The organism is Streptomyces sp. NPDC055140 (assembly GCF_053607285.1).
In genome coordinates this window covers 1-57671 of the sequence record NZ_JBSGTG010000040.1, presented here as the reverse complement: position 1 = coordinate 57671, position 57671 = coordinate 1, and the positions used below count along the sequence as shown (strand labels likewise).

The following is a 57671-nucleotide window of genomic DNA, read 5'->3' as shown; positions in this document are numbered from 1 at the left end:
CTACAGGACAACCTTTAGGGTCGGCTTCGCGCGGTCGGCGGCGAGGTATCCAGCTCTGAAGTGCAGCTGCATCCCTGGTTCTGTCTGGGGGTGGTCCGGTATCCAATCCGTGGCCCAACCGACCTCCGGGCCTAGTTGATGGCTAAGAGGGGGACCTGTCAGCGCCGACCCCGCACAAGCCCTGAACGGTCTTGAAAACCGTCGTGGCGCGAGTCACCGTGGGTTCAAATCCCACACCCACCGCGCAGGTTGAAGGCCCCTGACCAGCAACGGTGCTTTCTAGGGGCCTTCGCCATGCAGGTTGCCTGTTGGTGACCGCAGTTCCCCGTGAGTTCCCGGTCGATCGGGCACGGATGGGGCACGGTTCTGCCAGGCGCGGGGCCGACCACCATCGCGTACTGGTGGCGAGTGCCTGGACTGTCACGGGGCGAACCGCTCGGGGGGGAAGTCCGCAAGCATCTCGTCTCTCTCCCCGCTGAGGATCTCCGAAGTGAGCAGGCGGCCGATTACCGGCCCGAGTGTGATGCCGCTGTGGGAAACGGCTTCGTAGTAGCCCGGCACAGACGGCACTGCTCCCACCGAGGGGAATCCGTCGGCTGGGATCGGTCGGTTGGCCACACGTGTCTGTGCGATGCGACCGCTGCCGAGATCGGGAACGACCTGTCGCGCCGATTCGTGGAGCAGCCGTGCGAGTTCCGAGGGATCTTCGCCGGTGTCGATGAGTGCGTCGATCTCGCGGCTGTGGAGGACTACCGAAGATTTTCCGTCAGGACGGATCTCGATGTGAGGAGCGTGCATGGCCCGGCGAACCGGGACCTGAGCACAGCCGATCCGCGTGACGACGCCGGGTTCCCGGCGCATCGGCAATTGTCGCGAGACGAGCTCGGCCACGTCGGCAGCGTCGGCGCCCGCCGCGTTCACGACGATGTTGACATCGAGACGACTCCCGTCGGACAGAGCAACTGACCGGATGCTCCCGTCGGCACCGGTGCTGATGTCACGGACTGTGGTGCCGAATCGGTGCTCGGCGCCGGATGCGATGGCCTTGTTCACCAGGCGGCTGACGAGATGACGTCCGTGCACCCAGGCTTCGTCGGGGTAGAACACGACGGGAATGTCGTCGGGCATCGTGAGAGCAGGTTCGAGGCGACGGCGCACCTCTGCCCCTGTGCTCACTTCGACCTGGTAGTTCCAGCTGGCCAGCAGCTCCGCTGTTTTCAGGAGCTGTCTCTCTGCTGCGGGATCGGCTGCCCAGCGCAGGTGGCCGTTGGGATACCACCAGGAGTCCGGCCCGATGGTCCTGGCAAGCTCACGGTGCGCTTCCATGCCTGCGACGTTCAGGTCGAAGTAGGACTTGCGCACCGTCTTGTTGCTGGCATTGGCCCACGAGAAGGACCAGTTGGTGACTCCTTCACCTGGCTGGCCTGTGTCGATGAAGACCACTTTGACGCCGCGCCGGGACAGGTTCCAGCCCACGCTGGCTCCGAGGACGCCTACTCCGACGACAGCAACTCGTTCAGGCTTCACGAACGCGCTCTTCCCCCTCCCAGCTCGTAGCAACCCAGCACTCACCCCGGCTCCCATCCCGTCCGCCGTCGACCCACACACCGTGGAGCGGGCGTGGTTCAGGGCGTCAAGGTGGAGCGCGCCACTGTACGAACGACCTTGACGCCCTGGGCCGCGTCTGCTCGGCTTTGCCTGGGTCGATGGTGGACGGGATGGGAGCCCACCACGCTCGCCACGATGTGCCCGCGGCCGGGAACGGCGCCCCCTCCCACCCGGTGCCGGCCGATCCCCCGCCGGAGGCGTCGTCTTTGACCGATGGCCGTGAACGTCGGGTGCTCGACTCATGACCTCCGGGCCTATCCACATGTGGGCGGGCGTCGGCGCAGCGGGGCGGAGCGGGCCGAAGGCAGGAGCGGCAGCCCCGGCGGAGCCGGGAAGCCCGCCCGGCGGAGCGGAGCGCAGCCGGGTGCTTGATGAGGTAGAGAAACTCGTAACAGCTCTCCGGCCCAGGGCAGTTGGACTAGTTGCCTGCCGAGCCGGTGAGATTGCGTCCGTCATGGGCTCGGATGTGGGGCGCCAGATCGTCAGTGAGGGCATCTGCGATGCGGACGCTGTAGGCCTCACTCATCGCGGCCATAGCTTCGTCCGGGGCAAGCCAGGTCACCGCGGTCGACTCGTCCGAAAGCTGTTCGTGTCCACCGTCAGGCCGACACCGGAAGACCAGGGCCACGACCCCGATCGACATGTTCTTGTAGACCCCGGTGAGCCGCTCGACGTGCACCTTGATCCCGGTCTCTTCGTAGACCTCGCGGCACACCCCATCCTCGATGGCCTCGTCCCGCTCCAGCACTCCGCCCGGTGGTTCCCACCGACCGTTGTCGGCGCGACGGATCACCAGGACGCGTCCGTCTTCACGCACGACAACCCCCGCCACGGAGACAGAATGAAGGGACACTGGCTAAGCCTCCGGATACTCACTGACGAGCTCCGCGTACTCAAGAACGTCGTCAAGCAGGCCCCTGCTTAGTCCCCCGCTGCCGAGCTGCTCAGTTTCGACGTAGGTGACACCGTCTCTTGTGAACACGCCAGTCACCCGGAACTCGCGGTCGTGTTGTGGGGCGTCTGGGAAGCGCAGGGCCCAGACGGAGCCGACCCTGGGATGCGCGGTCACTGGCCAGAAAACTGGTCGGTGGTGAGCAGTCGGCTCGTGAAGCCTTCGTGGCGGAGTCGGTCGTACGCCTCGATCACGTCGCCCGGTACTGACTGACTGATCATGAACCCTTGGTCCGGGTAGATCAGCAACCGTTGCAATGCACCCACGAGCATGTCGATGACCAGTCGGGCGTCCTGGATCGAGTCGACGTATTCCTCCAGCGTCATCGGAGTGGACGCGCTGACGAACTCGACTTCGGGCCAGAGCTTGCACGCAGTGGCGTGCGCGCGCCTCTCCTCGTACGGCTTGCTGATCAACAGGATGGAGGACACCGATACGCCGACCTCTTCGAGGACGCTCTTGGAGAAGCGGATGTTCTCGCCGGTGTTACGGGCATTGGGTTCCACGAGCACGGCCGAGCTGGGCACACCGAGCTCAAGGGCGCGCTCGCGGTAGTGGACGGCTTCCCCTCGCGGCATACGGTCGCGGCTCGTGGGGCTGGTAGCTCCGGTGAACACCATGAGCGGGGCCATGCCGCGCTTGTAGAGATCGACCGCGGTGTCGGCCACGCCCAGGTCATGGCTGCCTAGCCCGATGGCTACTGAGCACGGCCTCAAGGCGTGACCCATCTGGTGGTAGTCCCACAGACGTCGCGTGTCTGCCCATGCCTGCGTCGAGATCATTGCTGCTCTTCCCTCTCCTTCGCCGTGTCCGGGACCTTGAAGTCGTATTCCCAGGCAAAGCGCGAGGCTGCGTGCACGCCGATGGCGAATTCAACCACTGTGCCATCGGCTGTGTAGGCGTCCGATGCAGTTCGACGACTGGTTCGCCGGCGGGTAGCTGCAAGAGCTTCACCTCGTCCGGTGTTGCGGCACGGCCGAAGATCGCCTCCTTCATGTGGTCGATCTCGTAGCCCGAGTCGTACAGCACGCGGAATCCACCGCCACGACCGGCCGGCCCCGGTGTGGGATCCACAATGCGCGTGCCCTCGACTGAGCAGTCGTATACGTGAAGTGGGGCCCGGCACACACAGTGCCGGGCCCCACTCGCGTTGCCGGGCGGGCTATGGCGTTGCGGAGCGTGGCTGGGTCGTCGGGATCCGTGAGGTGAAGAACAGGGCGAGCAGCGCCGCGAGGGCGAGGACGGCGAGTCCGGCGCGCAGGCCGTCGAGCCGTGCTTCGCTGTTCGCGTCGAGCGCCGCCTGTGAGACCTCCGTGCTCGTGCCGGATTCGTCGAGCGCGGTCTTGAGCTGAGCGTCCGAGAGGAAGGGCGCGCCGCTCTGGAGCTCGACGGAGGTCTGGTTCTTGACGTCGGCCGGGACCGCCGGATTCTGCTCGATGCTGGTCACGAAAGAGGTCGTGAGCGCGGCGATGAGGATCGACCCGGCGAGTGCCGTACCGAGCGAGGCGCCCAGGTTGGTGACGGCGTTCTGGATGCCGCCGACTTCCGCGCTCTTCGCCTCCGGCACCGCGGACACGGTGACCGACCCGAGCTGGGACGCCAGTGCGCCGATGCCGAGCCCGATCAGCAGGAGGGGGATGGTGACGATCTCCGCCCCGGCTCCCGCGTCGAGTGCGGCCATCAGGACGACCGCGCCCGCGAGCAGCGCGAGGATCCCGAGCCGCACCACCCGGCGCGGGGAGACATCCGGGAAGAAGCGCGGGATCAGGGTCGCGGCCGCCAGCAGCGTCAGCGAGAGCGGCAGGAGGCGGGCACCGGTCTTGAGCGCGGACAGGCCCAGGGCGACCGACAGATACAGCGGGACGACGAAGAACACGCCCATCTGCAGGAGGTACTGGAAGAAGAACATCGTCAGGCCACCGGTGAGCTGCTTGTTCTTCAGCAGGGCCGGGTCGATGAGCGGTTCCTTGCGCTGCTTCACCAGGCGGGCCTCCCAGTGGAGGAAAAGCCAGATCAGCAGCAGACCGGCCAGCGCCAGCCACACGACCAGTGAGATCCCGAGCCATGAAGGAGCGCCGGGTTTGGGCTGGAACCAGCCCCATTCGTCCGAGCGGAGGACTCCGTAGACGGAGATCCCGAGGCCGAGGGCGGAGAGCACGCAGCCGACGAGATCGATGCGGGTGCGTTCGCCGACCGGTGCGTCGGCGATGGGGCGGGCGAGCGCCAGGATGCCCAGCACGACCACCACCTCGCCGGCGAACACCCAGCGCCAGGAGAAGTACGTCGTCGCGAGCCCTCCGACCAGCGGCCCCACCGCGATCGCCACGGCCGCCGCGGCCGCGACGAGTCCGTACGCGGCGGGACGGCGTTCGGTGGTGAAGTTGCCCGCCACGAGTGCCACGATCGCGGGCAGGATGAGGGCGGCTCCGAGCCCCTCGAGCAACGCCCAGCCGAGCAGCAGTACGGGGAGGTTCGGTGCGAGCGACGTGGTCAGGGAGCCGCAGCCGTAGACGCAGCAGCCGATCATGAACGCGCGTTTGCGTCCGATCAGCGCACCGACCTTGCCGCCGGGGATCATGAACATCGCCATCACGAGGGTGTACGCCGTGATGGCGCCCTGGATCCCCGTCACGGTCGTGCCCACGTCCTCGGCCACAGTGGCGATCGAGACGTTCATGACCGAGCTGTCGAGAGCCATCAGGAACTGACCTGCCGCGAGGGTCAGCAGGACGAGTCGCGCCGTCGCCGGACTCTCAGCCGTGCCTGCCGCAGGTGCCATGGGCGAATCGTGGCAGTTTGCCGGGGGAGGCCGGTGCTTCGACCCGCGACCGGCGGCCATCCGTTGGCGGCGACGGGGTGGCGACGATCGACGCGAGTGGGGCCCGGCACTGTGTGTGCCGGGCCCCACTCGCGTTCACCAGGTCTCTAGAACGTGCCCAGCTTGATGATCGACAGGAGCGCGATCAGCTGGATCGCGGAGGCGGCCAGCGCCTTCGGCCACGGCAGGTCGTGCGACCTGCCGATCATGAGCGTCAGCAGGAAACCGGCCAGGGCCCACGTCGCCCAGCCGAGAATCTGCACGAACGGGGCGTCGCCGCCCAGGAACATCGCGAAGAGCAGGCGCGGGGCGTCCGTGATCGCGGTGATCAGCATCGCGAGGCCGACCGTGGGCTGCCACGCTCCGTCACCGCCGAGCTGGCGGGCCAGTGTGTGCGTGACCACGCCCAGGACGAAGAGGCTGATCGTGATCGCGACGCCGGTCGTCAGGACGTACGGGACCGCCGACGAGATCGTGGCATTGATCACGTCCTCGCGGGCCGAGTCGAAGCCGAAGATCGCGAGCAGCCCGTAGAGGAACGTCACGATGAGGGCGGGGCCCCACATCGCGTAGTCCCGCATCTGGAGGTACGTCTGGCCGGGGCGCAGGACGACTCCGGACAGGAGCTGCTTCCAGTGCAGCCGCGGCCCGACGGGAGCGGCCGGGGCCGAACCCGCCCGGTACGTGTCGCCCTGGCTGTACGGGTCCTCGCCCACGGAGAACGCCTGGGTGTGCCCCGGGTTGTTCGCCGCGTACGGGTCGTAGCCCTGGCCCTGCTGACCGTGCCCCTGCGGGCCGTTCGGGTCGCCGAAGTACTCCGGCTCGCCGTGGCCTCCGGACTGGGGCCACTGCTGCTGACCGTACGGCTGCTGCGGTTGCTGCCCGCCGTACTGGTGCTGCTGCGGTTGCCCGTTCGGGGGCACGGGAGGGTAGCCGTACGGGGCCTGCCCCTGGGGGGCCCGCTGTCCGTACGGTCGCGATTGCGGGGCGCGGTTGTCCCGGCCGCGTCCGATCCTGAATCCAGCCACGTCATCGAACGTACCTGGTCCCGGGGAGGGAGGTGCCGGGCCCGGTGGATCGGGCCCGGCTTTGCTGCCGAGCTGTGACATCCCCTAAGGGACGTTTCCGGGTGTTCCCGGGTCGGGCGGGCGTCAGTCGGTGAAGTTGCCGCCGAGGACCGGGGTGCCCGACGCGGAGATGCCGAGCGTGGAGGTGTAGATGCCGGAGGACGCGGCGAGGGTGCCGTCGGCCTTGACCTTCACCGGGTAGACGGCGCCGTTGTAGCCGTTCTCGCCGTCGGCGCCGACGAGGATCTCGTCGCGGCCGTCGTGGTTGAGGTCGTCCAGGTGCACGTCGGAGCCGAACTCGTCGTTCTTCTCGTTGGAGTTGGGGACGAAGGCGTTGTTCTGCTCGAGGAACAGGGCGCCGGTGCCGGTGATGCCCGAGCCGTCGGCGGAGCCGTACAGGACGGTGGCCGCGCCGGCGTTGGCGCCGCCGGTCAGGTCCTCGCCGGGGGCGCCGACGACCAGGTCGAGGTGGCCGTCGCCGTTGACGTCGCCGAGGTCGATCTCGCCGCCGAAGGTGTCGCCCTTCTCGCTGGAGCCGGGGACGCCCGCGGTGTTCTGCGTGAATTTCTCGGTGTCGCCGGCGGACGGGCCGCTCGCCGTGCCGTGCACGACGTACACCGAACCGCCCGTGGTCGCGCCCGCGATGCCGGAGTCCCAGGCGTTGCCGATGACGATGTCGTCGTAGCCGTCCTCGTCGGTGTCGCCGAGGTCGGTGATGATGCCGGCGGGCAGCTTCTGGGAGCCGGAGGCGGCCGGGCCCGTGGAGCTGCCGGGGATCCAGTAGTTGGCGTTGAGGTTGTCCGACGGGTCGTAGCCGTTGACGATCAGGTCGTCCTTGCCGTCGCCGTTTGCGTCGCCGGAGTGCAGGTTGTTGATGCCGTCGCCGGTCAGTACGCCGGTGGTCAGCGTCTTGTGGACCGCGGGGCCCGCGGTACGGGTGAAGCCGCCGGAGAAGACGTCGACGCGGGTGGAGCCGAACGCGCCGATGGCGAGGTCGTCCTTGCCGTCGCCGTCGAAGTCGCCCGCCTCGACGGGACCGCCGAAGTGGTCGTGCTCGGTGGGGCGCGGGTCCGCGACGGTGGTGCCACTGGTCAGCCCGCCCGGCGAGCCCCACAGGATCGCGGCGGTGCCGCCGTCCTTGTCCGTGCCGACGTCCTCGCCCGGCGTGCCGACCAGGACGTCGTCGTAGCCGTCACCGTCGAAGTCGCCGTACGCGGAGTCGGCGCCGAACACGTCGCCGGCCTCGGCGGTGCCGGGGACGCCCGGGGAGTTCTGGCTGATGGTGGCGTAGTGGTTGCCGGTGGCTCCGCCGTAGATGACGGCGAGCTGGCCGGCGTTCGCCTTGCCGCTCACGTAGGCGCCGGACGCGGAGGCCACGGCGTCCGCGTAGCCGTCGCCGTTGAAGTCGGCGTCATTCTGGGAGACGCCGGCCGACGTCGTGTCGGCGGCCGCCACGCCGGCCGACGTGGCCAGCAGGCCCCCGGTCAGCGCGGCGGCGGCTGCCGTGGCCGTGGCGAGCCGGATCCGGGCGGGGGAGGGCTCGGGCGTGCGCTTGTGCTTGGCGTGCCTGGTCATGCGTTGCTCCTGCGTCAACCGGGGGATGTGGGGGCATCCGCAGTCAGTAAGGGCGCGTTCCGCGGGTGTTTGCCGGGAGTTGTCCCGGGCGTGGCCCCGCGGTTGGCTTACAGGAGACGGTTGGTGGGGGTGGAGGGTTGTACGGGGTGGGTGGGATTCTGCGGGTCAGGCGCGCGTGCCGAGTTCGCACCGGACGTACTTTCCGGCCGAGCCCGCGCCGGTGTTGACCCGGAACCAGCCCCAGTCGTCGGCGTACGTGTCGACGAGGTGCAGCCCATAGCTGTCGGGGCCGGGATCGGCGGGTGGAGTGGGATCGGTGTCCCAGGCGCCGAGCCGGAGTGCGCTGCCGTCGTGCCGGAGATTGAGCGAGGCGGGGCCTTGGGTGTGCCGGATGGCGTTCCCGAGAAGCTCCGAGGCGAGGAGCCGCGCGTCGTCGAGGAGGGCGGGGAGGTGGTGGGTGGTGAGGATGCGATTGAGGGTGTGCCGGGCGACTGCTACCGCTCGGGGGTCGTGGGGGATGTAGAGGGTGTATTCCCAGGTGGAGTTGTTGCTGGCATTCCGCATGTGGGGCTCCCGGTGGGGGCGCGGTGGCATTGCCGCGTGGCCAGGGCGGTGCCTTCCGCGGTATCGAAGAGTGTGCGATGCGTCACTGACGGTAGGGGGTTCAGTTGAATCCCGTCGCGCCGGACTGGGGTACTCGCATGCCTCAACTCGCAGGAAAGTAGGGCTACATTTCGGCGCGAAGCATCATCACGGCACGTCAGGAGCGGCTCGGGGCCGAGCTGCGAAAGCTCCGCGAGCGGGCGGGTCTGACCGGCCGGGAGGCGGCTCGGGCCATGGGGTTCGCCGAGACCCGGATCTCTGCAGTCGAGTCGGCGCGGGCCGGGGTGAGCGCGGAGCGCGTCCGCTGCTTGGCGGGTCAGTACGCGTGCCACGACGCCGCGCTTGTGGATGCGCCCGCGGCCATGGCGGGGGAGGGTGGGCGGGGCTGGTGGGAGGAGTACCGCGGCCTTGTGCCCTCGGGATACCTGGAATTGGCCGAACTCGAGTACCACGCGGTGCACTTGAGGACATTCCAGAGTGTCAGCATCCCGGGCCTCCTGCAGACGGAGGCGCAGGTGCGGGCGCTGTTCGGCGCGGCGGTACCGAAGTTGCCGGACGAAGAACTCGACCTGCGGGTCCAGTTCCGGCTGCGACGGCAGGAGTTCCTCACCGGGGAGCGGCCGACCCGGTGCGACGTGGTGATTCATGAAGCGGCACTGCGCATCCGGGTGGCCGACAGCAAGGTTGCCCGGGAGCAGCTGCTGCACCTCCTGGACCGGTCGGAGCTGCCCCAAGTGACCGTACAGGTCGTGCCGTTCGACGCCGACGGCTTCGCCGGCCTGTGCTATCCGATGCTGTACGCGGGCGGCCCGGTGCCTCAGCTCGACACAGTCCTGATGGACACTCCGCACGGCGGTGCTCTCGTGGACGCGGAGGCGCAGCTCAGCCGCTACCGAGGGCTCCTCGACAAGGTGGAGTGGGCCGCGCTGGGGGTCGTAGAGTCGAGGAAATTCATCCACCGCCTTGCGCGCGACACGTGAGAGGTCCCCTCATGGCCCAGGAGATCGTGTGGCAGAAGTCCTCGTACTCCGGCGGCCAGGACGGGCCTGACTGCCTCGAACTCGCCACGCACGAAGGCGCCGCCCTCCTGAGGGAGAGCGACGCCCCGGACGACGTACTCAGGACCCGGCCGGAGGCGCTGGCGGGGCTGATACGTCTGGTCAGGTCACTGGGACTGTGAAAAGTCCTTGCCGAGTGCAGGGGACCCTGCATCGGTCAGGCCCAGCGAATTCGCCGTCAGGTCAACGGAATTGGTCCCGGTGATGCCCGTCGACGTGCCGCGCAGATACCAGATGCCGCCGGTTTCGTTCTCGCCGTCGACGCCGACGGACAGGTCCGCCACGCCGTTGCCGTTGAGATCGGCGAGCCGGACGGCCGAGCCGAAGCGGTCGAGGTTCTCCGCAGCGCCGGGGACGCCGGAGCTGTCCTGGGTGAAGGACGCGGCGCCTGTCGTGGTGAGGCCCGCGTCCGAACCGTGGAGCACGGTGACAGCACCGGCCTGCGACTGATCGCCTATGGCCTCGTCCGGCGCCCCGACTGCCACGTCCGCGTACCCGTCGGCGTTGACGTCGCCCACGGAGACGGCGTCGCCGAAACCGTCCCAGGTTTCGGCAGTGCCCGGCACTCCGGAACTGGCCTGGCTCAGCGTACGGGCGGGGCGCGTCGTGCCTGGGCCGCTCGGGCTGCCGTAGAGCACAGTGATCTGTCCGCCCTGGGCGATGCCGGCCTCGGCCTCGCTGCCGTGCTTGTCGCCGCGGCCGAGCACAATGTCCGCGTAGCCGTCGGCATCGATGTCGCCGACCGCTCCGGTGAGACCGTCGGCGACGATCTCGGTCTCTGTGAGCTTGCCCGAGTCCCAGCTCAGCATGGTCACAGAGCCGCCGAGGTCGTCTTCGGCCATACCGCCGAGCGCGACGAGTTCGTCGCTGCCGTTGCCGGTGATGTCGCCGACAGCGAGATTCCTTGCCGTGCCGCTGAACAGGTACTCGGTGTGGCCCGCGGTGCCCGAGCGGGCGAACGGGCCTTCCATGTGCCACATGTCGCCGTTTCCTGAGGCCATCACTTCGACCAGTCCGTCGCCGTCGAAGTCGCCTGTCGCGACAGCCATCCCTGCGCGGTCCTTGTCGAACCGAGTGGTGGGAGGCGCCAGAGTGGCTCCGCCCTGGAGACCTGATGCGCTGCCCCACAGCACGGTGACGCTGCCCGCGTCCTGGCAGCTGCCCACGTCCTCGTACTCGGAGCCGACGACGAGGTCCGCGTACCCGTCGCCGTCGAGGTCGGCCGAGGCGAGGCCGGAGCCGAAGCTGTCGCCCTCCTCCGCGGCGCCGGGCACAGCGGCGGAGTTCTGGCTGATCACGGTGCGGTTGGTGGCGGACAGGCCGGATGAGGAGCCGTAGGTGACGACCACGGCGCCTGCCGCGAACTCGCCACCGACCGTGGCGTCGGGGGCGGCTGTGGCCAGGTCGCGGTACCCGTCACCGTTGAAGTCGTCGCCGTACTTCGCTGTGGCCGCGGACGCGTGTGCGGACTGGAGAGTGAGAGGGGCGAGGCCCGCCGCGACGAGTGCGGCGAGGGCCGTGGTGGTGCGTAGGCGCATGGGAGTCCTTGGGGGGAGGGGGAGGGGGAATCCGGTATCAAGGGGCCTGTACGGAGGACCAGTTGGTGTCGGCGTTGGTGGGCAGGCCCACCGATCCGGCCATCACGCTGTACGAGCTGCCGAGGCTCACGCCGGTGGAAGTGCCCTTGAACACCCAGATGCCGCCAGTGGAGCGTGTGGCGCCGGGGGCGATCTCGCCAGGTGTGCCGACCACGAGGTCCGGCCGGCCGTCCTTTGTGAGGTCGGCGAAGCGCACGGTCGTGCCGAAGGCGTCGCTGTGCTCAGCCGTGCCGGGGACGCCCGTCGAGTTCTGCGCGATGGTGAATGAGCCCGCGCCGGTCGGTCCGGCCGGACCGCCGGGGATGATGACGACCTGACCGGCCTGCTTGACCGACCCGAGTGTCTCGCCGGGTGCGCCGACGGCGATGTCGCCGAAGCCGTCGTGGTTGATGTCGGCGACGCTCACGTCCGTTCCGAACGTGTCGTGGGACTCGGAGGCGCCGGGTACGCCGGGTGTGGACTGGTTGATGAGGATCGGCTGCGCCGTGGGGTCGATGCCCTGCGCGCTTCCCGGCCAGATCGCGATCTCGCCGCCCTGGTGGCCGGTGCCTCCCGCGGGCGTTCCGTCGACGGTCATGTCTCCGGGGTCGCCGACGACGAGATCGCCGTACCCGTCACCGTTGACATCTCCGACGGTGGCGTTGCTGCCGTCGGTGGGGAGAGGCTCGGTGGAGGAGTTGTACGGCCGGTTGACGTAGACGGCGCCCTCCGGGTGGTCGCTCAGGCCGACCGAGATCTCGATCTGGTCGGAGTCGTTGTCGGAGAGCCGGCCGGTCACGAGTTTCGCGGCAGAGGGCCCGATCATGCGCTGGGACTTGCTGTAGGCCTTGCCGGAGCGGGTGATGGGGCCCTGGAGGACCCACACAGAGCAGCCACCTGCGATGTGCACCGACGGCCGCGGGGCGGGCGATACGGGGACGGTGGCGAGGTCGGCGCCGTACGCGCAGCCAGTAGGGTCTCCGGCGCCGTACGAGAGGGGCAGGGTGGTGCCGGACCCCAGACCTTGCGCGCTGCCCCAGACGACGGTGACGGAGCCCTTGTTGAAGGCGCCGTCGCTGTCCTCGTCCGGCGTTCCGACCACGAGGTCCGCGTACCCGTCGAGGTCGAGGTCGGCGGAGGCCACGGAACCGCCGAAGTGGTCGGCGGTCTCGGGTGAACCCGGGATCCCGGTGCTCGCCTGGGTGATCAGCTTGCGCTTCGCGGCGGAGGGCCCCGACGCGGTGCCGTACAGCACGACCACGGCTCCGGCCGCTTCGTGGCCGGACACAGTGGCTTGCGGCGCGGCGACCGCGAGGTCTCGGTAGCCGTCGCCGTTGAAGTCGTCGGCGTACTTGGCGGACGCTGCCGTCGCGGGTGTGGGCAGGGCGAAGGGGGTGAGGCCGGCCGCGAGCAGAGTGGCCGCGGCCGTGACGACGCGTATGCGCATCGGGTGACTCTCCAAGGTGTGTCAATGGGCGATGACCGAGCCGAGGTCTTCGCATCCGCCCGTGAGGCGGACGTCAGTTGGAGGTGTTGCCGCCGAGCGCAGCGCCGAACGTCTCGTCGTCCCAGGGGCGGCCCACGTCGTCGGGGCTGATGGCCAGGGATCCGGTGGCCGTCAGGCCGGTGCTCGCACCACGGATGCGCCACACCGCTCCGGAGTGGACCGACTCGTGGGGTGCGGCCTCGCCGATCGCCGAGACCGCGAGGTCGGCCCGGCCGTCCTTGTTCGTGTCCGACAGCTGCAGCGCCGAGCCGAACCGGTCACCCTTTTCCACGCTGCCGGGGATCCCGGAGGTGTCCTGGCTGAAGGACCTGGCGCCGGAGGCGGTGGCGCCGGACGCGGAGCCTCGCAGGACGACGAAGTCACCTGCGTCGGACTTGGTCCCCATGTCCTCGCCGGGGACGCCGATCACCAGGTCCCCGTAGCCGTCGCCGTTGGTGTCGCCGATGGCGAGCGCCCCGCCGAACCTGTCGCCCGGCTCGGCCGTGCCGGGCACGCCGGACGTCGACTGGTGGAAGCTCGCGCCCTTGGTGGTGCTGAGGCCGGACGGCCCGCCGTAGGACACGCTGACCCGGCCGCCCATGGCTGTCGTCTCGTACGAGTCGCCGACCGCGATGTCGCGGTAGCCGTCCTTGTCGAGGTCGCCGATCGCCGCCGTATCGCTGTCCGGGAGCTGCGAGGACCGGACGAGTCCTGTGGCCGAGCCGGTGTAGAGCCAGGCCAGGGACTGGCCTTCGGCGTCCTGGCGGGTCTGGACGACCAGATCCGCCTTCTTGTCGCCGGTGACGTCGCCCGCGGTGAGATTGCGGACGAAGGTGCCGGACTCGGCTGCGACGTGGACTGTTTCCGTGGCGCCCGCGCCGCCGGAGCGGGTGAAGGGGCCGTGCTGGATCTGGAGGTCGGCCGGGGGTGTGCTGACGGCGAGGTCGGCACTGCCGTCGCCGTCGAAGTCACCGGCGGCGAGTTCGCTGCCGACCATGGCGCCGTCGAAAGTCTTGGGAACGGAGACGGTCGCACCGCCCGAGACGCCACCCGAACCGCCCCACAGGATGGTGACGGATCCCTGGTCGGAGTTCGGGCCGACGTCCTCGCCGGGGGCGCCCACGGCCAGGTCGGTGTAACCGTCCTTGTCGAGGTCGGCGACGGCCAGCTTGGCGCCGAAGGAGTCGCCGCCCTCGGAAGACCCGGGGACGCCGGTGCTGTTCTGGCTGATCACCTTGCGCTTGGCCGGGTCCAGGCCGGCGGACGTGCCGTACACGACGGCTACGTAGCCCGCGTCGGTGGCCCCGTTGATGCCGTCGGGTACGCCGATGGCGATGTCCCGGTATCCGTCCCCGTTGAAGTCGCCCGCGAGGCCGGACGGCGCGGCGGAGGCTGGGGTCGCGGTCAGAGGCAGGGCGAGCAGGCCTGTCGTGAGGGCCGTCGCCAGGAGGAGGGTGCGCTTGCGCATGGGGTTGGTCGCTCCAAGAGGGTGCGCGGTCGGGAATGGGCCCGCACCGGGGGAGGTGCGGGCCCAACGAGCTGAAAGCAGGAGCTAGTTCGCCGCGTTTCCGCCCAGCTGCGGGTAGCCGTCCGTCGAGACGCCGACCGACGTCGCCGAGAAGGCGCGCGAGCCCGTCGTGGTGATCTTGGTGCCGTCCGACGGGAGGTACGTGAGCGCGCCGTTGCCAGTGTTCTCGCCGTATGCGCCGATCGTGAGGTCCGCCTTGCCGTCGCCGGTGACGTCGGTGAGCTTGACCTCGTTGCCGAAGTAGTCGTCCTTCTCGTCCGAGCCGGGGACGCCGGCCGTGGACTGGGCGAAGAACTGGCCGCCGGTGGACGTGTCGATGCCGTTCGCCGTGCCGTAGAGGACGGTCACGGAGCCGGTGTTGACGACGCCGCCCAGGTTCTCGCCGGCCGCGCCGACGACGAGGTCCTGGTAGTCGTCGCCGTTGATGTCGCCGAGGGACAGCTCGCCTCCGAACGCGTCGCCGCGCTCGGACGAGCCGGGGACGCTGCCGGTGTCCTGGCTGATGGCGGTGGTGGTGGCGGGGCCGCCGGCGGAGCCGTAGGTGATGTTGACCTTGCCGCCGGTGGTGGACTCGGGGACGGAGGGGCTGCCGTCGGTGGACGGGTCCCAGTCCTGCCCGGTCACGATGTCGCCGTAGCCGTCGCCGTTCACATCGCCGATCCCGGTGATGACACCGCGCTTCAGTTCCTTCGCGGACGAGTCGTCGAGGCCGGAGGCGGAACCGGGCACGTAGAAGTTCGTGTTCCAGCCGTAGTCGCTGTCGGTCTCGAAGCCGTCGACGACCAGGTCGGTCCTGTCGTCGCCGTTGACGTCGCCCGCTGTGAGCATGAGCGGCCCGGTGCCGCCGCCGGACATGATCGGCGGCTTGACCGTGTAGCGGCCCCCGGACGTGCCGGAGGAGGTGATGCCGCCCTTGTAGACGTAGATCGTGCTCGACGACGAGCCGATCGCGAGATCGTCCTTGCCGTCGCCGTCGAAGTCCCCGGCCGCGAGGGAGTCGCCCCACTTGTCGTGGGACGAGACGGCCGGGTCCTTGATCGTCGTGCCGCCGGTGAGGCCGGACTGCGAGCCCCACATGATCAGTACGGTGCCGCCGTCGGTGTCGCCGTCCACGTCCTCCCGCGAGGCGGAGACGGCCAGGTCGTCGTACCCGTCGGAGTTGAAGTCCCCGTACGCGCTGACCCAGCCGAAGGCGTCGTTGGTCTCGGCGGTGCCGGGCACGCCGGTGGTGTTCTGGCTGACGGTCTTGCGGGCGGCGGCGTTCAGGCCGTTCGCGGAGCCGTACAGGGCGACGATCTGGCCGGCGCCCTTCTTGCCGCCGACGGTCGCCCAGCCGGCGGAGTACGCGACGTCGCCGTACCCGTCGTGGTTGAAGTCGGCCTCGTGGTGATGGACGGAGTCGGCGGCGAGGGCCGCGCCCGTGGAGAGGGAGAGCAGCCCGCCCGTCAGCGCGACCGCGGCGGCCGTCGCGAGGGCGATACGTATGTGCTTGTGCATGCGGGGTTCTCCTGCAGCATGCGGGGATGCCTGGCGGGCATCCGCAGTCAATGGGGTGCGTTCCGCCGGTGTTTGCCGGGAGTTGTCCCAGGCGTGGCCCTGCGGTTGGCGAACAGGAGACTCGTAGTGGGGCCGGAGGGTTGTATGTGGTTCACAGTTATTTCCGGCAGCCCGGGTTTTCGGTGTTCCCGGGGCCCCGTTCAGCGCAGGACCGTCCCGAAGGCGCGGCCCGCTCCGCTCGTCGCCGTCCCGAAGTCCGCGCCGTTGAAGGACGTGGCGTACGACGTGGTGACGTACGGGACCGCGCCGCGCAGGACCCGGACGGCGCCCGCGTCGGCCGAGGTGCCGATGTCCGCGCCGTTCGCGCCGATCGCCAGGTCGGCCCGGCTGTTCTTGTTGATGTCCTTGAAGCGCAGGGACGAGCCGAAGTGGTCGCCCGCCTCCGGGACGCCGGGCACCCCGGCCGTGTCCTGGTGGTAGGCGCGGCCCGCGCCGAGCCCGCCGGTGCCGCCCTTGAGGACGGTGACGCTGCCCGTTCCCGTGACCGTGCCGACGCTCTCGCCGGGCGCGCCCACGGCGACGTCCGCGTACCCGTCGTGGTCGTGGTCGAGGTCGCCGGTGCTCACGGCGGTGCCGAAGCGGTCCTCCGGCTCGTCGGCGCCGGGCAGCGGCACCGGCGGCTGCGGCGGCCACGCCGACGGAACGGAGTGCAGCGCGCGCCGGCCCGCTCTCAGAACTCCGTTGTGGAGAAGGTGACTTGGGGCTTTCCGGCCAGGAGTGCGCCGCCCTCGACCCCGGGGTACACGGCGATCGCGTCCGTGCTCTCGTCGCGGTACGTGCGGACCACGAGGTCGGCCCGTCCGTCGCCGTCGAGGTCGGTCGCCTCGAGGACCTGGGTGGCGCCGGCGGCCTCGGGAGTGACGGTCACGGCCGTCTTGCCGTTCGCGGGCAGGATCTTCGGGGCCTTCGACGCGCCGCCGGACACGACGAGTTCGGCCACGCCGTCCCCGTCGAAGTCACCAGCGGTGATGGCCGTTCCGGTGGCCTTGAGGGCGTGGGCGCCCGGCCGGGAGAGGGTGACCCCGGAGGCCGTGAGCAGCGCGGTGTCCGCGCCGGCGCCCTTGGTGAAACGGCCGACCGCGAGGCCGAGGCCGGACGGCAGCGCGGCGCCGGACCGGGCCGGTCCCTGCGGGCCGCCCAGCACGATTCGCGACGGCGACGAGCCGCCGGAGGTACGGCGCACGAGCAGGTCGTCGTACCCGTCGCGGTCGACGTCGAAGGCGGGGCCCACGGGTACGTTGCCGGGCGCGGTCAGTGGTTTCCCGGCCGTGTGCGGGGCGCCCTTGCGGGTGAAGGGGCCGCGCAGGAAGCTCAGCCGCCCGCCGCTCGCGTGAACCGTGAGGTCGACCGAGCCGTCCCCGTCGAAGTCGCCGCACACCGGCTGGTCCGGCCAGTCGTTGCCGAACCGGGCCTGCGCGGGCACGACGAGTTTCACGCCCCGGTGGGTGAGCCCGCCCGGGCCGCCGAAGAGGATCTGCAGCGGCACCGGCGGCTGCCCCTGCCCGTCGAAGGGCGGATCCGTCGACACGACCAGATCGGTGAAGCCGTCCTTGTCCAGGTCGCAGCTCGCCTCGGAGTCGAACGCGGCGGGCGTCTCACCCTTGGTCGGCGCCGCGTACTTCGCGGGACGCAGCAACTGCCGTGCCCCGGGCACGAGTCCGTGCCCCTTCTTCCCGTACACGACCCCGATCCCGGCGTCGTCCCCGAGCCCGTCGTGCACGAGGTCGTCGAGTACGAGGTCGGGGGCGCCGTCCCCGTTGAAGTCGTCCGGCACCTTGCTGCCGCGGCCCCGCGGGACGGGGAGCGCGGCGCCGGACTTGCCGGCCATGGCCACGGGGCGGTGCTTGGCGGCGGCGGGCTTGTCGTCGCCGCCGCAGCCGGTGACGGCGGCGACCATGAGCAGGGTGCATCCCGCCGCGGCCCCGCGTATCGCGGCGCTGCGGCCGCCCCGTATGCCCACCATCGCCTCTGACCCCGCCCGCCTCATGCGCCACTTGACCCGTTCATGATGCCGTTGGGGTGAGGGAGGGGGTAGGGGCGGGGCCTGCCGGTTCGGTCACGGAGCGCGGCCCCTGTCCCGTGAACGCCCCTCCTGTGGCCTGCAAACGCCCCTCCACGAACGCCGGAGGGGCCGACCGGGTCTCCCCGGTCAGCCCCTCCGCGTACGTCGGTACGGAACTGCCGAACCGCTACTTCACCGGCTCCGGCTCCGGCGCGTCCTCGGTCTCCTCCGAACCCGCCGGGTCGACCGGCGTCTTCACCGAGTCGAGGAGCAGCTGGGCCACGTCGACGACCGTGACGGACTCCTTGGCCTGGCCGTCGTTCTTCTTGCCGTTGACCGAGTCGGTCAGCATGACGAGGCAGAACGGACAGGCGGTGGAGACGATGTCGGGGTTCAGCGACAGCGCCTCGTCAACACGTTCGTTGTTGATGCGCTTGCCGATCCGCTCCTCCATCCACATCCGCGCGCCGCCGGCGCCGCAGCAGAAGCCGCGCTCCTTGTGGCGGTGCATCTCCTGCTGACGCAGGCCCGGGACGGCGTCCATGATCTGACGCGGGGGCGTGTAGATCTTGTTGTGACGGCCCAGGTAGCACGGGTCGTGGTAGGTGATCAGACCCTCGACCGGGGTGACCGGGATGAGCTTGCCCTCGTCGATGAGGTGCTGGAGCAGCTGGGTGTGGTGGACTACTTCGTAATCGCCGCCGAGCTGCGGGTACTCGTTGCCGATGGTGTTGAGGCAGTGCGGGCAGGTCGCGACGATCTTCTTCGCGGACTTGGGCTTCGCCGACTCGGCAACGACCTTGCCGTCGTCGTCGAGCTCCTCGCCGAACGCCATGTTCAGCGCCATGACGTTCTCCTGGCCGAGCTGCTGGAACAGCGGCTCGTTGCCCAGGCGGCGCGCGGAGTCACCGGTGCACTTCTCGTCGCCGCCCATGATCGCGAACTTGACGCCCGCCATGTGCAGCAGCTCCGCGAAGGCCTTGGTGGTCTTCTTCGCGCGGTCCTCGAGCGAGCCGGCGCAGCCGACCCAGTAGAGGTACTCGACCTCGGTGAGGTCCTCGATGTCCTGGCCGACGACCGGGACCTCGAAGTCGAGCTCCTTGAGCCACTCCAGGCGCTGCTTCTTCGCCAGGCCCCAGGGGTTGCCCTTCTTCTCCAGGTTCTTGAGCATCGTGCCCGCCTCGGACGGGAACGCGGACTCGATCATCACCTGGTAGCGGCGCATGTCGACGATGTGGTCGATGTGCTCGATGTCGACCGGGCACTGCTCGACGCAGGCGCCGCAGGTCGTGCAGGACCACAGGACGTCCGGGTCGATGACGCCGTTCTCTTCGAGGGTGCCGATCAGCGGCCGCTCGGCCTCCGCCAGAGCCGCGGCCGGAACGTCGGCGAGCTGCTCGGCACTCGCCTTCTCCTCGCCCTCCATCGACTTACCGCCACCGGCGAGCAGGTAGGGGGCCTTGGCGTGCGCGTGGTCGCGCAGCGACATGATCAGGAGCTTCGGCGACAGCGGCTTGCCGGTGTTCCAGGCGGGGCACTGCGACTGGCAACGCCCGCACTCGGTGCAGGTGGAGAAGTCCAGCAGGCCCTTCCAGGAGAACTGCTCGACCTGGCTGACACCGAAGACGTCGTCCTCGCCCGGGTCCTCGAAGTCGATCTCCTTGCCGCCACTGGTCATCGGCTGCAGCGCACCGAGCGCCGTACCGCCGTCCGCCTCACGCTTGAACCAGATGTTCGGGAACGCGAGGAAGCGGTGCCAGGCGACACCCATGTCGGTCTTCAGGGCGACCGTGATCATCCAGATGAAGGAGGTCGCGATCTTCAGCCCGGCGAAGAAGTACGTGAGGTTCTGCAGCGTGGAGACGTCCATGCCGCGGAACCAGGAGACGACCGGGTACGAGACGAAGAACGAGGCCTCGTAGCTGTCCACATGGTGCTGGGCGCCCTCCAGGGCGTGCAGCGTGAAGATGCAGATGCCGACGATGAGGATGACGGCCTCGACGAAGTACGCCTGGCCGGTGTTGGATCCGGCGAAGCGGGACTTGCGGCCCGGCCGGTCCGGCCGGTTCAGCTGCCGGATGACGATCAGCGTCAGGATCCCGAGGGCCGTCATCGTGCCGAGGAACTCGACGAAGACGTTGTACGGGGCCCATTCACCGATGATCGGGAGCAGCCAGTCGGCCTGGAAGAGCTGGCCGATGGCGTTCACGATCGTCAGCAGCAGCGAGAAGAAGCCCACCGCCACGAACCAGTGCGCCACACCTACGATGCCCCAGCGGTTCATCCGGGTGTGGCCGAGGAACTCCTTGGCCACCGTCACGGTGCGCTGTACGGGTTCGTCGGTGCGGGTGCCGGCGGGGACGTTCTGGCCGAGCCGCATGAAGCGGTAGATCTGCGCGATGGCTCGGACGAACAGTGCGACGCCGACCACGATCAGGACCAGCGACACGATGATCGCGGCGAGTTGCATTCGGGGGCTCCTCGGGCCTGCGAGGGTGGATATTCAGCGATTACTAAGCGGTAACTTATTTCAGTCCATGCTGAGACTACCCACTTGTGTGGCCGCACTGTAGCCAGCCGGGCGGTGATCTGCGTCGCTGAGGCCACCCTCGGTCGACAGCGAAAGCAAATCGTGTTATTCACCCCATATTGCGACATAAGCGACTAGCTTATGAAGGTCTCCGGCCGGGCGTGCCCCTCCGGTGTCACCCCGATACCGCAAACCGAGCTGACGGGACGTCCGCCGTGTCCTACGGGATCGCCTCCGCCGCGACCGCCCTGCTGGCGGCCTCCGCCCTCACCGCCCTGCTGCGTCTCGTCGCCCTGCGCACCGGATTCACCGTCCGGCGGATCGGCCGCACGGGGCGGCGGACGCCGCGCCTGGGAGGCGCTGCCGTCGCCACGGTGACGGCAGTCGTCACCACCGTCGGAGCCTCGACCGGACTCGCCCCGCTCGGCTCCGGCGCGCTCACGCTGCTGATCGCGGCCGGGGCCGTCGCCGCGCTCGGGTTCCTCGGCGATGTGCGCCCGGTGGGGGCGCGGGCCCGCGTCGTCGTCGAGGCGGGGGCGGCGACCTTCGTCGTGCACGCCGCTCAACTCGATTTTCTCGTGGGCGCGCTGGCCGTCCTGTGGATCGTCTTCGTCACCAACGCCTGCCGGCTCGTCGACACCTCGGACGGGGTGCTCGGCACCGTCGCCGTCGTGACCGCGCTCGGCCTGAGCGCCTGCGCCGTCACCGAAGGGCTCGGCCCGCTCGCCGCGATCCTCGGGGTGCTCGCGGCGGCGCTCACCGGATTCCTCATGCACAACTGGTACCCCGCTCGGATGCACCTCGGGGGCTGCGGGTCCCTGTTCACGGGCTTCCTCCTGGCGTCCGCGGCGGTGCTGGTGAACGCGGGCCACGAGGCGCTCCCCGGCGCGGGCTCGCTGTTCGCCGTGACGGTCGTGGTGACCACGGACGCGGCCCTGGTGGCGGTGTCGCGGCGGCGCGCGGGACGGCCTCTGTTCCAAAGCGGCGCGGACCACATCGCCCACCGGCTCCGCCGGCTCGGCCTCACCCCGACGGGCGTGGCGGTGGTGCTCGGTGTCGCGTCGCTGGCCGGTGCGGTGACCGCGCTCCTGCTGCACGACGGGACGCTGGGCCCGCTGGCCGCGCTGTGGCCGGTCTGCGCGGCGGCCGGGTCGGTCGCCGGGCTGCTGCGGGTGCCGGTCTACGGGGTGCGGCGGCGCGGTAACCGGCCCGTACGGACCGCTGTGGTGGACGTCGCAAGTTCGTGACGAAGGTCCCGGCGTAGTGGCTGACCTGCACAGATGCTTTGGCTGCCCATAAGGGCCACATAAAAGTTGAGTCGGCTCGACTCAGCTCTGTTGACCGAACAGCGGTCGTCATGCATCCTTGAGCCAGATCCACTCAAGTAGTCATGCTGGAGGAATTGAAATGGCACGTGCGGTCGGCATCGACCTGGGCACGACTAACTCCGTCGTCAGCGTTCTCGAAGGCGGCGAGCCCACCGTCATCACCAACGCCGAGGGCGCCAGGACCACGCCGTCCGTCGTCGCCTTCGCCAAGAACGGTGAGGTGCTCGTCGGAGAGGTCGCGAAGCGCCAGGCGGTCACCAACGTCGACAGGACGATCCGTTCGGTCAAGCGCCACATGGGCACTGACTGGAAGATCGAGATCGACGGCAAGAGCTTCAACCCGCAGCAGATGAGCGCCTTCATCCTGCAGAAGCTGAAGCGCGACGCCGAGGCGTACCTGGGCGAGAAGGTCGCGGACGCGGTCATCACCGTCCCGGCGTACTTCAACGACTCCGAGCGTCAGGCGACGAAGGAGGCCGGCGAGATCGCCGGTCTGAACGTCCTGCGTATCGTCAACGAGCCGACGGCCGCCGCCCTGGCCTACGGTCTCGACAAGGACGACCAGACCATTCTCGTCTTCGACCTCGGTGGCGGCACCTTCGACGTGTCGCTCCTCGAGATCGGCGACGGCGTCGTCGAGGTGAAGGCCACGAACGGCGACAACCACCTCGGTGGTGACGACTGGGACCAGCGCGTCGTCGACTACCTGGTCAAGCAGTTCAACAACGGCCACGGCGTGGACCTCGCCAAGGACAAGATGGCGCTCCAGCGCCTGCGCGAGGCCGCCGAGAAGGCGAAGATCGAGCTCTCGTCCTCGACCGAGACCACGATCAACCTGCCCTACATCACGGCGTCCGCCGAGGGCCCGCTGCACCTGGACGAGAAGCTCACGCGCGCCCAGTTCCAGCAGCTCACGTCCGACCTTCTGGAGCGCTGCAAGACGCCGTTCCACAACGTCATCAAGGACGCGGGCATCCAGCTCTCCGAGATCGACCACGTCGTTCTCGTCGGTGGCTCGACCCGTATGCCCGCCGTCGCGGAGCTCGTCAAGGAGCTGACCGGCGGCCAGGACGCCAACAAGGGCGTCAACCCGGACGAGGTCGTCGCCATCGGCGCCGCCCTGCAGGCCGGTGTCCTCAAGGGTGAGGTCAAGGACGTCCTGCTCCTCGACGTGACCCCGCTGTCCCTCGGTATCGAGACCAAGGGAGGGATCATGACGAAGCTCATCGAGCGCAACACCACGATCCCGACCAAGCGTTCCGAGATCTTCACGACGGCCGAGGACAACCAGCCGTCCGTGCAGATCCAGGTCTACCAGGGCGAGCGCGAGATCGCGGCGTACAACAAGAAGCTCGGGATGTTCGAGCTCACCGGTCTGCCGCCGGCCCCGCGTGGTGTCCCGCAGATCGAGGTCGCCTTCGACATCGACGCCAACGGCATCATGCACGTGACCGCGAAGGACCTGGGCACGGGCAAGGAGCAGAAGATGACCGTCACCGGCGGCTCCTCGCTGCCGAAGGACGAGGTCGACCGGATGCGCCAGGAGGCCGAGCAGTACGCGGACGAGGACCACCGTCGCCGCGAGGCCGCCGAGACCCGTAACCAGGGCGAGCAGCTCGTCTACCAGACGGAGAAGTTCCTCAAGGACAACGAGGACAAGGTCCCCGGCGAGGTCAAGACCGAGGTCGAGGAGTCGCTCACCGAGCTGAAGGAGAAGCTCAAGGGCGAGGACACGGCCGAGATCCGCACCGCCACCGAGAAGGTCGCCGCCGTCTCGCAGAAGCTGGGCCAGGCCATGTACGCCGACGCCCAGGGCGCGCAGGCCGCGGGTGGTCCCGAGGCCGGTGCCCCGGGCGGCGAGCAGAAGGCCGCTGACGACGACGTCGTCGACGCCGAGATCGTCGACGAGGACCGCAAGGACGGTGCCGCGTGACGGAGGAGACCCCGGGCTTCAGCGAGAGCGACGAGCCTGACGTCCCCTCCGGCGCCACCCCCGACGACGCCGAGCCGAAGGCCGCTCCCTCGCCCGACAAGGGCGAGGGGGCTGCCCCGGCCGGGGACGCAGCAGCATCGGCAGGAGCCGCTTCGACGGTTCAGAACGTAGGCCTGACGGCCCAGCTGGACCAGGTACGCATGGCGCTCGGTGAGCGCACCGCGGACCTCCAGCGGCTCCAGGCCGAGTACCAGAACTACCGTCGCCGGGTGGAGCGGGACCGGGTCACGGTCAAGGAGATCGCGGTCGCGGGCCTCCTGACCGAGCTCCTCCCCGTACTCGACGACATCGGCCGTGCCCGTGAGCACGGAGAGCTGGTCGGCGGCTTCAAGTCGGTCGCCGAGTCGCTCGAGATGGTCGCCGCCAAGATGGGGCTCCAGCAGTTCGGTACGGAGGGCGAGCCCTTCGACCCGACGATCCACGAGGCCCTGATGCACTCGTACGCGCCGGACGTCACCGAGACGACCTGCGTCGCGATCCTGCAGCCGGGCTACCGGTTCGGCGAGCGCACCATCCGCCCCGCGCGGGTGGCGGTGGCCGAGCCGCAGCCCGGGGCCCAGCCGGCCAAGGGCGAGTCCTCCAAGGGCGGGGAATCGGCTGCCGCCGACGACAAGGAGAGCGGTGGCCCGGACGAGGGCTGACGTCAGTAAGCAGCGAGAGGAGGGACGTCGAGGATGAGCACGAAGGACTTCATCGAGAAGGACTACTACAAGGTCCTCGGCGTCCCCAAGGACGCCACCGACGCCGAGATCAAGAAGGCGTACCGCAAGCTCGCCCGTGAGAACCACCCCGACGCCAACAAGGGCAACCTCAAGGCGGAGGAGCGCTTCAAGGAGATCTCCGAGGCGAACGACGTCCTCGGTGACCCCAAGAAGCGCAAGGAGTACGACGAGGCGCGCGCCCTGTTCGGCAACGGCGGATTCCGTCCGGGGCCGGGCGGGGCGGGCGGCGGCACCTTCAACTTCGACCTGGGCGACCTCTTCGGAGGCGGCCCCCAGGGCGGTACGGCAGGGGGTGCCGGCGGGTTCGGTGGCGGACTCGGGGACGTCTTCGGCGGCCTGTTCAACCGGGGCGGCGCGGGCACCGGCACGCGCACGCAGCCGCGCCGCGGCCAGGACATCGAGTCCGAGGTCACCCTCAGTTTCACCGAGGCGGTCGACGGGGCGACGGTGCCGCTGCGCATGTCGTCGCAGGCGCCCTGCAAGGCCTGTTCCGGGACCGGCGACAAGAACGGCACACCGCGTGTGTGCCCGACCTGTGTCGGCACGGGCCAGGTCTCGCGCGGCGGAGGCGGCGGTTTCTCGCTGACCGACCCGTGCGTGGACTGCAAGGGCCGCGGCCTGATCGCGGAGACACCCTGTGAGGTCTGCAAGGGCTCGGGCCGTGCGAAGTCCTCCCGGACGATGCAGGTCCGCATCCCGGCCGGCGTCTCGGACAACCAGCGCATCCGGCTGCGCGGCAAGGGCGCACCGGGCGAGCGGGGCGGCCCCGCGGGCGACCTGTACGTGGTCGTGCACGTGGACTCCCACCCGGTCTTCGGCCGCAAGGGCGACAACCTCACGGTCACGGTTCCGGTCAGTTATCCGGAGGCCGTGCTCGGGGGCGAGGTCAAGGTCCCCACGCTCGGGGGACCCCCGGTCACGCTCAAGCTGCCCCCGGGCACGCCGAACGGGCGGACGATGCGGGCCCGCGGCAAGGGCGCTGTCCGCAAGGACGGCACCCGTGGCGATCTGCTCGTCACGGTGGAGGTCTCGGTCCCCACGGATCTGACCGACACCGCGAAGGACGCTCTCGAGGCGTACCGAAAGGCGACTGCGGACAGCGATCCGCGGGCAGAACTGTTCCAGGCCGCGAAGGGAGCATGAGCGTATGGACGGCCGTCGACGACAGAGTTCCTTTGTTGGCAGGGCCTATGAGCTGACCGACGAGACTCCGGTCTATGTCATCTCGGTGGCCGCCCAGCTCAGCGGGCTGCATCCGCAGACCCTGCGCCAGTACGACCGCCTCGGCCTGGTCTCCCCGGACCGCACGGCCGGGCGCGGCCGGCGCTACTCGGCCCGCGACATCGAACTGCTGCGCACCGTCCAGCAGTTGTCGCAGGACGAGGGCATCAACCTCGCGGGCATCAAGCGCATCATCGAACTGGAGAACCAGGTCGCGGCGCTGCAGGCCCGGGTGGCGGAACTGTCCTCGGCGGTGGAGGGCGCGGCGGCCGCGATGCAGCAGCGCGAGGCGGCGGTGCATGCGTCGTACCGGCGCGACCTGGTGCCGTACCAGGAAGTGCAGCAGACGAGCGCGCTGGTGGTGTGGCGGCCGAAGCGGTCGTCGGAGCAGTAGGCGTAAATGCGCGTGAAGGGGCCGGGAGGTTGATACCTCCCGGCCCCTTCCGTATGCAGCGGTCAGCTCACGCTGACGAAGCCCGGTGCCGACTCCCTGCCCTGGTCATCGACGCCGACGACGTAGAAGGATGAATGGGGGCCCGTTACGTCGAAGTAGCCGGCGTACGGCGAAGCTGTTCCGATCAGCGTCCACGCGTACGGGTCCGGGTAGCGAGAGTAGATCCGCATCTCGCTCGTCCCGCCCGAACCGACGTCCCACGAGATGCGGATCGTGCCGTTGACGTATCGGGCCATGAGGCCCGAGGGCTTCGGGGCTGTGCCCGGCGCGGGCCGGGTGGCAGTCACGGGTTCGGAGGCCGGGGAGACGCGGCCTTCCATGTCGACGGCATCGACTGTGTACGTGACGGCGACGCCCTCCACGGCCCGCGGATCGGTGAAGGCCTCGCCCGACACGATGTCGGGTCCGTCCTGATCCTGCTGTCCCTCGGGCGCCGCCCAGACCTCGTAGTGGTCGACGTTGTCCGAAGAGGGCTCCCAGCGCACGGTGTTACCCGCCGTTGTGCCCTGTGCGGTGAGGCCGGACGGGGTGCTGGGTGGCGTGGGGTCCACGCTGATGACCATCTGCTCGGCGCTGCCCACCGACTCGTTGCCCGCGCGATCGACCGCGCGCACCGCGTAGTAGTACGTCTCGCCGGTCGCCGGCGGAGCATCGGTGTACGAGGTGCCCGGCAGGAGGGCGGCTCCGCTGACGCGGCTCCAGTCGTCGGTGTCGGCGAGGTGCCGGTAGACCCGGTAGCCCGCAACGTCTCCTTCCTTGTTCTCGGACCAACTGACGGTAGCGGTGAGCGTGTTCGTGTCGTAGGTCGCGGTTACTCCGGTTGGGGCCAAGGGCGTGGCCTTGCCGACGCTCACTGTCCGAGAGGAGCTGATACCGCCGTCCGGCAGGGCCGACGCGGGGGTGGTGGCTGTTCCGAGCAGCCCTCCAGCGGTGACGGTCACGACGGCCGTTGCGATCGCTCGCGCGGCGCGGCGGACGCCTGCGGCGCGGGTGGGTCTGTCTGGTGTCATATCACTCAAGACCCCTGCATTCATTGGTTAGTTGTATGGGAGCCGGGAGGCACCCTGACGAGCAGGCCTCCCGGCAGCCTCAGTGGCTTCCCGCCGCCTGCCACAGTGCGATGGCCAGTGCTGTGCAAGAGGTGGCAGCGGCCAGCGACGGCAGCGGCCAGCGGGTACGTTCCAGAGCGTCGAGGCGGTCCTCGTGTTCGCCGAGGGTCTTGTCGGTCTGGTCGGCGCGCTGCAGGAGGAGGGCCAAGTCGCCACGGGTGGTGGCGAATCCGACGTCGACAGACCGGCGCAGGCGCTCCAGTTCCAGAGCGACCCCACTGGCCTCGGGCGGGGTCACGATCCGGCCTCCTTCCGCAGCCACCGCGGCAGCACTCGCTCCACCTCCGGGGTGGCCATCAGACGGGTGAGCGCCGCGGCCATTGCCACGACGCCCGCCAGCGTGGGCACGTCCCTGGCCGCTGGGACGCCGGCCAGGAGCGGCACCAGCGCCACGAGGGTCTGGACGGACGTCCGCAGGGTCCTGCGTGCGGCATCGCTCATGGTCATGGGCCTCCTCCTCAGGTGTGCAGGACGCGCAGCCTGTCCCAGCTGGCGCGTCCCGGAATGCCGTCCGCGGCCTCTCCCACGTAACCGAGCCGGCGCTGCCAGGCGGCGTACGAGAGGACGTCGGCCTCGCCCCACACCGGCCCGGGTCCGACGCGATAGCGGCCGCATCCTTCCGCGACCAGGCGCTTGCCGACAGCGGTGATGAGCGCGCTGCGGCGGCCAGGGGTGAAGTACGCGGCGCCCGGAAACGGCTCGTACGACTGGGGCTCCGGCTCCGGCGCCGGTACGGGTCTGAGGCCGAGCCGCGCCTCGATCCGTGTCCGCATTCCCGCCATCGAGAACGAAGGGTCGATCTTCCGTCGCGTCCACTCCTTGTGGCCGATGACGCTTGCCGCCGACCAGCCGTGGGCCCGGCAGATCGCCGCTGACAGGCGTTCGGCGGCGGCGAGTTGGGCGGCGGGATACGGGTCGCTGCCGTTTCCGAGGTTCTCGATCTCGAAGCCGTAGAAGTGGGTGTTGCCGTCGACGGCGTCCGGGCCGAGCGGGGAGGGGATGGCACGTTCGGCGCGTACGGCGTCGTACACGGCCGCTGATCCGGCGCCCGCGTGGTTGGTGCGGCCGTAGCCCACCAGATGCACGGTGCCGTCCTTGGCGATCAGGCCGATGCACAGCGGTCCGGGCAGCGCGGCAGTGCCGTCGCGGCAGAGGGTGAGGCTGTCGCGGCCGGCGGTGTGGTGCAGCATCACGCCGTTGACCGGGCCCCAGGGGCCCTTGTGATTGCGGTTGTGGGTCTGCCAGTTGAGGTGTTCGGAGATGCGTACGCCTTCGCCGCGCAGGGCGCGGGCGAAGGCGTAGGGGGTCAGGGGCGTGGCCACCGGGGCTCCTTGGCGGTTGAGGTTCTGGGTTCCTACGGGATCGGGTCGACACGGATATAGCGCGTGTCGAAGAACGACGTGTTCGTGGAGACGCTGGAGCGGTACGCGGGCGTGGCCGTGTGCGCGGTGCCGATGGCGAGCCCGCTGACCAGGAACTGCGCCGAGACGGAGGTCCGGTTGGTGGTGTTCACCGCGGCCGCGCGGTTGTCGTCTGCCAGGACCACCACCGCACCCGCAGAGTTGCGGATGTTGGCCGACATGAAGGACGTAGCAGTGGTGGAGGTCCGGATATAGCTGCCCACGGTGACGATGACCTGGCCGGACGCGGGCACGGTGAACGACGCCGCCATCGGGTCACCCAGGGCGTTGCTGAGAGTTTCGACGTACGCGGTCGACGTGGTGTCACCGTCGTCGAGGTTGACCCGGAAGACCGGTACCGGAGCCACGGGCACCCAGACGGATCCGGTGTAGTACATCATCCGGCCGGGAGTGCCGATCCAGGCCAGCATGCCCGCGACCGGCGCGGTCAGTTTGGCGTCGCGCGTCGCCGTGTCCGGGAAGCGCATCACCAGGCGGCCGTCCGCCGCGTCGGCGAGCGCCTTCAGATGGGCCGGCAGGTCGGCGGGATCGGTCGCCTGCGGGTAGGGGAGCGTGCTGATCGGCGTGTACTGGGTCGTCATGCGGACTCCTCCTGGAGCGTGGCTTGGGCCGTGGTCGGGTCGGGCGTGACGGTCAGCAGTTCGTCAGCGGCGGTCGGCGCGGGGGCGGGCGGATCGTCCTGGTACGGGTCGGATGCGCGGGCGATCGCCTCGGCGAGTTCACGCAGCAGCGCTTCGGGCGGCTGCACGGCGACGGGCTCCGGTGCGGGCTCGGACATGGCGGGGACCTCCGTCTCGGGTCGGGACGTGTGGGTGCGGGGGCGTGGATCGGTGGGGCGTCGGCGCAGGGGCGGGGCGGTCAGGCCGGGGCGCCGTCCTTCACGTCGCCCCAGGTGGGATTCGCGGTGAGCAGTGCGGCGAGCGTCGGATACGCTGCCGCCACCTCGGCGTAGGTCGCGGAGGTGTCCGGCACCGGGGGCAGAGCGGGAGCGTCCGGGGTGAGCCCCGCGTCCACGGGTACCCCGTTCGCCCGTACGCCCCGCAGGCTGAGGGTCTGCTGGACCCCGCCGCCTGCGGAGGCGGACGTACTGATGCCCACGACCCAGGCGAGCGTGTCGAGGGTGGCGCCCGTCGTGTCGAGAATCCGCACCACGTCACCAAGCTGGATCCGCGGGTCGTACAGGACCTGCACATCCTCGAGAACCGGCACCGGGTACTCTCCGGCCACGCGCATGGCCTGCGCCAACTGCTGTGCCGCGCCGAGGTCCTGGACCCAGTCGGACTGTTCGCCGTAGAACTCCTGGCGCCCGTAGAAGCGCTCGCTGTCGCTCCCCGGGACGTACGAGACTCCTTGCCGCTCCACAGGATCGCGGTCGGGCCGGATCGGGACGATGTGGATGGAAGGACCGCCGCTCCGATCGACTGTGTAGAGCTTGGTCGCGGTGCGGTTGGTGAGCCGCAGGACGATCGTGCCGTCCTCGCGCCGGACGAGCGCGTCGACCGCCCCCTTGACGGCCGTCGTGCCCGCCGCGTTCTGCGTGGCGACGCGGAACGAGGAACCGGTGGTGACCACCGAGTCGTCGTCGGTGTCCGGCGGGCCCACGTCCAGCTCCTCCTCGCCGAAGACGTACGACATGGTGAGCGAGCCGTTCGCCGGGATCTCCCGCACCACGGTGTCGGAAACGATGTCCCCGGCGGTCGTGCGCACCGCGCCCCAGTCCTTGGCCGGCTGGACACAGAAGTTGCGGCAGGCGTCGATCTCCTCGGTGACCGTGAGTGCGGCGATGTCGCGCACCGACGTCAGGGTCAGATCGGGGGAGGTCGGCGCGGTCGCGAAGCGGGTGAAGTTGCGCCAGCGGAACCGCCCGCGTTCGTCGATCTCGGCGGTGGACATGCTCGCCTTGGCGATCTGCCCGATGGCGTCCCACTGTGACCCCGAGATCTTGGGGATCGTGCGCAGCGGCAGAATCGCCTCGTCCAGCTCGGCGGTCTTGGTCCAGGTGCCGGCCTGGCTGAACTCGGCGACCGTCGGAAGCGCGGTCAGACCGCTGGTCACCTGGACCCCTTCTGTCGCCATGGAGGTGACCAGGCGGACCTTGCGCAGCTCGGCGACGGGCTGGGGGCCGGTGGCGGCCGTGAAGACGGCGGCGCCGCCCACCCAGGTGCTGCCGTCCGGGGCGGTGAGCAGGGGGATCACGGAGGGCAGGGCCTGGTTGTTCGTCGACGCGTAGACATCGACGTATGCGCCGAAGTGCCAGATGCCGCGCTGCGTCTGCATGGCGGTGGCGTTCTGACCCCACTGCAGGCCGCTGCCCGGGACCTGCGGGTCGGAGCTGAGCGAGGTGGCAAGAATGGTTCCCTTCGTGAAGTCGAGGGTCAGGGAGACGGTGCCGATGGCCGCGCCGGTGCGGTTCAGTTCCAGGTCGATCCGTACGGTCGAGCCGATGCCGACGGCGTTGTTCACCCACGCCTCGGCGAGCAGCCGGCTGCCGGGCACCGTGACGCGGCTGCGCGGGAACCAGGAGGCGGTGATGCCGCTCTCGCCGGCGGGCAGTCCGCGCGGCACCAGCGCCATCTCGTGCGGAGCACCGGTGCGTGACCAGGTGTAGTGGCGCGGATCGGGCAGGTCTTCGGGCATGCCGTACGGCGTCGCGAAACCGCCGTGGAGGGTGGCGTGGACGAGGGTCAGTGGCTGCCCGGCGACGAACTGCGGAGCACGCGGCGGCGGGGCGGTCAGCAGACCGGCTTGCCGCAGCAGCTCGTCGACGCACCAGGTGGCGCTGGCCAGAGGGCGCCCCCAGTACAACCCCGTGTAAGGGCGGGGCAGTTCGGCGGGCGCCCGCAGTCGTTCCGCGCCGTCGAGCGCGGTCAGCTGCACGGTATCCGAGCCGGATGCGGCACTGCGGTTGCGCAGGGTGCCGCGGAAGGCGGGCAGCGTACTGCCGCCGCCGACGCCCGTTTCGTGGACGACGGACTGGCCGGGGCGGGCGAGGTCGCCGGTGGCATGGTCGGCCCACGCCGAATACAGCTCCGGGGCGGAATCGCCTCCTGTACCGGCCAGTTGGAGCTGCAGCTGGGCGGCCGAGCTGCCGGAGAACGCCCGCATGGCAGCCGGGAGATCGGTCGCGTACGAGCGCTCGACCTGCCAGGACTCCACCTGCGCGGTGACGTCCTTGCCGCCGAGCCGGGTGGTGTGAGTGGCGGTGCGTTCGCCGGAGGCGAGCGCCGCCTGGGTGGCGCTGTCAGCCGACTGCACTGGCCACCTCCACGAGATCGAGGCTGATGCTGCGGTACGGCAGCGGCCGGCCGGGGGTGTCGCTGTAGGCGGTGACGGACATCGCGGGCAGCCCGTCGCCGGGGACGTTGTCCGCCGCGCCGTCGTCGTACGCGAGACAGGCACCGGCCAGCGCGTACGTTCCCGCTGCGCCCGGGGTCGCGCAGGGAGTGGCATACACCGCACCGGCGGGCACGGTCGCGGCGACGTACGCCCCTGTGGCCGAGGGGCCCGACAGGTAACTCCCGTCGGCCTTCTTGAAGTCGATGTTGACGGCGACGGTGGCCAGCGCCGCGAAGGCGGTCGGCGCGCGGAAGGAAATGCGCGAGCCCGGGGCCACAGGGAAGTTGCCGGCCCACGGCACGCAGCGCCAGGCGACCTTGCTCGTCGCGTCGGCCGCGGTGAACGCGAACGTGCCGGGCGCCGCGCCGATTTCGGCTACGGCGCCGGTCGTGGACACCTTGAACCACTGCTGCAGGCCCGTGGTGTCCGTGGCCCCGGCGGCTCCTCGCCCCGCGGCCTGGGTGGCGCCGAAGACATTGCCGGCGGCGGGATCGATGAGGACCAGGGGCCCCGGTCCGTCGATACGCCGCGCGAGCCGGTCGAGCACCCGCGCGTCGGCGACCGCGAGCCGGTCCCAGCCGATCTTCATCCGTCGGGCGGTGGCGGCGGTACGGGTGATGGTGACGCGGCCGCCGAGCGACTTGAACTCACTGACGCCGAGCTCGGCGCTGCGGTCGAAGGACGTGGCAGCCTGGTCGATCTCGTAGAGGGCTCCTGGGGGGCCTATCCATAGGTTGCTGGCCATGGGTTCACCTCTCTTCTCTGTGCTGTCGGATCGCTGCTGTCGGGGCATGCGGGCATGCGGGCATGAAAAAGGCCGACGACATCGGGCGTCATCGGCTGTGCACGGTCAGGAAGTTGGCCCTACCGGCGGGCGAGCTGCCGCTGCCCCAGGAACACGGCGCGGGCGATGGTCTGCGAGTCGACCTGTACGTGCACGGGCCGGTCGGCGAGCGCCTCGACGGCGGCGGCGAGGCGGTGCAGGGCGGCGCCACCGCCCGGGTGGTGGCCGAGCATGCGGCTGAGCTTGGACAGCGGGATGACGGCTTCGTCCTCGCCGCCTTCCCCGATGACGGCGAGGCGACCGCCGGCGCGGGCGCCGATGACGCCGCCTTCGGCGAGGGTCGGAATGTTGGGGATCTGCGGGATGTGGATCCCGAATTCCTTGCCGCCGAAGACCGGGACCCAGCCCGGGATCTTGACGTGGACCCGGTTGAGCCCGCCGATCATGGCGTTGATGCCGCTGATGAAGGCGCGGGGCAGGGCGGTGAAGCTGTTGACGATTCCCTTCATCACGCCCTTGATGGGGCCGGCGTGGGACTTGATGGCCCCGGAGATGGCGTTCCAGGCCCACTTCACGCCGGCGGCGAGGGCCTTCGACACCTTGTCCATGTTGATGAACTGCCCGATGATCGGCGCGAGCAGCGTCATGATCAGCCCGAAGGCGTTGGCCTTCATGGCGGTGTTGAGGCCCTTCTGGGCGAGGGTCGCACCCTTGAGGCCCTTGCCGAGCCCGCCCATGGACTTACCGCCGCCGGAAGCGGACTTGCCGGCCTTGCCGACGGACTTCTCGACCGCGTCGGACTGGCGTTTTACGTCACGGAGGGCGGTGTTGGCCTTGCCGGACGAGGACTTGAGGTGGTCTAGGGAGGTCTTGAACTTGCCGGCGGAGGTGTTGGACTTGGCGAGCGAGGAGGCCGTCTGACTCGCACCGGTCTTCAGCTTTGATATGGGAGTGGCGGCACCGCTGGCGCTGCGCTGCAGGGCGCTCACGCCGCGCGCGGTGGAGTTGAGGCGTCCTTGCAGACCGCTGAGACCGGAGGAGACTTGACCGACTGCCTGTTTCAGATTCATGGGTTCACCTCACTTATGCGAAGGCGGCCGAGAGAACGCTGACGGCGCGCTCCAATGCCTTGACGTCACTGGCGACCCCTTGGACCAGGGGGCGGTTGGCGTGGATCCCTCGATCGGTGCGGTTTCGGGGATCCGCTGCCAGTCTTCGGCTTTCATCGAGGGCGGCGCGGGAGGCGGCGGCGGCGCGGGACATGCGCGTCTTTAGTTCTTCAATGTCACCCCTCATAATCCCTAGCCGCTTTATGTCTTCGATGTTGTCCTTGACGGCCTCGTCGCGGGTTCGCTTGGTTTTTTGTTCTGCATTCTCGATTTTCTTTTGGAGTTTGGTGATCTGCACGTTGAGCCACTTGAATTCCCTGGTGGCACCCAGGATGGTAATGCCCTTTTCGTCAATCTTGAAAAGGGAAATGCTGGCCGCTATGGAAGCTGCCGCGCTTGCGCTGATGGCCGCGGCGGTTGCAGTCAGGCCCGTTACGGAGACCGACTTGGGTTTGGCGGTCTCCTTGAGCTTCTTGATGTCCGACTCACTCGTATCGAGCCGATCGGAAAGTTTGTCGAGCTTCTTCTCCGCTGGTGTGCTCAAGTCGCGCTCCAGGTCGTGGACTTAGTGCTACATTGCGCTGCATGGCTGCTGGCAGTGTGCGTGTAATGATTGTGCTCCCCATTAGTCAGGCGTGGTACTTCGAGCCTCGGCGATTCAGTTCAATTGCCCGAAAGGTCAAGAAGGCCCTCGCGGCGGCTGACAGGGTCGACGGAGGCGGAATCGTAGACGTGATCTTGTACGGCGTATCGAGCCAACAAAAGGGGTCCGAGTCGGTGGTCGTTCACACGGAAGTGAGCTCAAAAGATCTCGATCAATGGGTGAACGACTGGGCGGTTCGACCGAGCGCGCCACGCGGCATATTTGATGATCCGACCCCTGTGAATAAATTCGAGGAGCACTTTGGGGTCGAGGACGACTGTCATGGTCGCGCTCTTCCCGGCCTGGTCGTGGACGAGATCCATCGAAGCACGATGTCGACCAAAGGTGATCACTTCGTCATTTTTGGACTCGACTGGGGTCGTGGCCTCAAAGAGCTCGTCCGTGCCGTCATCAAACTGGATAGGCCTGATATATTTTGGCAGTTCTTCGGTGACGCCGCCGATATCGATCACCATGACTTCTGGGGGCGAGGCGACCTCAAGCGGGGAGGGGTGGCGCCAAATATTTGGGCACATCTGAACACCTACTGGACCCCAAGGTCGATCACCCGTGGGTTCAGGAAATGGCGGAAAGCACGCGCTTGAAGTCGGTGTCGTCAGCCGGCGCCGAAGAATTTGGCCAGCTGGTCCGAGGTCGGTATCCCCATGGATCCCCGGCCGTCGAGTTCATCGGCCGGCGCGACGGGCTCCGTGTCCTGGGCACCCGGTCGGGGCAGCGGCTCGGGAAACTCCAGAGATTCCGCCTCCTCATCCCTGTTGACGGTGGCGAACATCCAGTTCCCCTCGCGGAGTTGATCCACAGCATGGGCCAGCAGGTGGTCCGTCACCCCCCACTCGGCGGCCTCGCCTTGCAGTTCCCGGGTGAGGGCGCTGTCCCGCGGCATGTGGCGTACCAGCACCGCGAGCCGCCGCGACGACAGCCGCCCCCGGTACCAGTCCAGCAGGTCCACGCCGTAGTGGCGCAGCAGATCGGCCTCGATGGCCTCGGCGTGCTCTTCGACGAGCGCGTCGAGGCTCAGTCTTCCCCCAGGCCCAGCCCCGTCTCCTTGCCGTAGGCCTCCAGGATCGCGGCGATGTCCTGCATCGTGACGTCGTGCCGCTCGAAGCGGGTGAACTGCTGCTCGCCGAGGAGGAGTCGCAGGAGTCCGTCGACGTCGTTGTCGTCGAGGTCGCGGAGCTTGCGCGCGACGGCGCGGCTGAGTTCGGTAGGCAGCTCGAACGAGTCGTCGTCGAGCTCGAAGGTCCAGGCGCGGCCGAGCGCTTCGAGGCGCTGGGCGCGGGCGGCGTTGACGTTGAATCCGGCCATGAGGTGCTCCAAGTAGGTGAGTTGGTGAAGTCAGGGGGCGACGGAGGACCGGCGCGCATGGGGTGCGCGCCGGGCCTCCTGGTGCGGGGCGGGGCCCGTTACGCGTACGCGGGGTGGAGGCAAGCTCGTCGCTGCCGACCCGGAGCGGATCGAGGTGACGTACGATCCCTGCGCCCCGAAGCGCGTAAGCGCCCGGGCCGGGCTCGTTGTCCGAGCGCTGCTCTTCCTCGCGTACGTCCTCCTCGGCCTCCCCATCAGCTTGCTCACCGCGGCCTACCCGGTGGTCTACCTCTCCATCGTCGTGGCTGCGATCCTGTGATCTGTAGCGCTAACTCCCTGATGCGCCACGCGAGTTGGGGGCCGTCGGCGCTACGTTCCGCGGGCATGGCGCGGGCATGAGCAACAAGGAAGTTCGGGCCGGGACATGGGGGGCGCCGTGAGCGGCGGCAGAGGTGGCACCACGGCGGACTCGGTACGCAGACGACGGCGCCGGAACGCGGTGGTCGTGGTCGTCACCGCGCTCGTACTGGGAGGGATCGCGGCGTTGATCGCGGTCCTGTCGAGCACCGAGCGCGTCAACCGGATGTGGTCCGAGGCAGAGCTGTCCACCGACGGCGGGGCCCGCATCACCGAGGTGATCGACTACGACTTCGGGCACCACGACCGGCACGGCATCTTCCGGGACGTCCCCGGCCTGCCCGGCGAGGCAAAGGTCAGCGTCACCATGGACGGCAAACCCGTCCCGTACGACGTGCAGCCCTACATGGGCGACGACGACGAGACCCGTGTCCTCATCGGCGATGCCCACCACGAGATCACCGGCACTCACCGCTACCGGATCCAGTACGAGCTGGAGGACATCGCGCCGGGCGGGAAGCTCGCCTGGAACGCGGTCGGCACCGGGTGGCAGGTGTCGCTCAGGCGTGTGGAGATCCATGTGACCGGGGCTTTCGTCTTCCGCGACATCCACTGCGTCAGCGGCCGGCACGGCTCCCAGCACCCCTGCCCGGCCGGCCGGCCCCAGCCCGGTCACCTCACGCTCGGCTTCGACACGCTCGACGCGCACCGCGGCGCCACGCTGTACGCCAACTCCGCCGGCCGCCTCGCCACCGCGCCGCCGTCTCCGGCCGAGCCGTCCGGCCCGGTCCTCGCCACCCACCGGCCCGATCCGCTGCTGGTCGGGCTGTCCGCCGCCGGAATCGCCCTGGTTGCCGGGCTGGTGGCAGGGTGGTTGACGCAACTAGCAGGGCGCGAGCGGATCGCGGCCGACGCGTTGCCGGGCTCGTCTCCGGGGGCGACCGAAGCCGTACGCCGCATCGACATCACGCGGCTCGCCTCCCTGGTATCAGAGACGTCGTCGCCGCCCGAGGAGCTGACCCCGGCACAGGGTGGCGTCCTGCTCGACGAGGACATCGCGCCCCGGCACCAAGTGGCATGGCTGCTGAGCGCCGCGAACGGCGGGTTCCTCGTCCTGGACGACAACGAGTCGTTCCCCACCCTCACCCGCCCGTCGCGGGAGGAGGTCGAGCGCACCGATCGCGCCGTCCGGGAGGTGCTGGACCAGGCGTTCGCCGGCCGCGACTCGCTGCTGCTCGGCGGCTTCTACGACAAACAATTCACCATGGCCTGGTACAAGATCGCGGACCAGCTGAGGCAGTGGCGCGACAGCGGTGAGCTGTGGGTGGCGGGCCGGGCCAGGCTCCGGACCCGCGTCGCGATCGCGGGCCTGGCCTGCGCGCTTGCCGGCCTGGCCGCCGTTGTCGTCGCCGGTGTGGCCGCGGGCCATCCGCACGGGTACTGGTCGGTGCTGCTTCCGATCGGCGCGGCCGTGGCGGGCGCGGGTGTCGCGCTGGTCGCCTGGAGCAAGGAGCTGCGGGTCCGCACCCCCGGGGGCACCGCGCTGTGGCTGCGTCTGGAATCCTTCCGCCGCTATCTGGCCGGGGCCGGCGCCCGGCACGTGGAGGAGGCGGCCGACGCGGGTGTGGTCGACCGCTACACCGCCTGGGCAGTGGCCCTGGGCGTGGCCGACCGCTGGTCCCAGGCGGTTTCCGAGTCGACGGCACCGCCGCCCTCTCCGTCCCGGAACCGGCCCTCTGGGGTGCCGCTGTACCGTCCGCTGATGGCTGTGGCGATGCTCTCAGCGGTCGCCTCGACCACCAGGCCCCCGTCCTCCAGCGGTTCCTCCGGCTCCAGTTCGAGCTCGGGTTCCAGCTCCGGCGGCAGTTATTCGGTCGGCGGCGGGGGTGGAGGCGGCGGAGGGGGCTCCTGGTGACGTACGCCGTCGCCTCCGCGGTGGTCCACCTCTCCGTTAGCGCGGCTGTGTGCCGGCCCGGAGTTTGATCTGCCGTATCAGCAGGGCGAGTTGGTCCGGGTCGGCGGTCATGACCGTGTCCGGGGCGTCGCTCTCGCGGAAGCGGATCGTTCCGTCGCGGGCGGTGGCGATGTTGAGGCAGTTGCCTTCGGCTCCGCCGCTGAACGATGACTTCTTCCTTCAGCTGTACGAGCTGTACGCGCGCGACTGACGTAGACGTGAATGAAGGGGCCGGAAGGCGAAAACCTCGCAGCCCCTTCATTCATGTGTGGCGTCAGACCAGGTCCGGCCGGACCGTCCACGGGTGGCCCGCCGCGGTCGTCGTGCCGTCGGCCCTGACGCCGGTGACCTGGTAGAACGACGTCTCGCCCAGCGGCTGGGTCTCGTCCCTGTAGTACTGCGACGTCGTGCCGCCGTCGGACGGGACCGTGGCCAGGAGTTCGTACGTGCCCGTCTGCTGGTTCCAGCGGCTGATGCGGAACTCCTTGATGTCCGCGCACGCCACCGGGTCCGTGCAGCGCCAGTACGCGCCCGAGATGTTCTCGGAGGCCTGCCAGCCGCCGCCACCGGCGATCGGGCCCGGGTCGCTGCCGACCGCGTCCGCCGGTTCCAGGCTGAGCTCCGTGCTGGTGACGTTGGGGACGGAGGGGCTGGTGACGGGCAGTTCGTTGCCCCACTGGTCCTCGGCGGTCACCGCGTAGACGTAGGTCTCGCCGTCGGGGACGCCGATGCACAGGATCGCCAGCGGGTCGTCCTTGCCGTCCACGCAGGGGAGGTACGGGCCCTGCCACTTGACGGTGCCGTCGGCCTGGCGGACTCCGCGCTGCGCGTGGTACGCCACGATGTCCTCGTCCGCAGCGGGCTTGTCCCAGCTCAGGAGCGTGCCGTCGCCGCGGGGCGTGGCCTCGAGGCCGGTGACCGGGCGCGGCGGAACGCGGTCGGAGGTCGTCACCGTGACCGTGTTCGACACGGCCGACTCGTTGCCCTCGCCGTCGCGCACGGCGACGCCGTACGTGTAGACGGTGTCGAGCCGCGCGGTGCGGTCGTCGCAACGGATCGCGTACATGTTGCCGTCCGTCAGAGTCGTCGTCTCGTTCGCGCAGTCGATCCGCACCGGGTCGGCGCCGAGCGAGGTGCCCGCCGAGCGGTAGACGACGAAGCGCGCCCCGTTGTCGATCTCGTCGCGCATGGGGTGCTCGGGCGTCTCCCAGGCGAGGCCCACCTGACTGGGGTCGACCGTCGCCTTGAGAGACGTGGGCGCGGCGGGTGCCGTGCGGTCGATGCCGTCCGAGGTGACGGTCGCCGAATAGGCGCTCGCGTTGCCGGCCGCGTCGAAGGCGCGCACCGCGTAGGTGTGCCGGGTGGCGTCGGCGCTCACGTAGTGGATGTACGACGTGCCGCTCTGCCGCTTCAGGAGCGTGTACGCGCCGGTCGTGGCCGACTTCTCGTACAGCTCGTAGGCGGTGGCGTCCGCGACGGGCTTCCAGTCGATGACCATGCCGGGCAGGTCGCCGTGGGCGGTGAGGGCCGTCGGTGCGGCGGGGCCGGTGCGGTCGGCGGTGGTGACGTACTGGTCGGCGGTGCCGGCCGAGGCATTGCCCGCCTTGTCGTAGGCGCGGACCTCGTAGGCGTACGTGTCGCCCGTCGCGGGGACCGTGGTGTCCGTGAACGAGGTCGACGTGGTCGTGGCGAGGGGCGTGGCCGGGTACGTGCCGGACTTGAGGCGCCGGTAGACGCGGTATCCGGCGAGGTCCATCTCCTTGTTCGCCGACCAGCTGAGCTTCGCCTGGTACGAGGACGTGTACGTGAGTACGGGAGCGGTCGGGACGAGGGGTTTCGTCGTGTCGACGGTCGCCGAAGTGCGGGGTGCGTAGGCGAACTTGACGTTGGCCGAGCCCGTCCAGTTGACGAAGTCGATCCGCAGCGTGTGCTTCCCGGCGGGGATCGTGACGTTGACCGTCTTGGTCTGCGTCGTCGAGACGTTCTTCCAGATGTCGACCTTGCGCACGTCGTCGACGTAGACGCGGATGCCGTCGCGGGTCTCGACGGGCAGGGCGAACGGGCCGCCCGAGCCGAAGTCGCGGGTCACGGTCCATCGGACGCCGAAGTAGTTGCTCGGCAGGCCGGTCGCGGGTGCGCCCGTGCCCCAGTTCTGGTCGATCGTCGAGTCGCAGTCGGTCTTCTTCGGCGTGCCGGAGAACGTCGTGTTCGCGAAGAACTGCCGCTTGAAGACAGGCGAGGCGCACGTGACCGCGGCCTCGGCGGCCGGGGCCGCGACGGTGATCAGGCTCCCGGCGGTGGCCGCCACCACGGTCGCGGAGAGCGCTCGCGCGGAGCGGCGGCCGCGCGGAGCACTTGAGGGTCTGGCGGATGTCATGACGATCAAGACATCCGAGGGTCTCGGTTGGTTGTACGAGTTCAGGCGGTTGATGCGGGGGCGTGATGCGGACCGCGACGCGGCGCTCGGGTGAAGACCGAGCGAACAAGACGTGGCGAAGACGTGGCTGAATCGTGAGTTTGCTCACCGGGTGGATGGGGGCGACAGGGCCGCACGGGCCGGGGCTGGTGCGGCTACTGGGGTTACCTCGGGTACGCCCGGATTCACCTCCGGAAGGCACGGACCCGTTTTCGTCTCGTTAGGGATTCACCTCTTGACGCTGCGTGTTGGGCGGAGTTGGCTTCCAGCCACCTCGGCCGCAACGACGCGGTCACGTCAGGGAGGTACCGAAAGTGAATCCGCGTACGAAGCGCGCCGCCCTTGTCGGCGCGGCGTCCGCCATGGCCCTCTCCCTCACCGGGTGCGGGAGCAGCTGGATCGAGCCGTCGAACGACTCCGCGGGCAAGGCGTCCGCCCGGCAGAACCAGGACCTGAAGATCGGCGTCCTCTTGCCGGAGAAGGAGACGGCGCGCTACGAGAAGTTCGACTATCCGCACATCAAGAAGGAGGTCGAGGACCTCACCAGCGGCAAGGGCCGGGTCCTCTACGCCAACGCGGAACAGAACGCGAAGCGCCAGGAGAGACAGGTCGACCAGATGATCGGCGACCGGGTCGACGTGCTGATCCTCGACGCGGTCGACTCCAGGTCCATCGCGGGATCGGTCAAGAAGGCCAAGGACGCGGGCATCCCCGTCATCGCCTACGACCGCCTGGCCGAGGGCCCCGTCGACGGCTATGTGTCGTTCGACAGCGACCAGGTCGGCCATGTGCAGGGCATGGCGCTCCTCAAGGCCCTGGGCAGCAAGGCCTCCAAGAACAGCCGGATCGTCATGATGAACGGCTCGGTCACCGACCCGAACGCCGCGCTCTACAAGGACGGCGCCCTGGCCGAGCTCAAGGACCAGGTGACGATCTCGAAGTCGTACGACACCAAGGACTGGAAGCCGGAGAACGCGCGGGCCAACATGGCGGTCGCCATTCAGGCCGTCGGCGCGCAGAACATCGCCGGTGTCTACTCCGCGAACGACGGAATGGCGGGCGGCATCATCACCGCTCTCAAGGCCGCCGGTGTCACCCACCTCCCGCCGGTGACCGGCCAGGACGCCGAACTCGCCGCCGTCCAGCGCATCGTGACGGGCGACCAGTACATGACGGTCTACAAGCCGTATCCCGAAGAGGCCTCCACCGCCGCGCAGATGGCGGTCCTCATCGCGCAGCAGCGCGGCATCGAGTTCGACGCGCTCGCGAAGGACCGCGTCGACAGCCCCACCACCCCCAATGTGCCGTCGCTCCTGGTCCAGGTCGTCCCGATGACGCAGAGCAACATCAAGTCGACGGTGGTCAGGGACGGGATCTACAAGGCCGGGGACATCTGCACGGCCAAGTACGCGGCGGACTGCGCGCGGATCGGGCTCAAGTAGCCTCCGGCCGGGTGCGCGGCGCCCCGGACCTCGGGGCGCCGCGTCGGATCAGCTGCCTGACAGCGTGAACTCGGCCGTGTTGTTGGCCAGTTGGGGATCGAACGCCGAGATGCGCAGCTCCGGGTCGTCGTTCCGCGTCGCGACCGAACCCGTCGCGCCGCCCGGCACGACGCTGTCGACGCGCAGGGTGAAGTCGAACGTGGAACGGGCCTTCTCCCACAGCAGGATCGGGGTCCGGCACGTGTAGCGGTTCGGTCCTGCCTGGTCGCAGCCGGCGGGCGCGGCGGTGACGGTCGTGCCCTCCGGGAAGCGCACGTCGAGGGTGGCGACGGAGGCGCCCGCGCCGAGCGAGGCCACCCACGCCGGGCCGCGGTTCTTCACCCCGACGCGGGCCTTGACCGTGTCACCGGGCGCGGCGGACGTGATGTCGCTCGCGAGGGCGATGAGGTCGGCCTTGTTCGTGGCCGTGATCTGCGTGGAGCGGTAGTTGTCACCGGTGTTCAGGTCGGGCTCGGCCGCGGCGCTCAGCGCGCGGGCCGCGGGAACGGCGGCGGGGACGAGGTCGTCCCCCGTCCCCTGCACGAACGGCCGCCCGGAGATCGCCTGCTGGTACGCCTCGTCCGAGTACGGGTCGACCGAGTAGTCGAACCGTTCGTACAGCGCCGCGTCCGTCGCACGGACCGCGCCGGCCGCCGACAGGTCGTACTCCTGCCCCGGCTCGACGGGCTGGTCGAGCACGCAGACGGCGGTGGTGCCGCTCTGGTTGGTCGTGGCGTCGGCGTCCAGGTAGGTGCAGTTGCCGAAGCGCTGCTCGAGGTCCAGGCCGTGCGAGGCGAAGAGGGTCAGGAGGGTGCGGTCGGCGGTCCGGTTGCCGTGGTTCGTCAGCCGGATCGGCTGCGCGAGGTCCGTGCCGGGCTGGACGCCGGTGCGGTACGGGAGCTGGTTCACGCCGAGGTCGGGGCCGTCGCCCAGGCTGATCTGCGTGTCGGCGGGGTAGCCGGTGAGCGGGCCGAACGAGCTGTCCGCGTCGGCGGTGAGGTGCAGCGTGCCGGTGGCGTCCGCGGGGGCCCCGGACTTGGCGCGCAGGCCGATCTCGGCGACGGTCTCGTACGGGCCGGTGTTCAGCGAACCGAAGTCGCAGGTCGCCGTGAGCGCGTCGGCGGCCGGGACGCAGTCCGAGGGCCAGGTCACGTCGGCCACGTTCGCGAGCTCGGTCGCGTCGACGGTGAGCGTGCCGCCGGTGATGGTGTTGTGCGTGTTGTCGTGGCCGAGCTTCACGTCGACGGTGTTGCCGACCGCGTTGCCCTGCGCGTCGGCGGTCGGCAGGACGAGGTCGTACGGCGCAGCGATCCAGAGGGCGTCCGTCTCCTGCTCGTCGGCGCTCGCGGGAGCGACGGAACCGAGCGCCAGGACGGCGCCGGCGATGAGGGCGAGCGAGGCGTGCCGCCGCCGTCTGCGACCGGCGAACGGTTCCTGAGAGGCCTGTGGTGCACGGGTGGCCTGGGCTGCCTGCATGGTGAGCGTCTCTCCCTGGGGTGAGGTGCGGGGACGGGAGTTGGACGTGCAGGGGCGGGAGTTGGTTGTACGGAGATCGTTTTGGGCGTGGTGGCCTTCCGGGAAGATCAGTGACTCTCGCCCGGTTCCGGTTCCGGTTCCGGTCCCTGTTCCGGTTCTCGTTCCAGCATCCCGGACTGGCCGATGAGATAGCCCAGTTGGGCCCGGCTGTCGCTGCCGAGCGTGCTGGCGAGCTTGGCGATGTGGACGCGGACGGTACGGATGTTCATGCCGAGGCGTTCGGCGATGACGGCGTCGGTGTGGCCCTCGATGAGGAGGGCGGCGATGGTGAGCTGGCGGGAGGTGACGCCGCCCTTCGCCGGGGGCTGTTGCGCGGCTACGGGGAACATGGGGGTGGCCAGTCGCCACAGCCGCTCGAACGTCGTCATGAGGTAGGAAATGAGGGCGGGGTGGCGTATCTCCAGGGCCACGGTGCGGTCCGTGTTGGCCGGGATGAACGCGACGGTCCGGTCGAGCAGGACGAGGCGCTCGGTGACCTCGTCGAGGGTGCGGACCGCCACGTCGCCGCGCAGCTGTTCGTAGTGGGCCAGCACGGCGGGGGAATGCCGCGAGGTGTGCTGGTAGAGGGTACGCATCCGGCATCCCCGGGCCAGGAGTTCCTGCTCGATCGGGCGGGCCGCGGCAAGGCCGGCGGGAGGGCGCCCGCCCCCGGGCTGGATGGTGAGGAGCTCCTGGGTGGCGACTGCGCTGGCTTCGCCGATGGCGTCGTTGATCCGCTGGAACCCCAACAGCACATGGATCATCGGCGAGTTCTGGAAGGACGCCCGCTCGGCGTCGAGCGCCATGAGCGGTGCGAACGCCTTGGCCAGTTTCGCCTCGCGGTGCCGCTGGTGCGCGATCTCGTCCTCGATACCCCCCAGCAGCCCCGGCAGGGCCACGGAGGGCGGCACGGGGCGCTGCCACCGGGAGTCGTCCGGATCCGCGCGCAGCAGCCCGAAGTCGAGGAGGCACGGCACGGCCGCGGCGTCCTCGTCTTTCACACGGCCCTCGCGCAGGGCCCGGGAGTAGAGCGCCGTACCGGCGGCGCACAACTCCTCGGCTCCGTGAGTGTGGGCCTCGGCGGTCACGTGTGGCTCTCCTCGGTCGACATTCAGTGATCCTGGTCGAGGATTCCCGACTGCGCTATCAGAAAGCCGAGTTGCGCGCGGCTTCCGCTGCCCAGCGCGGCCGCGAGTTTGGCGATGTGGGCTCTGCAGGTGCGCACGTTCATGCCCAGGCGGCGGGCGATCGCCTCGTCCACGTGGCCTTCGATCAGCAGCTTGGCGATCGACCGCTGGACCCCGGTGATGCCGTCGGTCGGGGGCGCGTAGGGGGTCTCCTCCAGGAGGGGGACCGCGCGGCGCCACAGTTGCTCGAAGACCTTGGCCAGGTATTCGACGAGGCCCGGATGGCGGAGTTCCAGGGCGACCGGATGGTCTCCGGGGACCGGTATGAACGCGACGGTCCGGTCGAAGACCATCAGCCGCTCTATGAGTTCCTCGAGGGTGCGTATCTCCACGTTGCCCTTGGCCATGTGCTCGGCGTACACGAGAGTTCCCTGACTGTGCCGGGCCGTGTGCTGGTAGAGCGTGCGCATGGTGATGCCGCGCGCGATGACCGCCTGGCCCCGCTCGAGTGCCTCCGTCAGGGAGTGCTCGCTGCGCCCGCCGCCGGGCTGGACCGTGAGGATCTCGGACTGGCACTCGGCGATGGCGAGTTCGATGGCCGAATTGATCCTGTTGATTCCTTCGAGCACGGTGACGGCGTGCGTGGTGGGCAGATCCTGCGCGCTGATGGCCATGAATGGCTCGAAGTAATCGGTCAGTTCGACCGCCAGGCTTCTTCGCTCCTGGATTTCCCGTTCGATGGGGTGGAGGCGCTGTGCCAGGGCGGCGGCGGGAGGAACCGGGCGGAGCCAGCCGGCGTCATCCGGGTCTGGGTGGAGAAGGGCGAAATCCATCAGGCAGGGAGCGGCCGTCACTTCGCTTCGGGCGATGCGTCCGGAACGCAGAGCACTGGCGTACAACCGCCTGCCCTCGTCGCACAGTTCAGTCGTGGCATGAGGATGTGTCCGATGTGCGTCATTCATGGTCATAGATCCACCCCCCAGGGTCCTGAACGTGCAGGAACATGATGCATCGATCCTGTGGTGTTTGGATGGCCGAATGAGCCATCGTCTAGTGAGTCGGGGGAGAGAAGCCATGGAAGTGAGGACGAAGCCCACTATGTGCAAGAGAATGCTTCGCTCGGTGATGGCTGTTGCCTTCTCCGCCGGTTTGGCTTTCGGTGTGCTCAGCACCCAGGACCTCTCCTGGAGTGGCACACCCGCCACTCACGTGTCCGCCGGCAAGAACATCGCGCCTCCGGATCTTTCCTGGAGTGTCGCTCCCGTGGACGCGGCCGCATGACCACTCCGCCCGACGACAGAACATTTCGCCGTGAGATGGCGACCGCCTACCGGTCCGGGTGGCATTTCATCGACCTCGCCACGGCGATTCCTCATCGCGGCGATTCGTTGATGGTCACCCTGTTCGGCGAGCCGATCGTCGTCGTGCGGGACGAGTTCGACGACGAGGAGATCCGGGCCTACCGGTGTCTTCGCCGCCCTCGGGGCGCCCCGCAGCCCGTGCGGTGTGCCGTCAGATACGGAATGGTCTTCGTCAACCTAGACCAGCGTGACCACCAGCTGGTCCGGGAGGCGGGACCGGAAGTTCCGCGTACCACCTCAGCCACCCCCCGCAGTGCCTGACGCGATTCCCCCGTCGTTGTAGATCGCGCAGGTGCTTCCCCCCCGCAGCGGCGTCACCGTGGACCTGAACACGGTGGCGCCGCTGCAGCTTTGTGCGGCCGTCACGACGGGGACCCGTTGCCCGTCGCCCGCGTCAGAGTGATCTCGATGGCGACCCGGTCCGGGTTCGGCGCGGGCACGCGCTCGTAGCGCTCCGCGTACCGGCGTACCGCCTCCGCGACGCGGTCCGGCTCCGTACGGACCACCGCGAGCCCCTCAAGGGTCGCCCAGCGCCGGCCGTCGACCTGGCAGACCGCGACCCGGGCCCCGCCCCCCTCTGCCCCGGACCCCGCGAGCACGTGCGACACCTTCGCGCTCGACTTGTTCGCGATCACCCGCGCGAGACCCGCCTCGGGGTCGTACGTGACACCGACCGGCACCACGTGCGGGGTGCCGTCGGGGCGCAGGGTCGTCAGCGTGCACAGGTGCCGTTCCCGCCAGAAGCCGAGGAAGGTCGGGTCGGGGTTCAGGGGGTCGTTCCGCTTGGCCATGCCCCGGAAGATATCCCCGTTCAAGGACATATCCCGCCGGGGGGCACCCGCCCCGCATCCTTGAGTGGAATCGACTCAACTTTGTGTATGCTGACAGGGTCAGTGTGCTGGAGAGGCAGACGCAAGGAGGAGAGTGCGCACGTGGACGCCGAGCTGACGAACCGGAGCCGGGACGCGATCAACGCGGCCACCAGTCGGGCCGTGTCCGGAGGGCACGCGGATCTGACCCCCGCGCATCTGCTCCTGGCACTCCTTGAGGGCCAGGACAACGAGAACATCACGGACCTGCTGACGGCCGTCGAGGCCGATCAGGCCGCCGTGCGGTCCGGGGCCGAGCGTGTCCTCGGCGCGCTGCCCAGCGTGACCGGCTCGACCGTCGCGCCGCCCGGACCCAACCGGGACCTGCTGGCGGTCATCGCCGACGCGGCGCAGCGCGCCAAGGAGCTCGGGGATGACTACCTCTCCACCGAGCATCTGCTCATCGGCATCGCCGCGAAGGGCGGCACTGTCGCCGACGTACTGACGGAACAGGGGGCGAGCGCCAAGAAGCTGCTCGCCGCCTTCGAGAAGAGCAGGGGAGGGCGCCGGGTGACCACACCCGACCCCGAGGGCCAGTACAAGGCCCTGGAGAAGTTCGGCACCGATTTCACCGCCGCCGCGCGCGAGGGCAAGCTCGACCCCGTCATCGGGCGCGATCAGGAGATCCGGCGTGTGGTGCAGGTGCTGTCCCGCCGTACGAAGAACAACCCCGTCCTGATCGGTGAGCCCGGCGTCGGCAAGACCGCCGTCGTCGAGGGGCTCGCCCAGCGCATCGTGAAGGGGGACGTGCCGGAGTCGCTCAAGGACAAGCGGCTCGTCTCGCTGGACCTGGGCGCGATGGTCGCCGGCGCGAAGTACCGCGGCGAGTTCGAGGAGCGCCTCAAGACCGTCCTCTCCGAGATCAAGGAGAGCGACGGGCAGGTCATCACCTTCATCGACGAGCTGCACACGGTCGTCGGGGCCGGCGCGGGCGGCGACTCGTCCATGGACGCGGGCAACATGCTGAAGCCGATGCTCGCGCGCGGCGAGCTGCGCATGGTCGGCGCGACCACGCTCGACGAGTACCGCGAGCGGATCGAGAAGGACCCGGCCCTGGAGCGCCGCTTCCAGCAGGTGCTGGTCGCCGAGCCGACGGTCGAGGACTCGATCGCGATCCTGCGCGGGCTCAAGGGCCGGTACGAGGCCCACCACAAGGTCCAGATCGCCGACAGCGCGCTCGTCGCCGCCGCGTCGCTCTCCGACCGGTACATCACCTCCCGCTTCCTGCCGGACAAGGCCATCGACCTCGTGGACGAGGCCGCGTCCCGGCTGCGCATGGAGATCGACTCGTCGCCCGTCGAGATCGACGAGCTCCAGCGCGCCGTCGACCGGCTGAGGATGGAGGAGCTGGCCCTCTCCAAGGAGACGGATCCGGCCAGCAAGCAGCGCCTGGAGAAGCTGCGGCGCGACCTCGCCGACAAGGAGGAGGAGCTGCGCGGCCTCACCGCCCGCTGGGAGAAGGAGAAGCAGTCCCTCAACCGCGTCGGTGAGCTGAAGGAGAAGCTCGACGAGCTGCGCGGCCAGGCCGAGCGCGCCCAGCGCGACGGCGACTTCGACACCGCCTCCAAGCTTCTCTACGGCGAGATCCCCACCCTGGAAAGGGACTTGGAGGCCGCCACAGAGGAAGAGGAGGAGGCGTCCAAGGCCGACACGATGGTCAAGGACCAGGTCGGCCCGGACGACATCGCGGACGTGGTGGCGGCCTGGACCGGCATCCCGGCCGGGCGGCTCCTGGAGGGCGAGACGCAGAAGCTGCTGCGCATGGAGGACGAGCTCGGCAAACGCCTGATCGGGCAGACCGAGGCCGTGCGGGCGGTGTCCGACGCCGTGCGCCGCACCCGCGCCGGGATCGCAGACCCCGACCGGCCGACCGGTTCCTTCCTGTTCCTCGGCCCGACCGGCGTCGGCAAGACCGAACTGGCCAAGGCGCTCGCCGACTTCCTGTTCGACGACGAGCGGGCCATGATCCGCATCGACATGAGCGAGTACGGCGAGAAGCACTCCGTGGCGCGTCTCGTCGGCGCCCCTCCCGGCTACGTCGGGTACGAGGAGGGCGGTCAGCTCACCGAGGCGGTGCGCAGGCGCCCGTACAGCGTCGTCCTGCTCGACGAGGTCGAAAAGGCGCACCCGGAGGTCTTCGACATCCTGCTCCAGGTGCTCGACGACGGCCGCCTCACGGACGGCCAGGGCCGCACGGTCGACTTCCGCAACACGATCCTCGTACTCACCTCGAACCTGGGCAGTCAGTTCTTGAGCGGACACAGCCTGGTGGAGCCGACGGCGAGTGAGGAGCAGAAGAAGCAGCAGGTCCTGGAGGTCGTACGGGCGTCGTTCAAGCCCGAGTTCCTCAACCGGCTCGACGACCTCGTCGTCTTCTCCGCGCTGAACAAGGAGGAGCTGGAGCGGATCGCGAAGCTGCAGATCGGCAGGCTCGCGAAGCGGCTCGCCGAGCGGCGGCTCACCCTGGACGTCTCCGACGCGGCCCTGGCCTGGCTCGCCGACGAGGGCAACGACCCCGCGTACGGCGCGCGGCCGCTGCGCCGCCTCGTACAGACCGCGATCGGCGACCGGCTCGCGAAGGAGATCCTCTCCGGCGAGGTCACCGACGGCGACACGGTCCGCGTGGACACCTCCGGGGACGGCCTGAGCGTGGGCCCGGCCACCGGAAAGACGCTGTAACGCGAGGCGAACACCGATGCCGGACCGGGTCGGGGCCCTGCCGCTCGGCGAGACGAGCTGCAGGGCCGCTGCTCTGCCAGGGTGATCCGGCCACACCGGGGCAGGAACTCGGTCCGATCCAACCGGTTGGGGGTTGTCACTTCCCACCCGGCATGGGAGAGGATGGCGGAATCCGTACGAAGGGACCAAGCACGTGAGCATCGACCCGTCCTCGATTCCGAATTTCGGGGGACAGCCCCAGCAGCCGCAGGGCTCAGGACCGGCGGGCCCCGTCGTCCCCGACCAGGACCTCGTCAAGCAGCTCCTGGAGCAGATGGAGCTCAAGTACGTCCTCGACGAAGAGGGTGACCTCGCGGCTCCGTGGGAGGAGTTCCGCACCTACTTCATGTTCCGCGGCGAGGACGACCAGCAGGTCTTCTCGGTGCGGACGTTCTACGACCGCCCGCACGACCTCGAGACCAAGCCGGCGCTCCTCGAGACCATCGACGACTGGAACCGCCGCACCCTGTGGCCCAAGGTCTACAGCCACACCCACGACGACGGCACGGTCCGCCTCATCGGTGAGGCGCAGATGCTCATCGGCACGGGTGTCAGCCTGGAGCACTTCGTTTCGTCGACGGTCAGCTGGGTGCGCGCCGCCATCGAGTTCGACCGCTGGCTGGTCGAGCAGCTCGGCCTGGAGCAGGCCGTGGACTCCGCCGCCGACGACGAGAAGCCGTCCGACGACGAGAAGCCGTCCGACGACGAGTAGGCACGTCAGCAACTGATCACAGGGGCCTGTGCGCGAACGCGACCAGATACGTCCCGTACGCAAGTGAGAGCCCGGCCAGGGCGCCCATCACCAGGAGGGCGCTGCGCGGCCGGGCTTTCGCCGTTCGCGCCAGCGCGAGGGCCAGCGGCAGCAGCAGCGGGAACGCGGGCAGCAGGAAGCGCGGCTTGGACGGGAAGAAGCCCGCGCCGCCGAGCGCGATGAGCAGGAGTACGCCGCTGTAGACGATGAGCGGCAGCGGGGCCGCCCGCTCGGCGATGAGCAGCGCGAACAGCAGCACCGCGGCGGCGACGATCAAGAGCGTCACGGGGAAGACGAAGCGGTCGCCCTTGAGCAGCAGATGCCGTACGACGCGCAGCGCGCCGACGCCGAAGTCGAAGCTCGAGCCCCAGTTCCGCTGCACGGTGAAGTAGCCGCCGAGCGGGTCGCCTCTTTGGACGCCGACCCACAGGACGTAGCCGGTCCAGCCGAGCGGGGCGATCGCGGCGCCTGTCCACAGCCTGTGGGAAACGTTTCTGCCGCGCTTGCGGATCACCTCGTACGCCGCCGTGACGAGGACCGCGGCGGCGACCGCGAAGCCGTTGGGGCGGGACACCCCGGCCAGCGAGGCGAGCGTGCCCGCCCAGATCCACCGGCCGGTCAGGACCGCGTACAGGGACCAGGCGGCGAAGGCGGTGAGCAGCGGCTCGGTGTACGCCATCGTGAGGATCACGGAGTGCGGCAGCAGCCCCCACAGCAGGACCAGGAAGACGGCGACCGGCCGGGAGTGCAGGCGCACCCCGATCGCGTAGATCCCGGCCGCCGCGGCCAGGGACGCGGTCCAGGCGATGAGTATCCCCGTGGCGCCGCCGCTGAGCGGGAGCACGGTCTGCACCGCGCGGACCAGGCCGGGGTAGAGCGGGAAGAACGCGAGGTCGTTGAAGATGATGCCCGGTTTGTAGTGGATGGAGCGGCCGTAGCCGTTCGCGGCGATCCTGAGGTACCAGAGCGAGTCCCAGGACCGGCCGAGCAGGGCGCCGGAACGCTTCCCGGTCAGCGAGGCGGCGACCGCCATCGCGACGACACCGGCGAGCCGGACCGCGGCGAACAGGCCGAGCGCGGTGAGCAGGGGAGCGGCGGCCCTGAGCCGGGTCGGGCGGGAACGTGGTCCGGCGCCGGGCTCCGCGACGGGGACGGTGGCGGGGGCCGGGCCGAGTTGCTGCTGGGTCACATCTCCGCACCCTGCGGGCACCTCGCGGGGTGCGCGAGCCGGGAGGGTCCGCACGGGTGCGGATGGGGGGTCGTCCGGCGCGGCTGCGTGACAACGGGCGCCGGGAAGTCCATGCCGGACCGTCAGAAACCGTGCCCCGGCGACGGGAGGAACCGCGTATGTGGCCGAGCCGGGGACACGTATCTCCAGAACGCATCAATGGCCCCATGGGACACGCCAGTCGAACACCCGGTCAACGGCGTTCCGCGGCACCGGATGCCGCCTCCCCCGGCCGTGAATCGAACAATTCAAGCCTTGATGGCCACCGGAGCCCCTTTCGGCGCGGCTGACCACGGGCCACTATGGGAAGGAGGTGGGTCTGCGCCGCGGGGCCGCGAGCGGGAGCCGACAGGGGGAAGTTTGACGTGAGGACTTCTACGACTGACATCGAGACCGGACTTGTCGATCTCAGCCGTTGGGGCCTCCAGGAGGCCATGGCACTGAGGGACCCGCTGGTGGCGGAGGCACAGCACGCGCTGCTCGAACATCTGACGGAGGACGCCGTCGGGCAGGTCGTGGGCGGTGGCGGCGAGAACCCGTACTTCAGCGCGCGACGGCACAACGGCACGTCCCCCCAGGAGCCACGGCACGAACACGGGCCGCCGGCGCCGTCCGAGTCGGCCTCCCCGTGCGACCTGCCCGACGACCCCGACCGGCCTGCCCTGCCGTGCTGACACGGCACCATGTGCCGGTCGCCGACCTGGAGGCCATCGCCACCGGCCGCATCACCGCACCCACCGGGACCCGTATCGCGGCGGCGGAGCGCAGCCGCCGCATGCTCATGCTGCGGGCCCTGGCCGCCGCGGAGGCGGAACGCGGGGCGGACGAGGGCGAAGGGCCACTGCCCCCGCTGGCGCACGCCTTCGAGCTGCTGGCCCGCGCGGAGGCCCTCGATCCGCAGGCCGTGGCGAGCGTGCTCGGGCACCCGCCGGTCGGCGTCTGGGCGGTCCGCCTGCTCGGGCGGCTGCGGGGCGGCGTCGAGCCCCGGCCCGAAGAACCCCCGTTGTGGCGTGAGGCCGGCTACGCGCACGCGCTCGCCGCGGCGGCCGCGCTGCGGGCGGGCCTTCCCGCGCTGGTCCGCGTGCCCGCGTGGGCGGGCAAGGTGATCCTGCCGACGGTCGGTCACGCTGTTCTGGACGACGCCCCGGGCGACCACGACGTCGCCACGCTGGAGACGGACGGGCGCGGCACCACCCGCGTCACGCTCGGTCCGCACACCCTCGGACTGCCCGCCGTCCCCCACCTGCCCGCTCCCGGCTGGCACCCCGCGCGCCTGCTGAGCTGGACCCCGCGCGAGCCGGGCCCGGGCGTCCTCCTCGACGACGCCGACCCCTACCGCGACTTCCGGTCCCCCTGGCCGCCCCCGGCCCCGCTCACCGACGCCGAGTCGGACACCTGGCAGCGGCATCTGCACGACGCGGCGCACCTGCTCAGGGCCCGGCACCCGGACGCGGCCCGCACGGTGCCGCTCGTCCTGAACTCGCTCGTGCCCCTGCCCGGCATGCCCCGCTTCCGCACCTCCAGTGCCTCGTACGCCGAGGCGTTCGGCAGCGTCCTCGTCTCCGTGCCGCGCGACGCCGTCGACTTCGCGGTCACCCTTGTCCACGAGTCACGGCACTCCGCGCTCAACGCCCTCAGTCACCAGATCCAGCTCGTCGACAGGGCGGCGCGCACTCCACGGCAGGACACGCTGCTCTACGCGCCCTGGCGCACCGACCCGCGCCCGCCGTGGGGCCTGCTGCACGGCACGTACGCGTTCACCGGCGTCGCCGACTTCTGGCGCACCGAACGGCACGCCCTGACCGGACCCCGGGCCTCCCTCGCGCACTTCGAGTTCGCCGTGTGGCGCGACGCGGTGGCCATCGCCCTGCGCACGCTGGCCGCCCAGTCCGGGCTCACCCCGTGGGGCCGCCGGTTCGTCGACGGGATGGCGCGCCAGGCCGCTCCGTGGGCCGACGACGACGTACCGGCCGAGGCCCTCGCCCCGGCGCAAGCCGAACTCGCCGATCTGCGGGCCACGTGGTGCAGCCACAACCTCGCGCCCGACCCGGCCGCCACCCGTCTGCTCACCGACCTCCGGCTCGGCGGCGGCCGCGGCGAAGAGGCGACCGCCCCGCCGTCCCGGCTGTGCGTGGACGCGCCGCCGCGTCTGCCCGAACTCCGCTGTGAACTACGGCGGTTGCACCTCGCCGATGCAGGAACGTTCACCCCGGACACTCGAGCGCGGCTGTCCGGCCGGGAACGGTCCCCGGATCTCCTGGAAGCGGACATGTGCCTCCTGCGCGGCGGGCCGGCGAACGCGGCGCGGGCCGTTGACCGCTACCGCGCCGTCCTGGCCGGCGCTCCCGGCACCCGCCCGGCCTGGGTCGGCCTCGGTCTCGCCCTGGAGGCGTCCGGCGAGGGCACACCGGCCACGGTCCTGCTGCACCGGCCCGAGCTGATGCGGGCGCTCGCCCTGGACGAGCGGGCCCGCGGCGCGCGGACGCCCGACCCGCTGGAACTGGCCCGCTGGACGGCGCGGATCCCCGGGCTCACCACACAGCCCGCGACGGACGTGCCACAGCGCTGACCCCGCCCGGAAGTGTCCCGGGCGGGGTCATGTCGATACCGCCGACGTCACATCGGCGGCGTCACATCAGCAGCGGGTCGATGTCGCAGTTCGCGGGCTTGCCCTCCGCGGCCGCCGTGGTCGCCGGGTGGTCCTCGCCGAGGGTGCGTCCGTAGCGCTCGGCCGTGTCGGCGTACAGCTCGTCCGCCTCGTGGTCCCGCCGCAGCTGCCGGAGCCCGAGCGAGAGGTTGAGGGCCGTGGCGAGGGTGATCGGGTGGTCCTCGCCGAGCTGGGTGCGGCACAGGTCGAGCGCCCTCGTGGCGAGCTCCACCGACGCCTGCATCTCGCCGAGTTCGAACAGGTCGGCGACGAGATTCGAGGTGCAGGAAAGGGTGTTGGGGTGTTGCTCGCCGATCAGCTCGATCAGCTGCTCCCGTGATTCCACGTTGCTCGCGCGGGCCTCCTCGGTCCGCCCGGCCAGGCGCAGACAGATCGCGTGGTTGACGCGTCCCGCAACGGTGTGCGGATGCCGCGGGCCGAGCAGCGCCTCGTACCCCTCGTACCCCTCCTGCCCGAGTTCGAGTGCGCGGGCGAGGTCGCCGCTGTGCCGTACGTCGATGGCGTGCGAGGCGAGCGCGTTCACCGTCTGCGGGTACAGGTCGCCGTAGCGGGTCCGGAACATGACGAGAGACCGGCCGGACAGCTCCAGGGCCAGGGCATGCTGGCCGGCGCGCCGCTCGGCCACCGACAGGATCCGCGTCGCGGAGATCGTGTCCGGGTGGGTGTCACCGACGGTGTTGCGGAAGCGCTCCTCGACGTCGCGCGCCTGGTCGCGGGCCGCCAGGTACTCGCCGCCCTCCTGGAGGTCGAACGTCACCGACGCCATGGTCGACAGCGTCGACACCGCGTTCTCGCCGAGCTCCGCGACCTTGCGGCTGTGCGTCATGCGGTCGAGCGAGAGCGCCGCCCGGAAGTGCCCGATGAACCGCAGGTTCAGCGCGTGCCGGTGGGCACTGAGGAGGGTCGACGGGTCGTTGGGCCCGAAGAGGCGCTCGCAGGTCTCGAAGGCGTGCTTGTCGAGTTCGAGCGCCGCCTGGAAGTCGCCGCGCAGCCGCAGGTCCCAGGCGAGCATGCTGGTGATGTCGATCGTCGACTCGTGCTCGGGGCCGAGGACCTCGGTCATCCCGGACAGCGTCCGCTGGTCGAGTTCGTACGCCTCCGAATAGCGGCCCAGGATGCGCAGGGAGTTCGTGTAGATCCGGGCCGCGTTGAGGACGTGCTCGGCGGTGTCCCCGTCGGCCTCGCGCCAGGTGGTGTACGTCTCCTTGGCCAGGTCCAGGGAGCCCTGGTGGTCGCCCCAGTAGTACATGTACTGGACCTCGTTCAGGACGAGTTGCCTCACCCACGGGTCCGTCGACTCGACGGCCCTGCTGTTGAGGACGTGCGGCAGCAGGTCGCCGTACTGCTGCCACCGGTGGGACTTGTTGGGCTCACCGGCGTCGTCCCTGGCGAGCAGGCGGTGGGCGCCGGCGCGCATCTGCGACTTCAGCGGCTCCGCCATCTGGTTGATGAGGACGCGCTGGACCAGGCGGTGCAGCTGGATGGTGTTGGTGTTGTGGTTGATGCGCGCCAGCGCGTAGCGGTTGATCTCGCGGATGGCGCGGCCGAGCCGGATCGGGTCACTGAGTGCCGCGCCGAGCTCCGGGGGCACGGGGGCGTCGCGGACGCCGGTGAGCAGGCGCCGGGAGATCGGCTCGGGCGCGAAGAAGGCACACATCTGCAGGAGTTGAAGAGCCGCGGGGTGGTTCTTGCGCAGCCGGTCCAGGGACACGTTCCAGGCGGCGGCGACGGACAGCGGATAGTCCACCGGCGGGTCGCTGACCATCAGCTCGTTGGCCTGCTGCTCGAACATGCGCAGGTACTCGTCCGCGGGCATGCCCGTCTCGGCCAGCCATACGGCGGCCTGCTCGATGCCGAGCGGCAGGTCGCCCAGGGTCTCGGCGAGCCGGTCCGCGGTCGCGTTGTCCAGGTTCGGTGCTCTCATCTGGAGCAGCGAACGGCTTTCCTCGCGGGTGAACACGTCGACCTCCAGGGGGCGCGCCGACGAGGCCCACTGCGAGTTCCGTGAGGTGACGAGGATGCGGCCCGGCCCGTTGGTCGGGAAGAACTCCCGCACGGATTCCGGATCTTCCGCGTTGTCGAAGATGAGGAGCCAGTTCTTGAACGGCTCGCCGACGCGCAGGGCCTCGATGACGGCCGGCACCGCTGTGTTCGCCTCGCCGCTGCCGACGTTCAGACCGAGTCGGTTGGCCAGCTGGACGAGGAACTGCCGGATCTGCTGCGGCTGTTCGGCGGGGATCCACCACACGATCTGGTACTCGTGCAGATGCCGGTACACGTACTCGACCGCGAGCTGGGACTTCCCGACGCCGCCCATGCCCTGGAGCGCCTCGGGGAGTACCGCCGTGGTTCCTTCCTGGAGCCTGTGGTGCAGGTCGTCCAGGAGCTGGACCCGGCCGGTGAAGGCACGGTTTCGGGGAGGGACGTTGCCCCAGACGGGGGGCGGCTTCTGCAGCGCGTCACCCCTTGACCCGGCCTGGGTGGACTGCAAGCCGCTCACTTCTTCGACCCTTTCCTCGTTGCCGGTGTCTGGCAGGGCGGTGGGCTCGGCCCCACCGCCTAACTGACTGGGTTCTCCGGAGGTTGTGGCCGCCGGAGGTGGAGGTTCGTCGAGGCGTGCCTCAAGCTCTCTGGCGGCGGTGGCATGTGGTCCGGCCATGGCCGCGAAAGCGGGCAGAATAGACGAAATCCATGGCCGTAAACCTTCCATGGAGACACTCCGCGCGCGATCCGGCTCGCGCAGAAGGGCGACGCCTTCCCCGTACGCCGGTACGGCGACCGCCAAATGGTCCAAGGCGAGCATCAGCGCGCGGGCCGTCTCGCCGCGCGTCCCGTCCGAGAGCAGCTCCCGCCGCACGCCGTCGCCGAATTCGAGCTCGACGCCCGGCCCGGCGGCCTCGCCCGGCTCGGCCTCCGTGCGCCGCAGCAGCCCGCTCAGGAGCAGCTCCGCCACGTGCCAGTTCCGCGCCCCGGGGATCAGCCCCTCCTGGAGCAGGCGCAGCACGTCGAGGTTGAGCGGGACGGCCGCGGAGAGGCGGGCCAGGTGGTAGGCGGTGGGGGAGAGCTGGGCCCGCACGGTCTTGACCTGGACGTCGGCGGGCAGCGTGGCGGCGGGCCTGCGCGCGACGGCGGTCTCGTCGCCGGGCGTGCGGTCCAGGACGCGCACGGTGTAGCCGCCCTTGCTGTCGTGCGCGAGGAAGCGGGCGAGGCCGCCGATCCCTTCGGGGGTCAGCGTCACCACGGGCAGCCGGACCTCGTCGGACGCGTCGGCCTCCGAGAGGTCGGCGGTGGGCATGACCAGGCCCACGGGCTCGGCGGTCCAGGTGCTGTTGGGGGACGCGGGGCGCGGGCTGGTCAGCATGAGGCTGCTGGTCTGCGTGCCCGCCCTCGCCCAGACGTGCTCCGGCAGCACATGGACG

At 69.9% G+C, this 57671-nt stretch carries 50 protein-coding genes and 1 pseudogene; 16 read left to right on the top strand and 35 right to left on the bottom strand.

What is annotated here, in order from left to right:
* Window positions 1-420: 420 nt before the first annotated feature.
* From ACWFR4_RS42285 to ACWFR4_RS42250, 8 genes and pseudogenes are all read right to left on the bottom strand, one after another.
* A complete protein-coding gene (locus ACWFR4_RS42285; RefSeq protein ID WP_453466225.1) occupies window positions 421-1584 on the bottom strand; it encodes an NAD(P)/FAD-dependent oxidoreductase in 1164 nt (387 codons plus the stop codon).
* A gap of 442 nt (window positions 1585-2026) precedes the next feature.
* Window positions 2027-2461, bottom strand: coding sequence for an NUDIX hydrolase (locus ACWFR4_RS42280; protein ID WP_453466223.1), 435 nt, complete (start codon window positions 2459-2461; stop codon window positions 2027-2029).
* 212 nt (window positions 2462-2673) lie between these two features.
* Window positions 2674-3342, bottom strand: a complete 669-nt coding sequence (locus ACWFR4_RS42275) for a YdcF family protein (RefSeq protein WP_453466222.1) — start codon at window positions 3340-3342, stop codon at window positions 2674-2676.
* Window positions 3339-3652 (bottom strand): annotated as a pseudogene (locus tag ACWFR4_RS42270) (UTRA domain-containing protein); the annotation flags it as partial. The gene ACWFR4_RS42275 and the pseudogene ACWFR4_RS42270, both read right to left, overlap by 4 nt.
* Before the next feature lie 70 nt (window positions 3653-3722).
* A complete protein-coding gene (locus ACWFR4_RS42265; protein ID WP_453469663.1) occupies window positions 3723-5339 on the bottom strand; it encodes an MFS transporter in 1617 nt (538 codons plus the stop codon).
* 146 nt (window positions 5340-5485) lie between these two features.
* Window positions 5486-6487 carry a Yip1 family protein gene (locus ACWFR4_RS42260; protein WP_453656836.1) on the bottom strand — a complete coding sequence of 334 codons (1002 nt, stop codon included), beginning with the start codon at window positions 6485-6487 and terminating at the stop codon, window positions 5486-5488.
* A gap of 42 nt (window positions 6488-6529) precedes the next feature.
* A complete protein-coding gene (locus ACWFR4_RS42255; RefSeq protein WP_453466414.1) occupies window positions 6530-8020 on the bottom strand; it encodes an FG-GAP repeat protein in 1491 nt (496 codons plus the stop codon).
* 165 nt (window positions 8021-8185) lie between these two features.
* Window positions 8186-8584 (bottom strand): ATP-binding protein, encoded by a 399-nt coding sequence (locus ACWFR4_RS42250; RefSeq protein WP_453466412.1) that lies wholly within the window; start codon window positions 8582-8584, stop codon window positions 8186-8188.
* 167 nt (window positions 8585-8751) lie between these two features.
* Between ACWFR4_RS42250 and ACWFR4_RS42245 the strand changes: the two genes are divergently transcribed.
* Window positions 8752-9603 (top strand): helix-turn-helix domain-containing protein, encoded by an 852-nt coding sequence (locus ACWFR4_RS42245; protein WP_453656838.1) that lies wholly within the window; start codon window positions 8752-8754, stop codon window positions 9601-9603.
* 11 nt (window positions 9604-9614) lie between these two features.
* On the top strand, window positions 9615-9803 hold the full coding sequence (locus ACWFR4_RS42240; protein WP_453466410.1) for a DUF397 domain-containing protein: 189 nt from the start codon (window positions 9615-9617) through the stop codon (window positions 9801-9803).
* Here ACWFR4_RS42240 and ACWFR4_RS42235 read toward each other — a convergent pair.
* From ACWFR4_RS42235 to ACWFR4_RS42205, 7 genes are all read right to left on the bottom strand, one after another.
* Window positions 9789-11219, bottom strand: coding sequence for an FG-GAP and VCBS repeat-containing protein (locus ACWFR4_RS42235; protein ID WP_453656835.1), 1431 nt, complete (start codon window positions 11217-11219; stop codon window positions 9789-9791). The genes ACWFR4_RS42240 and ACWFR4_RS42235 overlap by 15 nt on opposite strands.
* Before the next feature lie 37 nt (window positions 11220-11256).
* On the bottom strand, window positions 11257-12705 hold the full coding sequence (locus ACWFR4_RS42230; protein ID WP_453466406.1) for a VCBS repeat-containing protein: 1449 nt from the start codon (window positions 12703-12705) through the stop codon (window positions 11257-11259).
* A 73-nt stretch (window positions 12706-12778) separates the two neighbouring features.
* On the bottom strand, window positions 12779-14212 hold the full coding sequence (locus ACWFR4_RS42225; protein ID WP_453656834.1) for an FG-GAP-like repeat-containing protein: 1434 nt from the start codon (window positions 14210-14212) through the stop codon (window positions 12779-12781).
* A gap of 84 nt (window positions 14213-14296) precedes the next feature.
* Window positions 14297-15769, bottom strand: a complete 1473-nt coding sequence (locus tag ACWFR4_RS42220; protein WP_453656833.1) for an FG-GAP repeat protein — start codon at window positions 15767-15769, stop codon at window positions 14297-14299.
* A gap of 200 nt (window positions 15770-15969) precedes the next feature.
* A complete protein-coding gene (locus ACWFR4_RS42215) occupies window positions 15970-16443 on the bottom strand; it encodes an FG-GAP repeat protein (protein WP_453656832.1) in 474 nt (157 codons plus the stop codon).
* Between the two features lie 56 nt (window positions 16444-16499).
* Window positions 16500-17792, bottom strand: a complete 1293-nt coding sequence (locus ACWFR4_RS42210; protein ID WP_453466398.1) for an FG-GAP repeat domain-containing protein — start codon at window positions 17790-17792, stop codon at window positions 16500-16502.
* Window positions 17793-18018: 226 nt separating this feature from the next.
* Window positions 18019-20301 carry a (Fe-S)-binding protein gene (locus ACWFR4_RS42205; RefSeq protein WP_453656831.1) on the bottom strand — a complete coding sequence of 761 codons (2283 nt, stop codon included), beginning with the start codon at window positions 20299-20301 and terminating at the stop codon, window positions 18019-18021.
* A 275-nt stretch (window positions 20302-20576) separates the two neighbouring features.
* On the opposite strand from ACWFR4_RS42205, the gene ACWFR4_RS42200 reads away from it, so the two are divergent.
* The 5 genes from ACWFR4_RS42200 to ACWFR4_RS42180 all read left to right on the top strand — a co-directional run bounded on the left by ACWFR4_RS42200 (window position 20577) and on the right by ACWFR4_RS42180 (window position 26019).
* Complete coding sequence (locus tag ACWFR4_RS42200) at window positions 20577-21608, top strand: MraY family glycosyltransferase (protein ID WP_453466394.1); 1032 nt, start codon at window positions 20577-20579, stop codon at window positions 21606-21608.
* A 160-nt stretch (window positions 21609-21768) separates the two neighbouring features.
* On the top strand, window positions 21769-23622 hold the full coding sequence (gene dnaK / locus ACWFR4_RS42195) for a molecular chaperone DnaK (protein ID WP_453656830.1): 1854 nt from the start codon (window positions 21769-21771) through the stop codon (window positions 23620-23622).
* On the top strand, window positions 23619-24323 hold the full coding sequence (gene grpE, locus ACWFR4_RS42190; protein ID WP_453468939.1) for a nucleotide exchange factor GrpE: 705 nt from the start codon (window positions 23619-23621) through the stop codon (window positions 24321-24323). Before dnaK ends, grpE begins: the two co-directional genes overlap by 4 nt.
* A gap of 33 nt (window positions 24324-24356) precedes the next feature.
* Window positions 24357-25547, top strand: coding sequence for a molecular chaperone DnaJ (gene dnaJ, locus ACWFR4_RS42185; protein WP_326711978.1), 1191 nt, complete (start codon window positions 24357-24359; stop codon window positions 25545-25547).
* A gap of 4 nt (window positions 25548-25551) precedes the next feature.
* Window positions 25552-26019, top strand: coding sequence for a heat shock protein transcriptional repressor HspR (locus tag ACWFR4_RS42180; protein WP_355687716.1), 468 nt, complete (start codon window positions 25552-25554; stop codon window positions 26017-26019).
* A gap of 62 nt (window positions 26020-26081) precedes the next feature.
* On the opposite strand, the gene ACWFR4_RS42175 is transcribed toward ACWFR4_RS42180, so the two are convergent.
* From ACWFR4_RS42175 to ACWFR4_RS42130, 10 genes are all read right to left on the bottom strand, one after another.
* Window positions 26082-27089: a fibronectin type III domain-containing protein gene (locus ACWFR4_RS42175; protein WP_453656829.1), complete on the bottom strand. Its 1008-nt coding sequence runs from the start codon at window positions 27087-27089 to the stop codon at window positions 26082-26084.
* Window positions 27090-27168: 79 nt separating this feature from the next.
* Window positions 27169-27426, bottom strand: a complete 258-nt coding sequence (locus ACWFR4_RS42170) for a hypothetical protein (protein WP_453468941.1) — start codon at window positions 27424-27426, stop codon at window positions 27169-27171.
* Window positions 27423-27635 carry a hypothetical protein gene (locus ACWFR4_RS42165; protein WP_453468942.1) on the bottom strand — a complete coding sequence of 71 codons (213 nt, stop codon included), beginning with the start codon at window positions 27633-27635 and terminating at the stop codon, window positions 27423-27425. Before ACWFR4_RS42165 ends, ACWFR4_RS42170 begins: the two co-directional genes overlap by 4 nt.
* An 11-nt stretch (window positions 27636-27646) precedes the next feature.
* Window positions 27647-28510, bottom strand: coding sequence for a peptidoglycan-binding protein (locus ACWFR4_RS42160; RefSeq protein WP_453656828.1), 864 nt, complete (start codon window positions 28508-28510; stop codon window positions 27647-27649).
* A gap of 32 nt (window positions 28511-28542) precedes the next feature.
* Complete coding sequence (locus ACWFR4_RS42155) at window positions 28543-29190, bottom strand: hypothetical protein (RefSeq protein WP_453465425.1); 648 nt, start codon at window positions 29188-29190, stop codon at window positions 28543-28545.
* Window positions 29187-29387 (bottom strand): hypothetical protein, encoded by a 201-nt coding sequence (locus ACWFR4_RS42150; protein WP_453465423.1) that lies wholly within the window; start codon window positions 29385-29387, stop codon window positions 29187-29189. Before ACWFR4_RS42150 ends, ACWFR4_RS42155 begins: the two co-directional genes overlap by 4 nt.
* A gap of 80 nt (window positions 29388-29467) precedes the next feature.
* Window positions 29468-31864 (bottom strand): hypothetical protein, encoded by a 2397-nt coding sequence (locus ACWFR4_RS42145; protein WP_453465422.1) that lies wholly within the window; start codon window positions 31862-31864, stop codon window positions 29468-29470.
* Complete coding sequence (locus ACWFR4_RS42140) at window positions 31851-32690, bottom strand: hypothetical protein (RefSeq protein WP_453465420.1); 840 nt, start codon at window positions 32688-32690, stop codon at window positions 31851-31853. Before ACWFR4_RS42140 ends, ACWFR4_RS42145 begins: the two co-directional genes overlap by 14 nt.
* 119 nt (window positions 32691-32809) lie before the next feature.
* Window positions 32810-33799, bottom strand: coding sequence for a hypothetical protein (locus tag ACWFR4_RS42135; RefSeq protein ID WP_453656827.1), 990 nt, complete (start codon window positions 33797-33799; stop codon window positions 32810-32812).
* Window positions 33800-33812: 13 nt separating this feature from the next.
* Window positions 33813-34382 (bottom strand): hypothetical protein, encoded by a 570-nt coding sequence (locus ACWFR4_RS42130; RefSeq protein WP_453465416.1) that lies wholly within the window; start codon window positions 34380-34382, stop codon window positions 33813-33815.
* Window positions 34383-34423: 41 nt separating this feature from the next.
* Between ACWFR4_RS42130 and ACWFR4_RS42125 the strand changes: the two genes are divergently transcribed.
* A complete protein-coding gene (locus ACWFR4_RS42125) occupies window positions 34424-35086 on the top strand; it encodes a hypothetical protein (protein WP_453656826.1) in 663 nt (220 codons plus the stop codon).
* 11 nt (window positions 35087-35097) lie between these two features.
* Here the strand turns inward: ACWFR4_RS42125 and ACWFR4_RS42120 are convergent, their stop codons facing one another.
* Complete coding sequence (locus ACWFR4_RS42120; protein ID WP_453465413.1) at window positions 35098-35451, bottom strand: hypothetical protein; 354 nt, start codon at window positions 35449-35451, stop codon at window positions 35098-35100.
* A gap of 65 nt (window positions 35452-35516) precedes the next feature.
* Window positions 35517-35807, bottom strand: coding sequence for a hypothetical protein (locus ACWFR4_RS42115; RefSeq protein ID WP_453656825.1), 291 nt, complete (start codon window positions 35805-35807; stop codon window positions 35517-35519).
* 154 nt (window positions 35808-35961) lie between these two features.
* Between ACWFR4_RS42115 and ACWFR4_RS42110 the strand changes: the two genes are divergently transcribed.
* Both ACWFR4_RS42110 and ACWFR4_RS42105 read left to right on the top strand, forming a co-directional pair.
* A complete protein-coding gene (locus ACWFR4_RS42110; protein ID WP_453656824.1) occupies window positions 35962-36126 on the top strand; it encodes a hypothetical protein in 165 nt (54 codons plus the stop codon).
* Window positions 36127-36243: 117 nt separating this feature from the next.
* Complete coding sequence (locus ACWFR4_RS42105; protein WP_453656823.1) at window positions 36244-38079, top strand: DUF2207 family protein; 1836 nt, start codon at window positions 36244-36246, stop codon at window positions 38077-38079.
* 36 nt (window positions 38080-38115) lie between these two features.
* Here the strand turns inward: ACWFR4_RS42105 and ACWFR4_RS42100 are convergent, their stop codons facing one another.
* Both ACWFR4_RS42100 and ACWFR4_RS42095 read right to left on the bottom strand, forming a co-directional pair.
* Window positions 38116-38250 (bottom strand): hypothetical protein, encoded by a 135-nt coding sequence (locus tag ACWFR4_RS42100; RefSeq protein WP_453656837.1) that lies wholly within the window; start codon window positions 38248-38250, stop codon window positions 38116-38118.
* Between the two features lie 142 nt (window positions 38251-38392).
* A complete protein-coding gene (locus tag ACWFR4_RS42095; protein WP_453656822.1) occupies window positions 38393-40495 on the bottom strand; it encodes a fibronectin type III domain-containing protein in 2103 nt (700 codons plus the stop codon).
* A 353-nt stretch (window positions 40496-40848) separates the two neighbouring features.
* Between ACWFR4_RS42095 and ACWFR4_RS42090 the strand changes: the two genes are divergently transcribed.
* Window positions 40849-41976 carry a substrate-binding domain-containing protein gene (locus tag ACWFR4_RS42090; protein WP_453656821.1) on the top strand — a complete coding sequence of 376 codons (1128 nt, stop codon included), beginning with the start codon at window positions 40849-40851 and terminating at the stop codon, window positions 41974-41976.
* Between the two features lie 48 nt (window positions 41977-42024).
* On the opposite strand, the gene ACWFR4_RS42085 is transcribed toward ACWFR4_RS42090, so the two are convergent.
* The 3 genes from ACWFR4_RS42085 to ACWFR4_RS42075 form a co-directional block, all read right to left on the bottom strand.
* Window positions 42025-43491 (bottom strand): hypothetical protein, encoded by a 1467-nt coding sequence (locus ACWFR4_RS42085; RefSeq protein WP_453656820.1) that lies wholly within the window; start codon window positions 43489-43491, stop codon window positions 42025-42027.
* Window positions 43492-43598: 107 nt separating this feature from the next.
* Complete coding sequence (locus ACWFR4_RS42080) at window positions 43599-44618, bottom strand: LuxR C-terminal-related transcriptional regulator (RefSeq protein ID WP_453656819.1); 1020 nt, start codon at window positions 44616-44618, stop codon at window positions 43599-43601.
* 23 nt (window positions 44619-44641) lie between these two features.
* On the bottom strand, window positions 44642-45625 hold the full coding sequence (locus ACWFR4_RS42075) for a helix-turn-helix transcriptional regulator (protein WP_453465427.1): 984 nt from the start codon (window positions 45623-45625) through the stop codon (window positions 44642-44644).
* 309 nt (window positions 45626-45934) lie between these two features.
* Between ACWFR4_RS42075 and ACWFR4_RS42070 the strand changes: the two genes are divergently transcribed.
* Complete coding sequence (locus tag ACWFR4_RS42070; protein ID WP_116511838.1) at window positions 45935-46279, top strand: Rieske (2Fe-2S) protein; 345 nt, start codon at window positions 45935-45937, stop codon at window positions 46277-46279.
* Window positions 46280-46380: 101 nt separating this feature from the next.
* On the opposite strand, the gene ACWFR4_RS42065 is transcribed toward ACWFR4_RS42070, so the two are convergent.
* Window positions 46381-46809, bottom strand: a complete 429-nt coding sequence (locus ACWFR4_RS42065; protein WP_453465398.1) for a pyridoxamine 5'-phosphate oxidase family protein — start codon at window positions 46807-46809, stop codon at window positions 46381-46383.
* 141 nt (window positions 46810-46950) lie between these two features.
* Between ACWFR4_RS42065 and clpB the strand changes: the two genes are divergently transcribed.
* Both clpB and ACWFR4_RS42055 read left to right on the top strand, forming a co-directional pair.
* Window positions 46951-49566, top strand: coding sequence for an ATP-dependent chaperone ClpB (gene clpB / locus ACWFR4_RS42060; RefSeq protein WP_453465396.1), 2616 nt, complete (start codon window positions 46951-46953; stop codon window positions 49564-49566).
* 193 nt (window positions 49567-49759) lie between these two features.
* Window positions 49760-50317, top strand: a complete 558-nt coding sequence (locus ACWFR4_RS42055) for a YbjN domain-containing protein (protein ID WP_453656818.1) — start codon at window positions 49760-49762, stop codon at window positions 50315-50317.
* Window positions 50318-50333: 16 nt separating this feature from the next.
* Here the strand turns inward: ACWFR4_RS42055 and ACWFR4_RS42050 are convergent, their stop codons facing one another.
* Window positions 50334-51545, bottom strand: a complete 1212-nt coding sequence (locus ACWFR4_RS42050) for a hypothetical protein (RefSeq protein ID WP_453462731.1) — start codon at window positions 51543-51545, stop codon at window positions 50334-50336.
* A gap of 404 nt (window positions 51546-51949) precedes the next feature.
* Between ACWFR4_RS42050 and ACWFR4_RS42045 the strand changes: the two genes are divergently transcribed.
* Both ACWFR4_RS42045 and ACWFR4_RS42040 read left to right on the top strand, forming a co-directional pair.
* Window positions 51950-52258, top strand: coding sequence for a hypothetical protein (locus ACWFR4_RS42045; RefSeq protein ID WP_453656817.1), 309 nt, complete (start codon window positions 51950-51952; stop codon window positions 52256-52258).
* Window positions 52252-54153, top strand: coding sequence for an HEXXH motif domain-containing protein (locus ACWFR4_RS42040; protein ID WP_453656816.1), 1902 nt, complete (start codon window positions 52252-52254; stop codon window positions 54151-54153). The genes ACWFR4_RS42045 and ACWFR4_RS42040 overlap by 7 nt, the downstream gene beginning before the upstream one ends.
* A 61-nt stretch (window positions 54154-54214) precedes the next feature.
* Here the strand turns inward: ACWFR4_RS42040 and fxsT are convergent.
* The coding region (gene fxsT / locus ACWFR4_RS42035; protein WP_453656815.1) for an FxSxx-COOH system tetratricopeptide repeat protein at window positions 54215-57671 on the bottom strand (3457 nt) is incomplete at its 5' end.

Bases quoted from the DNA above. Each gene is read 5' to 3' on its own strand.
- ACWFR4_RS42235 (WP_453656835.1), bottom strand. From the start codon at position 11,219: ATGCGCCTACGCACCACCACGGCCCTCGCCGCACTCGTCGCGGCGGGC.
- ACWFR4_RS42230 (WP_453466406.1), bottom strand. From the start codon at position 12,705: ATGCGCATACGCGTCGTCACGGCCGCGGCCACTCTGCTCGCGGCCGGC.
- ACWFR4_RS42265 (WP_453469663.1), bottom strand. From the start codon at position 5,339: ATGGCACCTGCGGCAGGCACGGCTGAGAGTCCGGCGACGGCGCGACTC.
- ACWFR4_RS42275 (WP_453466222.1), bottom strand. From the start codon at position 3,342: ATGATCTCGACGCAGGCATGGGCAGACACGCGACGTCTGTGGGACTAC.
- dnaJ (WP_326711978.1), top strand. From the start codon at position 24,357: ATGAGCACGAAGGACTTCATCGAGAAGGACTACTACAAGGTCCTCGGC.
- ACWFR4_RS42175 (WP_453656829.1), bottom strand. From the start codon at position 27,089: ATGACACCAGACAGACCCACCCGCGCCGCAGGCGTCCGCCGCGCCGCG.
- ACWFR4_RS42285 (WP_453466225.1), bottom strand. From the start codon at position 1,584: ATGGGAGCCGGGGTGAGTGCTGGGTTGCTACGAGCTGGGAGGGGGAAG.
- ACWFR4_RS42210 (WP_453466398.1), bottom strand. From the start codon at position 17,792: ATGGTGGGCATACGGGGCGGCCGCAGCGCCGCGATACGCGGGGCCGCG.
- ACWFR4_RS42165 (WP_453468942.1), bottom strand. From the start codon at position 27,635: ATGACCATGAGCGATGCCGCACGCAGGACCCTGCGGACGTCCGTCCAG.
- ACWFR4_RS42125 (WP_453656826.1), top strand. From the start codon at position 34,424: ATGGCTGCTGGCAGTGTGCGTGTAATGATTGTGCTCCCCATTAGTCAG.
- ACWFR4_RS42255 (WP_453466414.1), bottom strand. From the start codon at position 8,020: ATGACCAGGCACGCCAAGCACAAGCGCACGCCCGAGCCCTCCCCCGCC.
- ACWFR4_RS42135 (WP_453656827.1), bottom strand. From the start codon at position 33,799: ATGAATCTGAAACAGGCAGTCGGTCAAGTCTCCTCCGGTCTCAGCGGT.
- ACWFR4_RS42150 (WP_453465423.1), bottom strand. From the start codon at position 29,387: ATGTCCGAGCCCGCACCGGAGCCCGTCGCCGTGCAGCCGCCCGAAGCG.
- ACWFR4_RS42260 (WP_453656836.1), bottom strand. From the start codon at position 6,487: ATGTCACAGCTCGGCAGCAAAGCCGGGCCCGATCCACCGGGCCCGGCA.
- ACWFR4_RS42205 (WP_453656831.1), bottom strand. From the start codon at position 20,301: ATGCAACTCGCCGCGATCATCGTGTCGCTGGTCCTGATCGTGGTCGGC.
- ACWFR4_RS42065 (WP_453465398.1), bottom strand. From the start codon at position 46,809: ATGGCCAAGCGGAACGACCCCCTGAACCCCGACCCGACCTTCCTCGGC.
- ACWFR4_RS42155 (WP_453465425.1), bottom strand. From the start codon at position 29,190: ATGACGACCCAGTACACGCCGATCAGCACGCTCCCCTACCCGCAGGCG.
- ACWFR4_RS42085 (WP_453656820.1), bottom strand. From the start codon at position 43,491: ATGCAGGCAGCCCAGGCCACCCGTGCACCACAGGCCTCTCAGGAACCG.
- ACWFR4_RS42095 (WP_453656822.1), bottom strand. From the start codon at position 40,495: ATGACATCCGCCAGACCCTCAAGTGCTCCGCGCGGCCGCCGCTCCGCG.
- ACWFR4_RS42250 (WP_453466412.1), bottom strand. From the start codon at position 8,584: ATGCGGAATGCCAGCAACAACTCCACCTGGGAATACACCCTCTACATC.
- ACWFR4_RS42070 (WP_116511838.1), top strand. From the start codon at position 45,935: ATGACCACTCCGCCCGACGACAGAACATTTCGCCGTGAGATGGCGACC.
- ACWFR4_RS42225 (WP_453656834.1), bottom strand. From the start codon at position 14,212: ATGCGCAAGCGCACCCTCCTCCTGGCGACGGCCCTCACGACAGGCCTG.
- ACWFR4_RS42240 (WP_453466410.1), top strand. From the start codon at position 9,615: ATGGCCCAGGAGATCGTGTGGCAGAAGTCCTCGTACTCCGGCGGCCAG.
- ACWFR4_RS42115 (WP_453656825.1), bottom strand. From the start codon at position 35,807: ATGGCCGGATTCAACGTCAACGCCGCCCGCGCCCAGCGCCTCGAAGCG.
- dnaK (WP_453656830.1), top strand. From the start codon at position 21,769: ATGGCACGTGCGGTCGGCATCGACCTGGGCACGACTAACTCCGTCGTC.
- ACWFR4_RS42220 (WP_453656833.1), bottom strand. From the start codon at position 15,769: ATGCACAAGCACATACGTATCGCCCTCGCGACGGCCGCCGCGGTCGCG.
- ACWFR4_RS42140 (WP_453465420.1), bottom strand. From the start codon at position 32,690: ATGGCCAGCAACCTATGGATAGGCCCCCCAGGAGCCCTCTACGAGATC.
- ACWFR4_RS42075 (WP_453465427.1), bottom strand. From the start codon at position 45,625: ATGACCATGAATGACGCACATCGGACACATCCTCATGCCACGACTGAA.
- ACWFR4_RS42180 (WP_355687716.1), top strand. From the start codon at position 25,552: ATGGACGGCCGTCGACGACAGAGTTCCTTTGTTGGCAGGGCCTATGAG.